This is a genomic window from Labedella populi (assembly GCF_004078655.1).
Classification (GTDB): domain Bacteria; phylum Actinomycetota; class Actinomycetes; order Actinomycetales; family Microbacteriaceae; genus Labedella; species Labedella populi.
The window spans coordinates 1-56,497 of the sequence record NZ_RZNC01000009.1; the positions used below are offsets into that span (position 1 = coordinate 1).

General features: G+C 69.1%; 53 protein-coding genes (1 of these 53 cut by a window edge). 19 read left to right on the forward strand and 34 right to left on the reverse strand.

What is annotated here, in order from left to right:
• Positions 1-506: 506 nt before the first annotated feature.
• Positions 507-2,057, forward strand: coding sequence for a molybdopterin-dependent oxidoreductase (locus ELQ92_RS15645; protein ID WP_243695082.1), 1,551 nt, complete (start codon positions 507-509; stop codon positions 2,055-2,057).
• Positions 2,058-2,143: 86 nt separating this feature from the next.
• Here ELQ92_RS15645 and treZ read toward each other — a convergent pair whose 3' ends face one another.
• The 4 genes from treZ to ELQ92_RS15665 all read right to left on the reverse strand — a co-directional run bounded on the left by treZ (position 2,144) and on the right by ELQ92_RS15665 (position 8,086).
• Positions 2,144-3,982, reverse strand: coding sequence for a malto-oligosyltrehalose trehalohydrolase (gene treZ / locus ELQ92_RS15650; RefSeq protein ID WP_128500251.1), 1,839 nt, complete (start codon positions 3,980-3,982; stop codon positions 2,144-2,146).
• Positions 3,983-4,038: 56 nt separating this feature from the next.
• The gene (gene treY / locus ELQ92_RS15655; RefSeq protein WP_128500252.1) at positions 4,039-6,558 is read right to left on the reverse strand and encodes a malto-oligosyltrehalose synthase; all 2,520 of its coding nucleotides are present in this window, start codon (positions 6,556-6,558) and stop codon (positions 4,039-4,041) included.
• A 62-nt stretch (positions 6,559-6,620) separates the two neighbouring features.
• Positions 6,621-7,733, reverse strand: a complete 1,113-nt coding sequence (locus ELQ92_RS15660) for a hypothetical protein (RefSeq protein ID WP_128500253.1) — start codon at positions 7,731-7,733, stop codon at positions 6,621-6,623.
• Positions 7,730-8,086, reverse strand: coding sequence for a PadR family transcriptional regulator (locus ELQ92_RS15665; protein WP_128500254.1), 357 nt, complete (start codon positions 8,084-8,086; stop codon positions 7,730-7,732). Before ELQ92_RS15665 ends, ELQ92_RS15660 begins: the two co-directional genes overlap by 4 nt.
• A gap of 55 nt (positions 8,087-8,141) precedes the next feature.
• Here ELQ92_RS15665 and ELQ92_RS15670 point away from each other — a divergent pair, with 55 nt between their 5' ends.
• On the forward strand, positions 8,142-9,347 hold the full coding sequence (locus tag ELQ92_RS15670) for a GntR family transcriptional regulator (RefSeq protein ID WP_166426820.1): 1,206 nt from the start codon (positions 8,142-8,144) through the stop codon (positions 9,345-9,347).
• Between the two features lie 162 nt (positions 9,348-9,509).
• Here ELQ92_RS15670 and ELQ92_RS15675 read toward each other — a convergent pair whose 3' ends face one another.
• The 5 genes from ELQ92_RS15675 to ELQ92_RS15700 form a co-directional block, all read right to left on the reverse strand.
• Positions 9,510-10,694, reverse strand: a complete 1,185-nt coding sequence (locus tag ELQ92_RS15675; RefSeq protein WP_128500256.1) for a glycoside hydrolase family 76 protein — start codon at positions 10,692-10,694, stop codon at positions 9,510-9,512.
• Positions 10,695-10,753: 59 nt separating this feature from the next.
• Entirely contained in the window at positions 10,754-12,007 is a 1,254-nt protein-coding gene (locus tag ELQ92_RS15680) for an ABC transporter substrate-binding protein (RefSeq protein WP_128500257.1), read from the reverse strand.
• A gap of 91 nt (positions 12,008-12,098) precedes the next feature.
• Positions 12,099-13,127, reverse strand: coding sequence for a carbohydrate ABC transporter permease (locus ELQ92_RS15685; protein WP_279432179.1), 1,029 nt, complete (start codon positions 13,125-13,127; stop codon positions 12,099-12,101).
• Positions 13,124-14,173 (reverse strand): carbohydrate ABC transporter permease, encoded by a 1,050-nt coding sequence (locus ELQ92_RS15695; protein ID WP_243695078.1) that lies wholly within the window; start codon positions 14,171-14,173, stop codon positions 13,124-13,126. The genes ELQ92_RS15685 and ELQ92_RS15695 overlap by 4 nt, the downstream gene beginning before the upstream one ends.
• Positions 14,170-15,555 (reverse strand): glycoside hydrolase family 125 protein, encoded by a 1,386-nt coding sequence (locus tag ELQ92_RS15700; RefSeq protein ID WP_243695079.1) that lies wholly within the window; start codon positions 15,553-15,555, stop codon positions 14,170-14,172. Before ELQ92_RS15700 ends, ELQ92_RS15695 begins: the two co-directional genes overlap by 4 nt.
• A gap of 245 nt (positions 15,556-15,800) precedes the next feature.
• Between ELQ92_RS15700 and ELQ92_RS15705 the strand changes: the two genes are divergently transcribed.
• Positions 15,801-17,327: a glycoside hydrolase family 76 protein gene (locus tag ELQ92_RS15705; RefSeq protein ID WP_128500259.1), complete on the forward strand. Its 1,527-nt coding sequence runs from the start codon at positions 15,801-15,803 to the stop codon at positions 17,325-17,327.
• 59 nt (positions 17,328-17,386) lie between these two features.
• On the opposite strand, the gene ELQ92_RS15710 is transcribed toward ELQ92_RS15705, so the two are convergent.
• On the reverse strand, positions 17,387-18,046 hold the full coding sequence (locus ELQ92_RS15710) for an FMN-dependent NADH-azoreductase (RefSeq protein ID WP_128500260.1): 660 nt from the start codon (positions 18,044-18,046) through the stop codon (positions 17,387-17,389).
• Positions 18,047-18,137: 91 nt separating this feature from the next.
• Between ELQ92_RS15710 and ELQ92_RS15715 the strand changes: the two genes are divergently transcribed.
• Entirely contained in the window at positions 18,138-18,503 is a 366-nt protein-coding gene (locus tag ELQ92_RS15715) for a winged helix-turn-helix transcriptional regulator (RefSeq protein ID WP_128500261.1), read from the forward strand.
• On the opposite strand, the gene ELQ92_RS15720 is transcribed toward ELQ92_RS15715, so the two are convergent.
• Entirely contained in the window at positions 18,500-20,947 is a 2,448-nt protein-coding gene (locus ELQ92_RS15720; protein ID WP_128500262.1) for a phosphoketolase family protein, read from the reverse strand. The genes ELQ92_RS15715 and ELQ92_RS15720 overlap by 4 nt on opposite strands.
• A 35-nt stretch (positions 20,948-20,982) precedes the next feature.
• Positions 20,983-21,342, reverse strand: coding sequence for a hypothetical protein (locus tag ELQ92_RS15725; RefSeq protein ID WP_128500263.1), 360 nt, complete (start codon positions 21,340-21,342; stop codon positions 20,983-20,985).
• Between the two features lie 179 nt (positions 21,343-21,521).
• On the opposite strand from ELQ92_RS15725, the gene ELQ92_RS15730 reads away from it, so the two are divergent.
• Together ELQ92_RS15730 and ELQ92_RS15735 are read left to right on the forward strand one after the other, a co-directional pair.
• On the forward strand, positions 21,522-23,384 hold the full coding sequence (locus ELQ92_RS15730) for a PTS transporter subunit IIC (protein WP_128500264.1): 1,863 nt from the start codon (positions 21,522-21,524) through the stop codon (positions 23,382-23,384).
• Entirely contained in the window at positions 23,375-24,073 is a 699-nt protein-coding gene (locus ELQ92_RS15735) for a sugar isomerase domain-containing protein (RefSeq protein WP_128500265.1), read from the forward strand. The genes ELQ92_RS15730 and ELQ92_RS15735 overlap by 10 nt, the downstream gene beginning before the upstream one ends.
• Here ELQ92_RS15735 and ELQ92_RS15740 read toward each other — a convergent pair.
• A complete protein-coding gene (locus ELQ92_RS15740) occupies positions 24,024-24,770 on the reverse strand; it encodes a GntR family transcriptional regulator (protein WP_128500266.1) in 747 nt (248 codons plus the stop codon). The genes ELQ92_RS15735 and ELQ92_RS15740 overlap by 50 nt on opposite strands.
• A gap of 79 nt (positions 24,771-24,849) precedes the next feature.
• On the opposite strand from ELQ92_RS15740, the gene ELQ92_RS15745 reads away from it, so the two are divergent.
• Both ELQ92_RS15745 and ELQ92_RS15750 read left to right on the forward strand, forming a co-directional pair.
• Positions 24,850-25,629, forward strand: a complete 780-nt coding sequence (locus ELQ92_RS15745) for a glucosamine-6-phosphate deaminase (RefSeq protein ID WP_128500267.1) — start codon at positions 24,850-24,852, stop codon at positions 25,627-25,629.
• A gap of 116 nt (positions 25,630-25,745) precedes the next feature.
• Positions 25,746-26,420 (forward strand): alpha/beta hydrolase, encoded by a 675-nt coding sequence (locus ELQ92_RS15750; protein ID WP_166426821.1) that lies wholly within the window; start codon positions 25,746-25,748, stop codon positions 26,418-26,420.
• Positions 26,421-26,465: 45 nt separating this feature from the next.
• Here ELQ92_RS15750 and ELQ92_RS15755 read toward each other — a convergent pair whose 3' ends face one another.
• The 7 genes from ELQ92_RS15755 to ELQ92_RS15785 form a co-directional block, all read right to left on the reverse strand.
• A complete protein-coding gene (locus ELQ92_RS15755) occupies positions 26,466-27,272 on the reverse strand; it encodes a YidC/Oxa1 family membrane protein insertase (RefSeq protein ID WP_128500269.1) in 807 nt (268 codons plus the stop codon).
• Positions 27,273-27,433: 161 nt separating this feature from the next.
• Positions 27,434-27,730 carry a DUF6412 domain-containing protein gene (locus ELQ92_RS15760; RefSeq protein WP_128500270.1) on the reverse strand — a complete coding sequence of 99 codons (297 nt, stop codon included), beginning with the start codon at positions 27,728-27,730 and terminating at the stop codon, positions 27,434-27,436.
• Between the two features lie 40 nt (positions 27,731-27,770).
• Positions 27,771-28,616 carry an NAD-dependent epimerase/dehydratase family protein gene (locus tag ELQ92_RS15765; RefSeq protein WP_128500271.1) on the reverse strand — a complete coding sequence of 282 codons (846 nt, stop codon included), beginning with the start codon at positions 28,614-28,616 and terminating at the stop codon, positions 27,771-27,773.
• 144 nt (positions 28,617-28,760) lie between these two features.
• Positions 28,761-29,303: a hypothetical protein gene (locus ELQ92_RS16665; protein WP_243695080.1), complete on the reverse strand. Its 543-nt coding sequence runs from the start codon at positions 29,301-29,303 to the stop codon at positions 28,761-28,763.
• A gap of 242 nt (positions 29,304-29,545) precedes the next feature.
• Complete coding sequence (glgX, locus tag ELQ92_RS15775) at positions 29,546-31,750, reverse strand: glycogen debranching protein GlgX (RefSeq protein ID WP_128500272.1); 2,205 nt, start codon at positions 31,748-31,750, stop codon at positions 29,546-29,548.
• Positions 31,751-31,967: 217 nt separating this feature from the next.
• Positions 31,968-32,678, reverse strand: a complete 711-nt coding sequence (locus ELQ92_RS15780) for an ANTAR domain-containing protein (RefSeq protein WP_341811650.1) — start codon at positions 32,676-32,678, stop codon at positions 31,968-31,970.
• Positions 32,675-33,385 (reverse strand): GAF and ANTAR domain-containing protein, encoded by a 711-nt coding sequence (locus ELQ92_RS15785; protein WP_128500273.1) that lies wholly within the window; start codon positions 33,383-33,385, stop codon positions 32,675-32,677. The genes ELQ92_RS15780 and ELQ92_RS15785 overlap by 4 nt, the downstream gene beginning before the upstream one ends.
• Before the next feature lie 283 nt (positions 33,386-33,668).
• Here ELQ92_RS15785 and ELQ92_RS15790 point away from each other — a divergent pair, with 283 nt between their 5' ends.
• Positions 33,669-35,255: a glycosyltransferase gene (locus ELQ92_RS15790; RefSeq protein WP_128500274.1), complete on the forward strand. Its 1,587-nt coding sequence runs from the start codon at positions 33,669-33,671 to the stop codon at positions 35,253-35,255.
• Here ELQ92_RS15790 and ELQ92_RS15795 read toward each other — a convergent pair.
• The 4 genes from ELQ92_RS15795 to ELQ92_RS15810 form a co-directional block, all read right to left on the reverse strand.
• Positions 35,194-36,441, reverse strand: coding sequence for an acyltransferase family protein (locus ELQ92_RS15795; protein WP_128500275.1), 1,248 nt, complete (start codon positions 36,439-36,441; stop codon positions 35,194-35,196). The two genes, ELQ92_RS15790 and ELQ92_RS15795, sit on opposite strands and share 62 nt — an antisense overlap.
• 48 nt (positions 36,442-36,489) lie before the next feature.
• Entirely contained in the window at positions 36,490-38,142 is a 1,653-nt protein-coding gene (locus tag ELQ92_RS15800; RefSeq protein WP_166426822.1) for a sensor histidine kinase, read from the reverse strand.
• A 174-nt stretch (positions 38,143-38,316) separates the two neighbouring features.
• The gene (locus tag ELQ92_RS15805) at positions 38,317-39,360 is read right to left on the reverse strand and encodes an NADPH:quinone reductase (RefSeq protein ID WP_128500277.1); all 1,044 of its coding nucleotides are present in this window, start codon (positions 39,358-39,360) and stop codon (positions 38,317-38,319) included.
• 85 nt (positions 39,361-39,445) lie between these two features.
• Complete coding sequence (locus tag ELQ92_RS15810; protein WP_128500278.1) at positions 39,446-40,123, reverse strand: cysteine hydrolase family protein; 678 nt, start codon at positions 40,121-40,123, stop codon at positions 39,446-39,448.
• 102 nt (positions 40,124-40,225) lie between these two features.
• Here ELQ92_RS15810 and ELQ92_RS15815 point away from each other — a divergent pair, with 102 nt between their 5' ends.
• Positions 40,226-41,689 carry an MFS transporter gene (locus tag ELQ92_RS15815; RefSeq protein WP_166426823.1) on the forward strand — a complete coding sequence of 488 codons (1,464 nt, stop codon included), beginning with the start codon at positions 40,226-40,228 and terminating at the stop codon, positions 41,687-41,689.
• A 223-nt stretch (positions 41,690-41,912) separates the two neighbouring features.
• On the opposite strand, the gene ELQ92_RS15820 is transcribed toward ELQ92_RS15815, so the two are convergent.
• From ELQ92_RS15820 to ELQ92_RS15840, 5 genes are all read right to left on the reverse strand, one after another.
• On the reverse strand, positions 41,913-43,499 hold the full coding sequence (locus ELQ92_RS15820; RefSeq protein ID WP_128500280.1) for an ABC transporter substrate-binding protein: 1,587 nt from the start codon (positions 43,497-43,499) through the stop codon (positions 41,913-41,915).
• Positions 43,500-43,560: 61 nt separating this feature from the next.
• Entirely contained in the window at positions 43,561-44,319 is a 759-nt protein-coding gene (locus ELQ92_RS15825; protein WP_128500281.1) for an ABC transporter ATP-binding protein, read from the reverse strand.
• A complete protein-coding gene (locus ELQ92_RS15830) occupies positions 44,316-45,341 on the reverse strand; it encodes an ABC transporter ATP-binding protein (protein WP_128500282.1) in 1,026 nt (341 codons plus the stop codon). Before ELQ92_RS15830 ends, ELQ92_RS15825 begins: the two co-directional genes overlap by 4 nt.
• Positions 45,341-46,279 (reverse strand): ABC transporter permease, encoded by a 939-nt coding sequence (locus ELQ92_RS15835; protein ID WP_128500283.1) that lies wholly within the window; start codon positions 46,277-46,279, stop codon positions 45,341-45,343. The genes ELQ92_RS15830 and ELQ92_RS15835 overlap by 1 nt, the downstream gene beginning before the upstream one ends.
• 2 nt (positions 46,280-46,281) lie before the next feature.
• A complete protein-coding gene (locus tag ELQ92_RS15840; RefSeq protein WP_166426824.1) occupies positions 46,282-47,259 on the reverse strand; it encodes an ABC transporter permease in 978 nt (325 codons plus the stop codon).
• A gap of 207 nt (positions 47,260-47,466) precedes the next feature.
• Between ELQ92_RS15840 and ELQ92_RS15845 the strand changes: the two genes are divergently transcribed.
• From ELQ92_RS15845 to ELQ92_RS15855, 3 genes are all read left to right on the forward strand, one after another.
• Positions 47,467-48,060, forward strand: coding sequence for a PadR family transcriptional regulator (locus ELQ92_RS15845; protein WP_128500285.1), 594 nt, complete (start codon positions 47,467-47,469; stop codon positions 48,058-48,060).
• A 30-nt stretch (positions 48,061-48,090) separates the two neighbouring features.
• Positions 48,091-48,747, forward strand: a complete 657-nt coding sequence (locus ELQ92_RS15850; protein ID WP_128500286.1) for an SDR family NAD(P)-dependent oxidoreductase — start codon at positions 48,091-48,093, stop codon at positions 48,745-48,747.
• A gap of 283 nt (positions 48,748-49,030) precedes the next feature.
• Positions 49,031-49,873 carry an aggregation-promoting factor C-terminal-like domain-containing protein gene (locus tag ELQ92_RS15855; protein ID WP_128500287.1) on the forward strand — a complete coding sequence of 281 codons (843 nt, stop codon included), beginning with the start codon at positions 49,031-49,033 and terminating at the stop codon, positions 49,871-49,873.
• 48 nt (positions 49,874-49,921) lie between these two features.
• Here ELQ92_RS15855 and ELQ92_RS15860 read toward each other — a convergent pair whose 3' ends face one another.
• A complete protein-coding gene (locus ELQ92_RS15860) occupies positions 49,922-50,491 on the reverse strand; it encodes a TetR/AcrR family transcriptional regulator (protein WP_128500288.1) in 570 nt (189 codons plus the stop codon).
• Between the two features lie 92 nt (positions 50,492-50,583).
• On the opposite strand from ELQ92_RS15860, the gene ELQ92_RS15865 reads away from it, so the two are divergent.
• Entirely contained in the window at positions 50,584-51,057 is a 474-nt protein-coding gene (locus ELQ92_RS15865; protein WP_128500289.1) for a DUF4260 domain-containing protein, read from the forward strand.
• A 15-nt stretch (positions 51,058-51,072) separates the two neighbouring features.
• Here the strand turns inward: ELQ92_RS15865 and ELQ92_RS15870 are convergent, their stop codons facing one another.
• From ELQ92_RS15870 to ELQ92_RS15880, 3 genes are all read right to left on the reverse strand, one after another.
• The gene (locus ELQ92_RS15870) at positions 51,073-51,468 is read right to left on the reverse strand and encodes a DUF3054 domain-containing protein (protein WP_128500290.1); all 396 of its coding nucleotides are present in this window, start codon (positions 51,466-51,468) and stop codon (positions 51,073-51,075) included.
• Positions 51,469-51,496: 28 nt separating this feature from the next.
• Complete coding sequence (locus ELQ92_RS15875) at positions 51,497-52,015, reverse strand: hypothetical protein (RefSeq protein WP_128500291.1); 519 nt, start codon at positions 52,013-52,015, stop codon at positions 51,497-51,499.
• Positions 52,016-52,129: 114 nt separating this feature from the next.
• Positions 52,130-52,987 (reverse strand): helix-turn-helix transcriptional regulator, encoded by an 858-nt coding sequence (locus tag ELQ92_RS15880; RefSeq protein ID WP_128500292.1) that lies wholly within the window; start codon positions 52,985-52,987, stop codon positions 52,130-52,132.
• A 100-nt stretch (positions 52,988-53,087) separates the two neighbouring features.
• Between ELQ92_RS15880 and ELQ92_RS15885 the strand changes: the two genes are divergently transcribed.
• Positions 53,088-53,855, forward strand: coding sequence for an SDR family oxidoreductase (locus tag ELQ92_RS15885; RefSeq protein ID WP_128500293.1), 768 nt, complete (start codon positions 53,088-53,090; stop codon positions 53,853-53,855).
• A gap of 126 nt (positions 53,856-53,981) precedes the next feature.
• Positions 53,982-55,085: a fatty acid desaturase family protein gene (locus ELQ92_RS15890; protein WP_128500294.1), complete on the forward strand. Its 1,104-nt coding sequence runs from the start codon at positions 53,982-53,984 to the stop codon at positions 55,083-55,085.
• A gap of 15 nt (positions 55,086-55,100) precedes the next feature.
• Here ELQ92_RS15890 and ELQ92_RS16385 read toward each other — a convergent pair whose 3' ends face one another.
• Entirely contained in the window at positions 55,101-55,277 is a 177-nt protein-coding gene (locus ELQ92_RS16385) for a hypothetical protein (RefSeq protein WP_166426825.1), read from the reverse strand.
• Between the two features lie 190 nt (positions 55,278-55,467).
• On the opposite strand from ELQ92_RS16385, the gene ELQ92_RS15895 reads away from it, so the two are divergent.
• The 3 genes in view from ELQ92_RS15895 to ELQ92_RS15905 are tightly spaced (at most 47 nt apart) and all read left to right on the forward strand, a layout consistent with a single transcriptional unit that may run on beyond the window.
• Positions 55,468-55,680, forward strand: coding sequence for a DUF4287 domain-containing protein (locus ELQ92_RS15895; RefSeq protein WP_128500295.1), 213 nt, complete (start codon positions 55,468-55,470; stop codon positions 55,678-55,680).
• Complete coding sequence (locus ELQ92_RS16770; RefSeq protein ID WP_128500296.1) at positions 55,677-55,910, forward strand: hypothetical protein; 234 nt, start codon at positions 55,677-55,679, stop codon at positions 55,908-55,910. Before ELQ92_RS15895 ends, ELQ92_RS16770 begins: the two co-directional genes overlap by 4 nt.
• A 47-nt stretch (positions 55,911-55,957) precedes the next feature.
• Positions 55,958-56,497, forward strand: the 5' portion of a protein-coding gene (locus ELQ92_RS15905) for a J domain-containing protein (protein WP_128500297.1). Its footprint extends 108 nt past the window's final position; only the first 540 of its 648 coding nucleotides appear in the window; it begins with the start codon at positions 55,958-55,960; its stop codon lies off the right edge, out of view.

A 56,497-nucleotide genomic window follows, 5' to 3' on the forward strand; every position in this document is an offset into this window, starting at 1 on the left:
TCTGCTGGGCCCACCACCAAAACATCGACACCGGCCCCTGGCGCATCAGCACGCCCAACGGCGTCCCCCACGTGAGAGGACCGGCACACGTCGAATGGACGCACGCCACGAAATCGCGGGCTCGGCCGCCGCTTCCTGCTGCGGGCTGACTCGAGCGCCGAGACGACCCCGGCTCCAGCGTGCCCGCATTCCGGACCCCGCAGCTCGACCCTGACGTGTGAAGCGCGGCGTCCGCACTCTCGGGCATCACCGACTCCCCGATACTCCTCCGATCCGGCACGTGCCGCGCGTCGAACACCATGCAGCGGGCGATCCGGCCCGCGGGTTCGGAGGCAGACGTGACGAGGCGGGACAACAAGACCGGCGAGGTCGACTCGACCGGCACGGCTGGCACGGCGGGCACGGCTGGCACGGCTGGCACGGCTGGCGCAACGGTCGGCACCAGCACGGCAGGCGCGACGCGAGGACCCCAGCACCCGTGGGTCTGGGCGGCGCTCGTCGGTACCGTGAGCGCGGCCGTCTTCCTCGCCGTCGCCGAACTCGTGGCGCTCGTCGTCGCCCGGAACGGCAGCCCCATCCTCGCCGTCGGATCCTTCGTCATCGACATCGTCCCGCAGTGGGCGAAGGAGTTCGCCATCGCGACGTTCGGCGAATACGACAAGATCTTCCTGCTCGTCAGCCTCGGCATCGCGATCGTCATCGCCGCGGCCGTCGGAGGCGTGCTGCAGTACATCAAGCCACCGACCGGCCTCGTCATCATCGCGATCGCCGGCATCGCCGCCACGACCGCAACCGTCACCCGCGCCGGCGCGACACCACTCGCGGCACTCCCCGGCATCCTCGGCACCCTCGGCGGCGGTGCGATCCTCCTGATCCTCGCCCGGCGCCTCCGCGCCTGGCACCGCGACGCGAAGACGGCGACGGCGACGGCGACGGGGGCGACGACGACGACCTCGCCTGCCGCCGGAACCCCCGCAGGCCGCGCCGCGCTCGACCGTCGTGGCTTCTTCCGCATCCTCGGCATCTCGGCAGCGGGAGCGGCCGTCGTGGGAGTCGGGTCACGCCTCGTGAACGTCGCCACGTCGTCGATCACCGCGATCCGCAACGCGGTCACCCTGCCTACGCCCTCGTCGACGGTCACGATCCCCGAAGGTGCCGAACTCGACATCGACGGCGTCTCCCCACTTTTCACCCCCAACGAGGACTTCTACCGCGTCGACACGGCGCTCACCGTCCCGACCGTCGATACGTCCACCTGGAGTCTCACCGTCTCGGGTCTCGTCGACGAACCGCTGACCTTCAGCTTCGATGACATCCTCGCCATGGACCTCCGCGAGTTCGTCGTCACACTCACGTGCGTGTCGAACGAGGTCGGCGGCGGGCTCGTCGGCAACGCCAGTTGGCTCGGCGTGCCGGTCCGCGAGATCCTCGCACAGGCGTCGCCGCAGTCCAGAGCCGACATGGTCCTCTCGCGCAGCGTAGACGGCTACACCGCGAGCACGCCGCTCGCCTCCCTCACCGACGACAACCTCGACGCGATCCTCGCCGTCGGAATGAACGGCGAGCCCTTGCCGCTCGAGCACGGCTTCCCCGTGCGCATGGTCGTACCGGGCCTCTACGGCTACGTCTCCGCGACGAAGTGGCTCACGGAGCTCAAGGTCACGACCTTCGCCGAGGACGACGCATACTGGACGCCCCGCGGCTACAGCGCCGAGGCGCCCATCAAGCTCTCCTCCCGCATCGACACCCCGCGCACGGGCAAACCCATTACCGCAGGGCCCACGAAGGTCGCGGGTATGGCCTGGGCGCAGTCCGTCGGAATCGACCTTGTCGAGGTGCGCATCGACGACGGCGACTGGCAGCCCGCCACGATGTCCTCGCCGATCAACGACGACACGTGGGTGCAGTGGTACGTCGACTGGGAGCCCGACGCTGGCTCGCACTACCTCGCGGTTCGCGCCACGGACAAAGCAGGCAACCTCCAGATCGAGGAACGCGCCCCCATCGCGCCCAACGGTTCGAGCGGCTGGCAGCGCGTCCTCGTCCAGGTGCAGTAGCGCCTCTCGCCGATCGGGCACTCCTCCGACGACGCGGCGGCCGCCACCTTCCGGCGACGGCCGCCGCGTCGTGCAGCCCAACCGGGCTAGCGGGCGAGGATCACTGCGGTACGCGGACCGACCTCGATGCCACGAGACCCGGCCGCGGACGCGGCGCTGTCGCTGCCGCCGTCCGCGTCCGAGAGAATCGCGTCGGTCGCGAGCAGCACCGTGCCCGCGACGTCGAACGACGCCGGCTGCTCGCCGAGGTTGACGACGATCGTGAGCTCGTCGGGCTCGGCCCCGCGGTGGATCACGAGGGTGCGTGCGGTCTCGTCGACGTCGACGCTCACACGTCCGAGTCGCGGATCCGTCAATTCCGGACGCTGCTTCCGCAGCGCGAGGAGCGCTCGGTAGAGCTCGAGCATGCGGGCGTGCGGGGCGTCGGAGCGGCCCGACGTCTCCGACGGGTACGGCTCGCTCCAGTCGAGCTTCGAGCGCGAGAACGTTTCGGGATCCTGCGGGTCCGGGACCACGTCGGGGTCCCAGCCCATCTTCTCGAACTCGGCGATGCGCCCCTCGGCGGTCGCCTTCCCGAGCTCGGGCTCGGGGTGCGACGTGAAGAACTGCCAGGGCGTCGACGCCGCCCACTCCTCGCCCATGAAGAGCATCGGCGTGAACGGCGCCGTGAGAGTCAGGAGCGCCGCGATCGCAAGGCCGCCGTTGTCGACCGTCTCCGCGAGCCGGTCACCCGTCGCCCGGTTGCCGATCTGGTCATGGTCCTGATTGAACACCACGAGCTTCCAGGCGGGGGTGCGCTCGAGATCGATGGGCCGCCCATGCACACGACCCCGGAACGTCGACAGCTCACGGGCGTGGAAGAACCCCTTCTCGAGAACGTCGCCGAGCGCGCTGAGCGATTCGAAGTCCTCGTAGTAGCCGGTCGTCTCACCGGACACGGCGACATGCACGGCGTGGTGGAAGTCGTCGCTCCACTGCGCGGTGAGTCCGTAGCCGTGCGCCTCGCGCGAGCGGATGAGTCGCGGGTCGTTGAGGTCCGACTCCGCGATCAGAGTGAGGGGCCGTCCGACGTGCGCCGAGAGAACGTCGACCTCCTCGGCGATCTCCTCGAGGAGGTGCACGGCGCGGTGGTCGACGAGCGCGTGCACGGCGTCGAGCCGGAGCCCGTCGACGTGGAAGTCGCGCAGCCACATGAGGACGTTGTCGATGATGTACCGGCGGACCTCGTCCGAGTGCTCGCCGTCGAGGTTGACGGACGAACCCCACGTGTTCGCGTGCCCCTCGTGCAGATACGGGCCGAAGTTGGGCAGGTAGTTGCCGCTCGGGCCGAGGTGGTTGTAGACGACGTCCTGGATGACCGCGAGTCCGCGCTCGTGGCATGCCTCGACGAAGCGCCGGTACGCCTCGGGCCCGCCGTACGTCTCCTGGACGGCGTACCAGAGCACGCCGTCGTACCCCCAATTGTGCGTGCCGTTAAAGGCATTCACCGGGAGGATCTCCACCGCGTCGACGCCCAGTCCGACGAGGTGGTCGAGTCGATCGATCGCGGAATCGAGGGTGCCCTGAGGGGTGAACGTGCCGATGTGCATCTCGTAGATGACCGCACCGGGCAACTGCCGGCCCGTCCACGCGGCGTCCGTCCACTCGTGCGCGAGCGGGTCGTCGGTGCGACTGAGTCCGTGGACCCCGTCGGGCTGGCGGCGCGAGCGGGGGTCGGGCAGGGGCCTCGCCTCGGCGCTCGACGGCTCCTTCGGGTCGACGTCGATGAGGAAGCCGTAATCGTTCCCCTCGGGTCCGGGCACCACGGGGGTCGCGGGTGTCCACCAGCCGTCGCCGTCCGCCCGCATCGGGAGACGGTCACCGTCGAGCTGGAGGACGACGTTGTTCGCCTTCGGGGCCCACACGTCGAAGATCGGTCGAGTCATCGGAGTTCTGCTTCCTGGGTCAGGTGCTGGCTGGGGGCGTTCATGCTCGGGTCTCGCTACTCGGCCGTCGTGTCGACCGGCGCGAGGAGCGCGACGGGCAGGACGTCGAGCAGCGCGGCGACCTCCTCGACGCCGTCGACGGCGCGACCGGTGAGAGCATCGACGTACGCACCGGCGGGGATGCTGACGGTCGTGTCACCCCAACCGCCGCGCGCGACGAGCCCGAGGGGAAGACGCGTCGCAAGGGCGATCGCGCCACCGTAGTCGACCGCGACGAGATGGCCGGCTGCCTCGCCCGAGACCGGAAGCGGCGTGTAGGAGCCGAAGAGCTCCGGACGATCACGGCGGAGCCGGAGCGCCGACGCGGTGACCAGCAGCTTCGCGGCTCCTGAGTCGTCGACGGCGGGGACGGCACCGCCGTCGATCTCCGCGAGCAGGCGACGCCGGTGACCGTAGTCGACCGGCCGACGGTTGTCGGGGTCGACGAGGGAGAGGTCCCAGAGCTCGCTGCCCTGGTAGACGTCCGGCACTCCGGGACCCGTGAGCTGCAGCAGCTTCGCACCGAGCGAGTTGCTCCGGCCGGCCGCGAGCACACGATCCACGACCTGCTCGATGATGCCGCGCAGCTTCTCGTGATCGATCGCCGCGTCGACGAACGCGTGCATCGCCGTCTCGAACGCCTCGTCCGGGGCCGTCCACGCCGTGGACGTCTCCGCCTCGCGGGAGGCCTTCTCCGCGTACGCGTGCAGCCGTCCGCGGTACTCGGCGAGCGCGGCCTCGGACTCGAGCACGACGTCGGACGGCCAGGACCCGACGATCGCCTGCGCGAGCAGGTTGTCGAACGGCCCGTCGGGAGTTCCGGCGATCTCGCGCATCGCGTCGAGAGCGAACGCCCACTCCTCGGGGATCTCGGCGAGCACCGAGATCCGGGCGCGCACGTCTTCGCTCCGCTTCGTGTCGTGCGTCGACAGCGTCGTCATGCTGAGGGGCAGGTTCTCGAGGCGGTCGAGCTGCCGCTCGTGGAATTCGGCCACGTCGACGGAGAACTCGTCGGGTTCGGCGCCGACCTCCGTGAGGGTCGTGAGCCGCGTCCAGCGGTAAAAGGACCGGTCCTCCACTCCCTTCGCCATCACCATGCCGGAGGTCTGCTGGAAGCGCTTCGCGACATCGGTCGTGGGCTCGGCGAGCACGGGCACGAGGCGGTCGATCGCCTCGGTGAGCTCGGGACGGCGACGCTTCGCCTCGTCGGCCGACGCGTGCAGGTTCTCGATGCCGTCCGTGTACGTTTCGGTCGGCGCCTCGCCCTCGACGGGCGCCGCGAGGTAGGAGCGGTAGACGGGGAAGCACGCGAGCAGCTCCGCGATCGCCTCGTGCGCGTCGTCGCTGTCTGCGTCGGGTCCGGTTCCGGCGTCCGCCGTTCCGAGCACCTGAGCCGACTCGCGCGCGAGGCGCGCGACCTCGGAGCCGAGGATCCCGTCGGTCACCTCGCGCTTGCCGTCGTGAACCATGTCGCGCCAGTCGACGGGTCGAGCATCGTGACCGCGCAGCCGCGTGTCGAGGGCGTCGAGCGCCTCCTCGCCGGCGGGGTCGACGAAGAGGCGGTCGATCGACGCGAGCGCGTCGTACCCCGTCGTCCCCTCGGTCTTCCAGTGCGCCGGCATCCGCTCGGCGACGCTGCGCCCCTCCTCATCCGTGTGGCGGGCGAGGATCTTCTCGATCAGGACGTACGCACCACCGGTCGCCTCGGCGAGAGCGTCGAGGTACGCGCCGGGGTCGCGGAGCCCGTCCGGATGGTCGGCGCGCACACCGTCGGCGATGCCGTCGCGGATCCAGCCGACGATCGTCTCGTGCGACTCGGCGAAGACCCAGGGGATCTCGACCCGGATCGCGGCGAGCGTGTTGACGGCGAAGAACCGGCGGTAGTTGAGCTCGCTATCGGCACGGCGCCAGTTGACGAGCTCGTATGACTGTCCCGCGTGCACCGCGACGGGATCGGAATCCGCACCCTGCGGCGCCGTGCCCTCGGCGACCGGGTACTCGGTGTCGTAGTAGAAGAGGCGCAGGGCGCTCGAACCCGATTCGTCCTCGACGGTCTTGAGCGTGAGCTTGCCGAGCTCGCCGCCCTCATCGGCGGGGTCGTCGTCGCCGAGGACCGGGATGCGCAGCTTCCCGCCGCCGAAGTCCCAGTCGACGTCGAACGCCTCGGCGTACCGGGAGTCGCGCCCTTTCTCGAGCACGTCCCACCACCAGACGCTCTGGACGGGGGTCGCGACGCCCACGTGGTTCGGCACGATATCGACGAGCACGCCGAGGTCACGCTTGCGCGCCGCGCTCGAGAAGGCTCGCAGTCCCTCGTCGCCGCCGCGATCCGGGTCGACGAGCGAGTGGTCGGTCACGTCATAGCCGTGGTTCGAGCCCTTCTCGGCCTGAAGGATCGGGGAGAGGTAGACCCAGTCGGCGCCGAGCGATGCGATGTAGTCGGTCAGCTCGGCCGCCGCGTTCAGATCGAAGCCCTCGTGGATCTGCAGGCGATACGTCGAACGGGGAGCGCGGAGAACGTGGCGAGGAGCGGGCATGCCCCCATCCTGCCGGTCGGAAACGGTGTGGCGCGGGGACTTGCGCTCACGGCATCCGTCCCTCAGGGTTCGACAGGCGCGCTCGGCGTGGAAGCCGGCGCCGGAGACGGAGACTCGGGAGACGGAGACTCGGGCACGACCGGCGCCGGCTGCGATCCGCTTTCCCCGTCCTTCTCCGTCGCGCAGGTCTCGTGGCCTCCCGCGAGCGGCTGCACCGCATCGAACGGCGGTGCCGGAGTTTCGAAGGTCGCGGGGTCGGGAACCACGTCACCGTCGCCGAAGCGCGCGTGGAAGAGCGGGAAGACGTTCCATCCCGATCCGGGATTCGTGTCCGGATTGGGCACGAGCGCGGTTTCGACGCCCTCGTCGTAGGCGATGAGCCAATCGTCGCTCCCGCCCGAACCGACGGCGAGAGGGTGGCCGTCCTGGTCGAAGAGCTGCACCCCGACGAGCGGCGCACCCGCGCAGTCGTAGGCGAAGACGTTCGTGACCTGTGCGCCGTTCGCGCTGAGCTCCTGCGGGGCGACCTCGATCTCGTCGTACGCGTAGCTCGCACCGATCCCCGCACGGAAGGACGCCTCCGCGACGAGACCGGGGAGTGCCAAGATCGCGACGACGCTCACCACGGTCTTCGCGATCCGCAGCCACGCCCAGGGCAACCACCGCCCACGGCCCCACTGCACACTCACGACGACGACTCCGGCGAGAAGGAGCCAGCCGGTCAGCTCCGTGGGCAGCGGGCCGAGAGCACCGAACATGAAGACGATTGCGAACACGACCCAGCCGCGCAGCACCCACCAGGCCGGTCGGAGCGTGACGAGGAAGTCGAGCACGGCCGCGACGGCCGCGTTCCCGCGGCGCTCCTGCACCCACGCCGAACCGTTTCTCCACATGCGTTTGAAGCCGCCGAACCACTCGTCGTCGGGGCGGCGGGAGTCACGCGGGGGCAGGCCGGCGGCGGCGCGCAACTCGTCCGCGTACTCGCGGGCATCGCCGAGCGGTTCGCCGGAGTCCTCGCGCTGCTCGATGAGGTCGGCCTCGAGCCCGTCGACGAGCTCCTCGACCTCGTCCGGCGGGAGGTCGTCGAGGTGGGAGCGGACCGCGGCAGCGAAGCGAGCGACGTCATCGTCGTGCGCCGCGTCGACACCACCGTCGAAGGTGTTCGTTGTCGTCATCGTGCTACTCCGATCGAGGGGATCGTGTCGGCGGGGTTCCCGGCGATCACGCGAGTGAGGGTGGCGGAGAAGTCGGTCCAGGCGGTGCGCTGCTCGGCGAGGAGCTCTCGGCCCTCGCGGTTGATGCCGTAGTACTTGCGGTGCGGCCCGCCGTCCGATGGCACGACGTACGTCGTGAGCGCTCCGGCGGCATACAGCCGGCGGAGGGTGCCGTAGACCGACGCCTCCCCGACCTCGTCGAGTCCGGCGGCGCGTAACCGCCGGACCACGTCGTACCCGTAGCCGTCGTCCTGCTCGATGACGGCGAGTACCGCCGCGTCGAGCACCCCCTTGAGGAGCTGTGTGGTGTCCATAGAACCTCCTGCGATGCACGGTACCACGGAATGCACAGTACCGCGAGGAACGCGGATGTGGGTGTCACTGCAGGCCGTCGGAAGCGGAGCACGACCGGCGGAGTCGCGCTGTAGATTGAATATATTTATTGGGACGGCTCTCGAGAAGGACGGTCACGTGCTCTATCGCCAGGTGTACGACGCGCTCCGCGCCCGTATCGTGGACGGCCGCTACGCCGTGGGCGACAAGCTGCCCTCCGAGGCCGAGCTGTCCGAGGAGTACTCGGTCAGCGCGATCACCGTGAAGCGGGCCCTCGACCTCCTCCGCACCGACGGGTTCATCGTGCGCCGACCGCGACTTGGAACGTTCGTGACGAGCGCGACCCCGAACGGGACGACGCCGACGGAACCTGCTCCGCGCACCCGCCCGCTTATCGGGTGCGTCGTCACGAACTTCGACGACACCTTCGGCAGCCGCGTCGTCGAGGGGCTCCTCTCCGGGGCCGGCGTCGACGATCCCGTCATCCTCATGCGGTCGATGGGCGATCACGATCTCGAGGACGCGAGCATCCGCTCGCTCATCGACTCGGGGGTCTCGGGTCTCGTCCTGCAGCCGAGTTCCTCCGAGTTCATCCCACCGGCGGCGCTCGAACTCGTCACCCGGCGCTTCCCGCTCGTCATCCTCGACCGCGTCTTCGACGGCATCCCCGTCTCAGCGGTCCGCTCCGACAACCTCGCCGGAGCCATGAGCGCCACCGAGCATCTGCTCACCCTCGGGCACCGCAGCGTGGGATTCCTGAGCGCGGCGAGCCATGTCTCCTCGAGCGAGGAGCGACGGAACGGCTGGGTGCACGCGCACGCGGCCTTCCACCGCCCCCTCGACGACACGGCCGAACTGCGCACGCTCGACTCGACCATCCCGGGCAGCACGACGAGCGCCGAGGACGACATCCAGCGGATCGTGGCCTTCGTCCGCGAGCACCCCCATGTCACCGCGTACCTCGCGGCGGAGTACAACATCGCATTGCTCTTGCGTGAAGCCTGCCGCCGGCTCGGGCTGAGCATCCCCGACGACGTCTCCGTCGTCTGCTTCGACCACCCGGATGCCGCCTTCGACGCGAGCCTCTTCCGCTTCACGCACGTGCGCCAGCAGCAGAGCGCCATCGGCGAGCGCGCGATCGACGCCGTGCGGGCGCAGATCGCCGCCCCCGGCTCGATCGAGAAGGTGCTGCTCCCGACGGAGCTCGTGCTCGGCGCCTCGACGGCCCCGCCCCGCGCCTGAGTCACTCGCCACCCCGCTTCCCCTGTCCCCACGCAGCATTTGCGTACGCAACTGCCGACGGCGGGTGGAATTTCACCCGCAGGAGCGAGTTGCGTACGCAAATGCCGGAGAGGGGTGGGTTCCGGGCGGTGGGGAGGGGTGAGGTGGGGAGGGGGATCGGGGTCAGCGCGTCTCGAGCGTCGCGCGCTGCTCGATCGCCATGATCGCGCTGAGCTGGGTCGAGTACGGGATCGACTCGACGGAACTCACCGACCAGTCGTTCGCGGGGCGCAGCCACTCGCCGTCGAACGCCGTCGCCCACAGCACATCGGTGCCTCGGCGCACGAAGCCCTCGAGTTCGGCGCGCTCGGCGTCGCGTCCCGCGGCCGCGAGCACGAGCGTCACGCAGCCGAGGTAGCGGTAGAAGACGCCCTTGAAGAGGCCCTCGTCACCGCCCTCGCCCTCGTCGCGGAAGACGACACCATCACTCAACTCCGCGATCGCGGTGCGCGCCGTGCGCACGGCTCGGTCGAGGAGCGCCGTGTCGCCCGTGCTCTGCGCGAGCTCGACCGCAGCCCCGATGTAGAGACCCTGGTTGTAGGTGAAACGCCACTGCGTGTCGACGCGGCCGTCACCCTCGCGGTTGATGCCGTCCTCGACGAAGCCGTCGTCGCCCACGAGGTGGGTCTCGAGCCACTGGAACGCCGTGGTCGCATAGCCGCGGAAATCGCGATCCCCGGCCTCGCCCTCGGGCACGACGCGCTCGAGCCGCAGCGACAGGATCACGAGCGGACCGTTCGCCGGCGTGTTCTTGTACTCGAGCTGCTGCTTCCGCCACGCGAGGCTCGCCCCGCCGGCGTCGTTCCAGCCCTCCGCGATCACGTGGTCCCAGATCGCGACCGCATCGGCGAGGTAGGACTCGCGCCCCGTCGCCCCGTGCAGCCGCACGATCGCGAGCGCGAACCACAACATGTCGTCGAAGTAGTCGTTGAAGAGCTGACCGCCGTTGCGTTCGACGATGTTGCGGTAGCCCTCCTCGGCCTGATCCCGCCACGCCGCGTCGCCCGTGCGCTCGAACGCGTCGAGACGCGCGTCGATCACGTGGGCGAGCCACCAGTAGTTGAACGTCTCGGGGACGCCGGTCCCGGCGGGATGGCTGTTCTCGAGGAACTGCGGCCACTCCGCCCCGAAGTAGTGATCGAGACTGCGCTGCGCGACGTCGGCGCGGTGGGACCACTCGGCGCCGGCGCTGGTGCTGGTGCTGGTGCTGGTGCTGGTGCTGGTGCTGGTGCTGGTGCTGGTGCTGGTGCTGGTGCTGGTGGTGGTGGTCGAGGCCGCCGTGGCGGGTGCGGGGGTCGTGCTGGTCATGTTTCTCCGTTTCGGAAAGAGTGAGGGGGGGGGGAGGGCCGGGGGGCTCTCGGACAGCGTCAGCCGCGCGCGTCCGCGAGGATCTGGTCGCCCTGCTCCTGGGCCTGGTCGAGCGCCTGCTCGGCCGTGAGCTCACCGACGAGGAACTGTTCGAGAGCCGGGACGAGGGCCTTGCCCTCGACGTCCGAGAAGCCTTCGACGCTCGGACGGACCTCGGCGTACTCGAGCGTCTCGATGAAGGCCGCGTAGTGCGGGTCCTCGGTGAAGTACGGGTCGTTCGCCGCCTCGATGTTCGCAGGGATCCAGCCCGAGATCTTCGCGAAGTCGACACCGTTCTGAGGCTCGGTCGTCCACCACTTCATGAGCTCCCACGCCCCCTCGACGTTCTGCGCACCCTCGGGGATCACGAGACCGAAACCACCCATGTAGGCGCCGGTGTCACCGTCGGGACCGGCGACGGGCGGGGTGATGCCGTACTCGAGGCCCTCGACGGCATCGAGGGTGCTGAGCGCCCACGGGCCGTCGTACTTCATCGACATCGTGCCTTCGGCGAAGGGCGTCGCGCCGTCGCCGAAGCCGGGCTCGAAGACGCCCTCGTCCATGAGCTCCTGCCAGAACTCGAGGACCTCGAGGCCCTCGGGGCTGTTGAACGCCGTCTTCGTCTCGTCCTCGTTGAGGAGCGAGCCGCCCGCTTGCGCGAGGTACTGGTTGAACAGACCGGGGTCGCTGAGGTCGAAGCCGGCGCGCTCGAGCGTGCCGCCGTCGTTCTCGGTGAGCGCCACCGCCGCGGTCTTCAATTCGTCCCACGTCGTCGGCGGAGTGATGCCGGCCTCGTCGAGCTGCGTCTGGTTGTAGAACAGAGAGCGATTGTCGACGAGCAGTGGCAGCCCGTAGAGGTCCTCTCCGACCTCCATCTCGCTGAGCGCCGGCTGGTAGAACGCGTCGAGATCGATGTCGTCCTCCTCGACGAGCTCGTCGATCGGGGCGAGTGCACCCTTCGGGGCGTAGAGCGACGTCTGGTACCGGTCCCACAGCACGATGTCGGGGACTTCGCCGCCGGCGAGCGCCGTGAGCAGCTTCTCCTCGACGAGTTCCTGCGCGACGTATGAGACCTCGTAGTCGTCTTGCGACTCATTGAACGCGGCCGCCTGGGCCTCGAGCTGGTCGACCTGCTCGCCCGACCATGAGCCCCACATGACGACCTTCTCGGCTCCGCTCGCGGTGGTGTCGCCGCCGCTCGATCCGCAGCCGCTCAAAGCGACGACGCTCAGGGCGGCGACGCCGATGCCGAGTGCCGTGGTGATCTTCTTCATCGAATGTCTCCTTGATTGGTGGTGATGTGACTGTGAACGGGCGACTGCGAACGGGTGACTGCGAACGGGTGTGAGCAAGGGGGCCGTCTCGTCACTTGCCGCCGACGTGAGCGACGCCCTCGATGATGTAGCGCTGCGCGACGATGAAGATGAGCAGCACGGGGAGGCTCGCGACGACGGTGCCCGCCATGAGCGGGCCGAACGCCGTCTCGTAGTTGTTGACGAACGAGGACAGCCCCACCTGGACGGTCATCATGTCGGGGTTGTTGAGCACGATGAGCGGCCAGAGGAAGTTGTTCCACCCCGCCTGGAAGCTCAGGATGGCGAGCACGGCCATGCCCGCTTTCGCGAGGGGGAAGTAGATCTGCGCGAAGATGCGGAACTCGCTCGCGCCGTCGATGCGCGCGGCCTCGCCGAGCTCGTCGGGCATTGTCTCGAAGAACTGCTTCATGAAGAACACCGCGAAAGCGCCGGCCGCGCCCGGCACGATCACCGCCGCGTACGTGTTGAGGAGGCCGAGACCGCCCTGGCCGAGGACGTCGTTCCCGCCGAAGAGCGGGAAGCCGCGCAGGATCAGGAAGGTCGGGATCATCGTGACGATGCTCGGGATCATGAGGGAGGCGAGGAACAGGGCGAAGACGCCGGACCGGCCCCGGAACCGCAGCTTCGCGAGGGCGTATCCGCCGAGACCGCCGAAGAACACGTTCGTGATCGCGCCGCCGATCCCGAGGATGAGGGAGTTCACGAAGTAGCGCGCGAAGGGGACGTCCTCGAACACGGTGAGGTAGTTCTCGATCGTGGGGTCCGCCGGGATGAGGTTGAGCGCTCCCGCGAGGATCTCGGTTGCGGGCTTGAGCGACGTCGAGAGCGTCCAGACGAGCGGCGCGATCGTGATGATGCTGAGGACGATCACCGCGACGTACCAGATCAGCGATCCGACCCGCGAGCGGGTGCTTCGGCGGCGGCGAGCGGGGATGTCCGCCACCGGCGTTGGCGTTGGCGTGGGCGTGGGTGTGGGTGTGGGTGTGGGTGTGGACGTGGATGTTGCCGACGCCGTCGGGCGGTGGCGCTCGACGGGGCCGGATCCGGCCGCGGTCGTGTTGGACTCGAGAGCGGTCATCGCGCACTCACCGCCTTCCGCGCCAGGCGGCGCGATCGTCGCTCCCCCGCGTCGCCGCTCGGGTTGCTGAGCCGCGCGTTCGCGAGCGAGAAGATCAGGATGATGAGGAAGAGGACGAACGACAGCGCCGAGGCGTAGCCCATCTCGAGGGCACCGAAGCCCTTGTTGTAGATGTAATAGACCATCGTGACGGTCGAGTTGCCCGGTCCGCCCTTCGTGAGGACGTAGGCCTGGTCGAACACCTGGAAGGCGCCGATGATGAGCAGCGTCGTGACGAGGAACGTCGTGCGTGACAGCGAGGGCAGCGTCACGTACCGGAACTGCTGCCACGCGTTGGCGCCGTCGAGCCGCGACGCCTCGTAGAGGTCGCCGGGAACACCCTGGAGCCCTCCGAGGAAGATGATCATGTTGACGCCGAAGCCCGCCCACACGCTCATGAGGACGATCGCGGGCATCGCCCACTGCGAGTCGTAGAGCCACGCGGGACCGTCGATGCCGAACCAGCCGAGGGCGACGTTGAGCAGGCCCTTCTGGGGGTTGAGCAGCCAGTACCAGATGGTCGCCGTCGCGACGGTCGACGAGACGACCGGAATGTAGAAGAGCGTGCGGAACAGGCGGACGGCGCGGCGACTGCGGTTGAGCAGCAGCGCGGCACCGAGGGCCACGACGAGGCCGAGCGGCACGTAGAGGAGCGTGTAGTAAGCCGTGTTCCGGAGGGCGATCCAGAAGAAGGCGTCCTGGAAGATGCGCGTGTAGTTCTCGAGCCCCACCCATTCGGAGTCGCCCACGATCGCGTAGTCCGTGAAACTGATGACGGCCGCCATGACGATGGGCAGCAGCATGAAGACCGCGAACAGGGCGAGCGGCACGGCGAGGAACGCCCAGGCGTTCCAGCGCATCTGCCGAGCGGTGGGGTGGGCAGGACGACGTCCGCCGGAGCCGGAGCCGCGCCGCGGCGGCCCCCCGGCCGCGCCCGGGGATCCGACGACGTCGGCGGGAAGCGCTCCGGAGGGCAGGGTGCCCGACGCGACAGGCTGAACACTCATGACAGGCTCCCCGCCGCCACGGGCTCGCGCGTGAGGGTGCGGAGTCCGGCGACGTCGAGGACGAGCTCGCAGAACATGGCGTTGGCCCAGGAGAACCAGGGTCGTGTGTAGACGCCCGGGTCGTCGACGTGGAAGGACTCGTGCATGACGGACGTGCCCGCGTCGGTGTCGAGGAGTGTGCGGAGGACGCGGCGCTTGTCATCGGGGTCGGTGCTCGTGAGCCCCTCGACGGCGAGCGCGATCGGCCAGATGTGGTCGTCGGGGGTATGGGGGCTCCCGACGCCGCGGCCCGCAGTGCCCGCGGAGTACGTGGGGTTCGCGTCACTCAGGATGAACGAGCGGGTCGCACGGTACAGCGGGTCGTCGACGCCGCACCATCCCAGCAGCGGGAGCGACAACAGGCTCGGCACGTTCGCGTCGTCCATGAGGAGTCGTCCACCGAATCCGTCGACCTCATAAGCGTAGATCGGGACCGTCTCCCCACCGGGTGACGGGGCCTGCACGACGGCGTGCTCGCGGATCCCGGCGACGATCTCGGCGCGCAACGCTGACGCGTCGGCGGCGAGGGCGTCGTCGCGGAGCACCTCCGACGCGATCTCCTCGATGTCGGCGAGGACGGTCGCGGCGAACGCGTTCCCTGGCACGTTGTAGCCGTAGGTGCACGCGTCGTCACTCGGCCGGAACGCCGACCAGGACATCCCCGTCGGAGCGGTGAGCGAACCCCGTCCCTCACGCACGAGCGTGTCCGTGAGCGGTGCATCGTGCCTCTCGAACCGGTACGACGAGCGGTTCTCGTGGTCCTGCTCGATTCGCCAGAGCTCGATCACACGACGGACGGCGTCTCGGAAGCGCCCGTCGAGGTGATCGGTGCGCCCGGTCGCGCGGTGGATGTCGCTCGCGAGACGGATCGGGTAGCAGAGCGAGTCGATCTCGTACTTGCGCTCCCAGATCCTCGGGGAGGAGTCGGTGAGATCACCCTGATGGCCCGCGCCGTTCGCCTCAGCATTGAAGGCGTTCGCGTACGGGTCGTGCGCGATGTCGTCGAGCTGTCGTCGGTTGATCGCGACGAGGAGGTCGGCGAGCTGCGGGGTGGAGGCCGCGAAGTGCAGGTAGGGGGTGAGTTGGGTCGTCGAGTCGCGCAACCACATGGCGGGGATGTCCCCGGTGAGCACGAACACCGTGCCGTCGGGCAGCGGTGTCATCGTCGCTTCGAGCGTGTCGGCGAAGCACCGCGCGAAGACTGCGGCGGTGCGTTCATCGGTCCGTTCGGCGACGCTCTCCGTCACCGAACGCACGAGTTCGGGTATCCACATCGACGTCGATCCTGCCCGGGCGCTCGTCGCGCCGACGGTGCCGCTCAGGGCTGTTGCGTCACTCTTCACTGAGTTCCTCTCCTCCGGCGGCGAGCGTCACCTCCGAAGGGGCCGCGTCGCCGTCCTCCTATTGTGCATGTTAAATATGCTTTAGCAAGCCACAATTCCTGCAACGTGTCACGTGGGGACGACCTTCGCGACCTCCGCACCGAACGCTTGCCCCGATTTGCGCCAATCGAGCCCATGATATTGACGGCCGCCGCTCTGAGCACGACACTAGCTTTCAATATACTTTTATTGTTCAAGGAGGAACAGTGAAGACGATCTCACGGCTCGTGATCACCGCCGTCGCCGCCCTGGCTCTCGTGGCACCGGCCCACGCACCGACCCCGGCCTCAGCATTCACCGCCGACCAGGCCACAGAAGCGTTCGAGGACTTCCTCGACGTCTACTGGGACGACTCGGCGGATTACTTCTTCACCTACAGCGACCACCAGATCCATCCGGAGCACGCCCACGGGCCACAAGGCGGTCTGTACACCGACTACTGGTGGGAGGCGCAGCTCTGGGAGATGGTCATGGACCGCTACGAGCGCACGGGCGACGCGCAATCGCGCCAACTCATCGACGACGTCTTCGCCGGCTTCCAGGCCCAGTACCCCGACTTCAGCGAGAACGACTGGAACGACGACATCGGCTGGTGGGCCCGCGGCAGCGTTCGGGCCTTCGAGCTCACGGGTGACCCCGACTACCTCACCGCCGCCGAGACGATGTTCGCGTTCATCGCCGATTACGAGGACACCACCTACGGCGGCGGGATCTGGTGGAAGAACGTCGACGTCGGAGACGGGTCACGCAACGAGAAGAACGTCGCGACGAACGCGACCGCCGTCTACACGGCGATGCGGCTCTACGAAGCGACCGGGGACCCGGCCTACCGCGCGACCGCAGTCCGCCTGTACGACTGGCTCGACGCGAACTTCAACAATGCCGGCCATTTGCGTGATCACGTGGCGGGCACCGGGCAGTACACCGATTGGGACTGGACCTACAACCAGGGCAACTTCGCGGGGGCCGCTCTCGAGCTCTACCTCGACACGGGTTCATCGGCTTACCTCGACGATGCGACCGACGCCGTCGATTGGGCCGTCGCGAACCTCACCTCGTCCGGGATTTTCCTGCGGGAGGGCATCGACGACACGGGCGGCTTCAAGGCGATCCTCACCCGCAACATCCGCGCGCTCATCGACGAGGCAGGCCAGACGCAATACGAACAGCTCCTGACCGACAACGCGACCCAGGCGGCGAACCACGTCAACGCTGCGGGCGTCGGCGGCTACGACTGGACGGCCCCGACGCCCGACCTCTCGACCACGGCGCTGCAGAGCCTCGCGGCGGGAGCGACCGTCGCGATCCTGCAGCAGGCCGCGCCGGACGGCTACACCGGCGTCGTCGAGGGGTCGGGGGTCTACGAGGCCGAGAACGCGGTGCGTGACGGCGTCGACTCGGAGAGCACCGCGGCCGGTCGGAGTGGCCGCGGTTACCTCGCGGGCTGGAACGCGAGCGGGACGAGCGTGACGTTCCACGTCAACGTCGTCGACGGCGGGACTTACCCCGTCGAGTTGCGTTACGCCGCGGCCGCCGGGCACGCGGTGCGCTCGCTGAGCGTCAACGGCGGCGCCGCGACATCCGTGACGTTCGCGGGAACGTCGGAATGGGACGCGTGGGCGGCCGTGTCGACGACGGCGACCCTCGTGCCGGGGCACAACACCATCACGGTGTCGTACGGCCCGGGCGACGCGAACTTCCTCAACCTCGACCGGCTGGCGCTCGCGCTGTAGCGGGATCCGGTCCCTGAGCTCGTCGAGGGCTCAGGGACCGGAGAGCGAGCTGCGCGGACCTACGCCGCGGAGCCCTGGCCGCGACGTGCCGCGATCTCTTGGCCCGAGACGCGGGCCTGCTCCTCGGCCTGGACCTTGATCTCGGCGGCGATGTCGGTGAAGGCGTCCATCGCCGGGTTCACACCCACGAGGGTGAAGGGCCGCTGGACGACGCGGAGGTCGAGGCCCCAGACGTCGGCGAAGGCGCGGCGCAGCCACGGTGTGGAGTGGTCCCAGCCCTCCTTCGGCGATCCCGGGTTGTAGTTGCCGCCGAGCACCGTGACGAGGGTCGCGGGCTTGCCGTTCAACGCCGTGCCGCTCGGGTTGATGCGCTCGTCCGTGTAGGCGAGGTCGAACCACGTCTTGACGTGCTGCGAGACGCCGTAGTTGTAGAGCGGGATGGCGAAGAGGATCGCGTCGGCGTTCACGAGTTCGTCCGCGAGAGTCGTGGCGAGGGCGATCGCCTCTCGCTGCTCGGGCGTGCGGTCGGCCTCGGGCGTGAAGCGACCGACGACGGAGTTCTGCCACGCGGTCGCCGAGATGGGGTCGGCGGCGAGGTCACGGCGGAGGACGGTGGAATCGGGGTGGGCCGAGACCCACTGCTCCTCCACGATGTCGCCGAGTGCGTGGCTGGCGGACGTGGCGGGCATGATGCTGGCGTCGAGGCGGAAGAGGGTCACTGTTCGTCCAATCGGAAGGAAGTGCGAGTGAGGAGTCATTACTCTGTTTTTCAGAGCGACTCCGCTAAAGCTAGCACGCTACAATCGTGTCATGGCGAACCGAGGCGGTGGAGAACAAGGCGAGTCACGCGGGGACGTGCACATGTGCGACGCGTCCGTCACGCACGCCTTCTCGATCCTCGGCAAGCGGTGGAACGGCATGATCATCGAGGTGCTCGGTCGCGGCCCGCTCTCCTTCGCCGCTTTGCGGCGGGCCGTCGGCGGCATCAGTGACGCGGTGCTCTCGGACCGACTCACGGAACTCGCGGAGGCGGCGCTCCTCTCCCGGTGCGTGGCCCCCGGGCCGCCGGTGACCGTCAGCTATGCACTCACCGAGAGCGGCGAGCGACTCCTCCCCGTGCTCACCGACCTCGGCGCCTGGGCGCGCGACAACCTCCCCCTCGATTCGACCAGCTAGCGCTCGAATCGCCAGTCGGTGATCCACGACGGGTCCTCGCCGTGCTCGTAGGCGTAGGCGCGCGCTTCCGTGCGCGCGAGGTGCCACTCGTCCGCCAGCCTCCGCATCCCCGGCTTTCCCTCGAGCCCGGGAATGCGGTGCAACACGTCGAGCGCGAGACGGTACCGGTCGAGGTCGTTGAGATGGACCATGTCGAAGGGAGTCGTCGTCGTCCCCTTCTCGACGAAGCCGCGCACATGGATGTTGCCATGATTGGTCCGGCGGTAGGCGAGTTGGTGCACGAGCGTCGGATAGCCGTGGAACGCGAAGATCACCGGCCTGTCCCGCGTGAAGAGGGCGTCGAACTCCTCGTCGGGCAAGCCGTGGGGGTGCTGATCCGGGTCCTGCAGCTTCATGAGATCGGAGACGTTCACGACGCGGATCCGCAGACCCGGCACGCGCTGACGCAACAGTTGAGCGGCGGCGATCGTCTCGAGCGTCGGCACGTCTCCGGCGCACGCGAGCACGACGTCCGGATCCACGCCCGAATCGGAGTCGGCCGCGTCTCCCCCGTCGAGCTCCGTCCCGGCCCAGTCCCATCGCCCGAGCCCGGCATCGACGTGGGCGCGCGCCTCCTCGAGCGACAACCACGCGGGCTGCTCCTGCTTCCCCGCGACGACGACGTTGATGCGGTCCTCGGTGCGGAAGACGTGCTCCATCGTGACGAGCAGCGTGTTCGCATCGGTCGGCAGATACACCCGCACGACGTCGGCCTGCTTGTTCACGACGACGTTGAGGAAGCCGGGGTCCTGATGTGAGAAGCCGTTGTGGTCCTGCCGCCACACGTGGGAGGAGAGCAGGTAGGTGAGCGACGGGACGGGCTTGCGCCACGGTACGCCCGCCGCGGACTCGAGCCACTTCGCGTGCTGGTTGAACATCGAATCGACGATGTGGACGAACGCCTCGTACGTCGTGATGAGACCGTGGCGGCCGGTGAGCAGGTAGCCCTCGAGCATGCCCTGCATGAGGTGCTCGCTCAGCGCCTCGATGACGCGGCCGTCGGTCGCGAGGTGCTCGTCCGTGGCCACCGTCGGCAGCTGCCACGCGCGATCGGTCTCCTCGAACACCGCCTGCAGTCGGTTCGACGCCACCTCGTCGGGGCCGAAGAGCCGGAACGTCGTGGGGTTCGCCGCGACGACGTCGCGCAACCACCCTCCGAACACCCCGGTCGCGCCCGCGGTCTCCGTGCGGGCGCCGTCGCCGTCGGGGTCGACCGCCACCGCATGCGGGGCGATGTCGGGGAGCACGAGCGGTTCGACGGTTCCGCCGTTCGTGTGCAGACTCGCGCTCATCCGGAGTCCGCCGACGGGGCGGAGCGCATCGAGCACGGCGGACGGCGAACCATCGGACTCGAAGAGCTCCTCCGGACGATACGACCGCAGCCATCGCTCGAGTTGGGCGAGGTGGTCCGGGTTGTCGCGCACTCCGGAGAGCGGCACCTGGTGCGCGTGGAACGTGCCCTCGACCGGGGCGCCGTCGACCTCCGCCGGACCGGTCCACCCCTTGGGCGTGCGGAGGACGATCATCGGCGGTCGTTCGACGGTGCGGTCGGCGGTGCGGTCGGCGGTGCGGTCGTCGAGCGTCTCGGCGTCGCGTGCACTCGTCCAGATCCGGCAGATGCGGTCGTAGGCGTCGTCGAGCGCCCGGGCGAAACTCCGGTGCACGAGCATCGGATCCTCACCGTCGAAGCCCCCGCTCACGAGGATCGGCTCGTAGCCGTGGCCGCGGAAGAACTCGACGAGCTGCGTCTCGGGGATGCGCGAGAGGATTGTCGGATTCGCGATCTTGTAGCCGTTGAGGTTGAGGATCGGCAGGACGGCGCCGTCCGAGCGCGGATCGAGGAACGCGTTGCCCCACCAGCTCGTCGCGAGCGGTCCCGTCTCGGCCTCCCCGTCGCCGATGACGCACGCGACCACGAGGCCAGGGTTGTCGAGGGCCGCGCCGTACGCGTGCATAAGGGAATAGCCGAGCTCACCGCCCTCGTTGATCGAACCGGGTGTCTCGGGAGCGGCGTGGGAGGGGATCCCGCCCGGGAAGGAGAACTGCCGCACGAGTCGCCGGAGACCGGCCTCGTCGAGCGTCACGTCGGGGAACAACTCGGAGTAGGTGCCGTCGAGCCACGCGTTCGCGACCATCGCCGGACCGCCGTGCCCGGGGCCGCAGACGTAGACCGTCGGCACCCCCTTCTCCACGATGAGTCGGTTGAGGTGGGCATAGACGAGGCTGAGCGCGGGAGAGGTCCCCCAGTGCCCGAGGAGCCGGGGCTTGATGCTGTCGGGCTGCAGACTCTCCCGCAGGAGGGGGTCGCCCATGAGGTAGATCTGCCCGACGCTCAGATAGTTCGCGGCGCGCCACCAGGCGTCGACCGCCTCGAGTGAATCACTCGACCCGTCCTCAGTACTCATGCTTCCACCCCCGTCGGTGCTCGACGCCGTCACCGTCAGGGAGCCGGCGCCTCGCCGTCCGTCGGCTGCGCGTCCGTCGGGAGTCCGGCGGGGGCGCCCGTGCCGGCTCCGTCGCCCGCTCCGTCCAGCTGGCTCCAGTCGATCGACGCGTCGTCGACCATCGGGCCCTGGCGGCCCGCTCCGGGATCGTCGGTGCGCTCTCCGGCCCCGTCGGGGCCGTCGGCGCCGTCGCGGCCGTCGGGCAAGCCGCCGCCGGTCGCGGTCGCGCTGTCGTTCGCGTCGTCGCCCGGAAGGGCTGTGCCGACGCCGTCGTCTCCGAATCCACCGGTGCCGAGTCCGTCCGGGGCCAGCTCGGGATCGACGCCTTCGGGACCGGTGCTGCTCTGATCAGTCATGTCCTTCACGCTACGTCGGGCGCCCGCCGACGTCAGCGCCTTGCCAGAGCCGTGAACGGGCGCTAGGCAGGAGGGCTTTCCCCAGAGCCAGTTCCAGTCGTAGCATGTCGGAAACAAGTGGGCTATACCATTTGTGCATCCCCGTCATCTCTCCCCGCCGTCCCAGGACAGGAGCTCCCATGTCGACCTTCGAGGACATCGTCGAAGTCATCACGAACAACCTGTTCAGCCAGGTCGCGGTGCTCATCGGCATCATCGCGATCGTCGGGCTCGCGTTGCAGCGCAAGCCCGTCGAACAGGTCATCGCCGGCGGTCTACGCGCGACGATCGGCGTCGTCGTCCTCAACATCGGCGTCGAGATCTTCGTCGGTGGACTGTCGAGCTTCCAGGTCATCGTGGCGAGCGCCATGGGCCTCGAACCACCGAGGGCGGAGTCGACGCTCGTCGACTTCGGGGCCGGCCAGGGTTCCGTCGTCCCACTCATCATCGCGGGCGGATTCCTCGTCCACCTGCTGCTCGTGCGCCTGTTCCGTGCCGCGCGATTCGTCTACCTCACGGGCCACCTCATGTACTGGATGAGCGTCGTGATCGCCGCGAGCCTCGTCGAGGCCTTCGGCGACGTGAACCGCTGGGTGCTCGCGGCCGTCGGCTCGCTCCTCATCGGCTGCTACTGGGTGCTCCAGCCGCTCTGGACGGCTCCCCTCATGCGGAAGGTCATGGGCGACGAACAAGTCGGGCTCGCCCACACCGACTCGACCATCGCGATCGCCGCCGGTTACGGGGCGAAGGCGCTCCGCCTCGGCGACCCGAAGCGGCACGACTCCGAGAACCTGAAGCTGCCGCGCGCGCTGTCGTTCTTCAAGGACATCAACGTCTCCACGGCCTTCGTCATCGGCGTCATCATGCTCGTCGCGATCGCTTTCGCCGACGCGACGGTCCTCGAGGAGCAGATGGGCGACGCGACGGTCCTGCCCGGCGTGTGGGCACTCCTGCAAGCCCTCCGGTTCGCCGCGGGAATCGCGATCCTCCTTTTCGGCGTGCGGATGTTCCTGTCCGAGATCGTCCCCGCGTTCAAGGGGCTCTCGGAGCGTGCCCTCCCCGGAGCGAAGCCGGCCCTCGACCTGCCGGTGACCTTCACGCAAGCACCGACGGCCGTGATGCTCGGCTTCCTCTCATCGACCGTCGTGTTCCTGCTGCTCATGGGACTCTTCGCGAGCATGGGCTGGTTCGTCCTCGTTCCGCCCATGATCATGCTCTTCTTCGGCGGCGGCGCGGGCGGCGTCTTCGGCAACGCCGTCGCCGGCTGGCGCGGTGCGGTCTTCGGTGGTGTGCTCAACGGCGTCGTCCTCGCGTTCGGGCAGTGGATCGGCTGGGGCGTCTGGGGCGACACCGCACCAGAACTCGCGACGCTCGCGGACTCCGACTGGTTCGTGGTCGGGTGGTTGCTCGCGGGCCTCGGTTCGCTTCTCGCCCCGCTCGGCGCGTGGACGCTGTGGGTGATCGCGGGGATCGTCGTCGCGGCGACCGTGCTGATCCTCGTCGCTCTCGGGCGCCGACACCGCGACGAACCCGCGGACGCCGACGCGGACGCCGAGACCGCGGGCACCGCGGGCAACGCGGACGCCTCTGCACCGGCCGCCGTCACCGTTCCCGATCCCGCCCATCCGGCCGACGGCTCGGAGGCGGGCGACACGGCCGGAGCGGCGTCGTCACGGCGGACGGCGCGCGCCGCTCATGCGGCGATCCCGCGCCCGGAGATGCTGTCGGTGCTCGCTGTGTGCGGTGCGGGGATGGGCTCGAGCCTCATCCTCCGGACCACGGCGCAGAAGGCGCTCGAACAGATGGGCATCGACGCGACGATCGACCACTCCGACGTGGGGTCGGCGCGCGGTCGCCGAGTCGACCTCGTGATCGCCCAGGCGAGCTACCTGTCCGAGGTCGGAGACATCGCGCCCGTCGCGGTGCCGATCACGAGCTTCGTCGATGTGAAGCACGTGCGTGCCCGCCTCGAGGACGCGCTGGAGGCGAAGGGATGGCTGTGAACGACCTCGGCTCCTACGTCACCGACGTCGTCGCTCGGAACGCCGCGGAGATCCGCGCGGCGGCCGAGGCCATCGCTCGGACAGCCGAGCAGGGCGGACTCGTCCGGCCGGCCGGCGCCGGTCACTCGATGGCGGCCGTGCTCGAGACCTTCTTCCGCGCCGGCGGGCTCGCGTTCGTCCGCCCGCTCTGGCACCCGAGCGTTCTGCCCTTCACCGGGGCGCGTCTCGCGACGGCGGCCGAACGCGAGTCCGGTCTGGGGGAGGCGGAAGCGCGACGAGCGGGCATCACCGCGGCCGACACGATCGTCGTGTTCTCCAATTCCGGGACGAATCCGTTCCCCGTGGAGATCGCCGAGGTCGCGGCCGAGGCGGGCGCCACAGTGGTCGCAATCACGTCCCCGGCGGCGGGGCTCGCCGCGCCGCGCCGCGCCGCGCGGTCGCTCATCGAGGTCGCGGACATCGTCATCGACACCGCCGTGCCGCCGGGAGACGCGACGTGGCCGCCCGATGCACCGGTGACGGCGCCAGTATCGAGCCTCGCCACGACGACGGTGTGGACGATGATCCTGCGCGAGCTCTACGAGATCGCGCCCGACGCGCCGCGGTGGCGCAGCGCCAACATGCCTGGGAATGACGGCTTCAACGACGAACTCGTAGCGCGCTTCGCGGCGCGGATCCCTGAACTGTGACCGGCGCGATCCGAGCGGAGAGTTCGAAGCGGGAACCGGGGTACGTCGAGGTCGTCCACTCGATGACCTCGCCGTGGGAGACCGACGTGCGCACGAGCTCGAGCACAGCGGAGCCGTGGGGGATCTCGAGCGTTTCCGCATCGGCCGGGCGAGCGATCGCCGACCTGATGACCTGCTCCCCCGCTTCGAAGCGCACGCCGTACTCCTCGATGAGCACGCGGTAGAGCGACTCGTGGCGGAAGTCGATGCCCTCGATGCCCGGGAGGAGCCGCGCCCGCAGATGACTGCGCTCGATGGCGATGGGCACGCCGTCGGCGAGGCGCAAGCGTGCGAGCAGCATGACGTCGGATCCGACAGTGAGGCCGAAGACCGACGCGACGTGCTCGTCCGCCGGCACGAGTCCGGCGTGCAGCACGGAACTCGATGGCGTGTAGCCGCGGGCGAGCATGTCCTCAGTGAAGCTCGTGAGTTGCAGCGGCACGCTCACGACGGGCCGGGCGACGAAGGTCCCGCGTCCCACCTGTCGCGTCAACAGCCCCTCGCGGACCAGTTCGTCGATCGCCCGCCGCGCTGTCATCCTGGAGACGCCGGTGTCCTCCGCGAGTTGCCGTTCGCTCGCGGTGGGCGAGCCGACGGGCGCGCGCACGATCTCCGCACGGAGAGCCTCGGCGAGCTCACGGTACTTCGGCACGGTCATTCCTCGATCCTGTCACCTCGACCCGCCGCTCCACCCACCGCTCGATTCACCGCTCGATTCACACGGAAAGATCACTGCCATGGCTGAAGTCATCATCGTCACCGACCCGGAGTCCGCCGGCGCCCTCGTCGCCGACGAGATCGTGAGTCTCCTGCGGCGACGACCGGATGCGGTCCTCGGGCTCGCGACGGGGTCCACTCCTCTTCCGGTGTATCGCGCCCTGCAGCCGCGCCTTGCGGGGGTGGACGTGTCGCGGGTGCGCGGGTTCGCCCTCGACGAGTACGTCGGCATCGATCCGGCGCACCCCGAGTCGTATCGCTCCGTGATCAGCCGCGAGGTCGTCGAGCCACTCGGACTCGATCCCGCGTTCATCCGCACACCCGATGGGAGCGACGACGGCATCGAGCACGCGGGGGAGGATTACGAGGCGGCGATCGCCGCAGCGGGCGGCATCGATCTGCAGATCCTCGGCATCGGAACCGACGGCCACATCGGATTCAACGAGCCGGGGTCGTCCTTCGCCTCGCGCACTCGAGTGAAGACCCTCACCGAGCAGACGCGCGCCGACAACGCGCGCTTCTTCGACTCGATCGACGACGTGCCGATGCACTGCATCACGCAAGGGCTCGGCACGATCCTCAGCGCACGGCACCTCGTGCTGCTCGCGTTCGGCGCCGAGAAGGCCGCGGCGGTCGCGGGTGCCGTCGAGGGCCCCGTGTCTGCATCGCTCCCCGGCTCGGCCATCCAGTTGCACCCGCACGTGACGGTCGTGGTGGATGAGGCGGCGGCGTCAGCACTCCGCGATGCGGACTACTACCGCTACGCGTTCGCCCACAAACCCACCTGGCAACCCCTCTAACCCCCCTCTCACCCCCCTGAACACTTCCTATGTGCACGAAAATTCGAGCACATAGGAAGTGTTCAGGGGGGTTAGGTGGAGGGGAGGGAGAGGGGCGGGTCTGGCAAGGTGAGGGGATGAACGTGGAGAAGGCGGCCGTCTGGTCGCGGCCGGACGACGGGGTCGCCCCGCTCGTCGTGCTGCTGCACGGGCGCGGTGGGACCGAGCAGGACCTCACGCGGCTCTTCCCGTTCCTGCCGGACGACGTCGTCGCCGTGTCGCTCCGCGGGCTGCTTCCGCGCCCGGACGGATTCTCGTGGTTCAGCGTCGGACTCGATGCGAGGGAAGCGACGGCGGAGCACGTCGCCCCGGCGGCCGACGCCGTGCTCGCATGGATCGCCGACCACGCGCCGACCGGCGAAACCGCCCCCCGCCGCGCCGTCGCGGTGGTCGGCTACTCCCAGGGCGGAGCGGTCGCCGTCCACATGATGCGCCGGGCGCCGCTGGCCCTCGACACGCTCGTCCTCATCGCGGCGCTGCTCGGCACCGGCGACGAGCCCGGCGACGACGAACTCCTCGACGTCCGGCCGCCCGTGTACTGGATGCGGGGACTGCGCGACGAGGCCATCACGCTCATGGACGTGCAGCGCGTCGCCTACTTCCTTCCCCCGCACAGCCGCCTCACGACCGCCGAGCACCCGCTGCTCGGCCACGACCTGTCCGACACGTTCCTCGCGGCGACCGGCGCGTACCTCGCGCGCTGGGTCGAGGCCCTCCCGAGGCCCTCCCGAGGCCCGGAGCCTGACGCGTGACGGCCGACGCATGACGGCTGACGCACGACGGCCGCCGACGCCTCGTCAGGCGGGGACCGGCGCCGTTCCCGGGCTCGTCGCGTCGGCGGGCGGCAGGAGCCGCCGAAGAATCCACCGCTCCGAGAACGTCCAGACGGTCGTCACGACGAGGTAGAGCGTCGCCGCGAGCGGGACGAAGAGAGCGACGATCGCCGTCATGAACGGCAGGAAGCTCAACGTCCGCATCACCCCCGTGAGATCGGGAGCGCCGGGTGTCGTGGGTGCGGCGGGCGGCCCGCCCGGGGTCCCGGGGAGGGGCTCGGCGAGTATCCGCCGCGACAGCTGCGCCGTCACCGCGATGACGACGACGGCGATCGCCGCCATCACGACGGTTCCCGCGTCGAGGGATCCCGTCGTCGCGAGGCTCGCGAAGCTCGAACCGAGCGGCATTCCAAGCAGCCGCTCGCTCAGGAGCGCGTTCGGATGCCCGTTGACCGTCACGACGATGAAGAGGCCGTAGATCGTCGAGACGACCGGGATCTGCAGGAGCATCGGGAGGCACCCGGCCGTCGGCGAGACCTTCTCGCGTTGGTAGAGCTCAAGGGTCTTGCGGCTGAGCGCGTCGCGGTCCTTCCCGTACTTCTTCTGCAGTTCGGCGAGCTTCGGCGCGATCCGCTTGCGCGCATTCGCCGCCTTCACTTGGGAGACACCGACGGGGATGAGAGCCCCCCGCACCACGAGGGTGACGAGGACCACGGCGAGCGCCGCAGCGGCGGTGCCGGCGACGGGTTCGAGGAGGGAGCTGAGGGACATGACAACCGCGTATGCGGCGTCGAGCACGGCCGCGATGGGGCCGAATTCATAGGGGTTCACGAGAGATCCTGACTGTGTGACGAGGTCATACGGAACGGAGGCGTATGGCTGTCGTCGGTCGGGGTCGATGGCGCGATGGCGCAGCATCGGACCTCGGCGGGCCTAGAGACCGCGCGACTCGCCGCGTCCCACCGGGACGAGCGGTCAGCGAGACGGTCGGATCAGCGGGCGACAGCCGGGACGAGCCGTCCCGGGGCTCGCGGACGCGGGTGTCCCTCGGTCGTCGGGTCGTCCTGCGCGCAGACGATCACGACGGGCGGCGGTTCCACGGCACGATCGGTCGGCGTGGACCCGAGGAGCGCCGCGACGACGCGCATGACCGCTCGCGTGGTCATTGCGGCACCCGCCGCGAGGGCGAGCACACCGACGACGGCGATCGTCGTGACCGACGGCGCGGACACCGACACCTCGAATGCCGCGGTGAAGAACCGCACGAGCATCTCGAGGTACGCGATCACCCGCTCAGGCTACCAGCGCGCGCTCCCCTGAACCTGAGACTCAGGCGTGGTCACGCCAGGTGTGGCGCGGTTCGAATCCGAGGACCCGTCGTGCCTTGTCGATCGACAAGAGGGTGTCGTTCTCGCCGAGGTCACGCACGATCGGCACCTCCGGGAACACCTCCGCGACGAGTTCGGCGTTCGGCCGCGTCATGACCGTGTCGGCGGCCGCGATGATGAATCGATCGAAGCCGGGACCGGCCGTCTCGAGCGCCCGCTGCACGGCTTGGGCGCCGTCGCGCGCGTCGATGTAGCCCCACGCGTTCCACTTCCGCGCCCGCGCGTCCTCGTCGAACTCCGGGAACGCGGCGTAGTCCTCCGGGTCCATGACGTTCGAGAAGCGCAGCGCCGTGATGGAGAGCTTCGGATCCCAGCGCACGAGCTCGATCGCGAGCTGCTCCTCGAGGTGCTTCACGAGCGAGTAGACGCTCTCGGGACGCGCCGCGTACTCCTCGTCGATCGGGAGGTAGGGCGGCGGCACGTCGAACGGGAGACCGAGCACGGTCTCCCTCGACGCGTAGACGATGCGCTCGATACCGAGGCGATGCGCCGCCCAGAAGACGTGGAACGTCCCGTTCATGTTGTTGTGGAACGTCGCGACGTCGCTGTGCAGGCCCGGCGCCGGGATCGCGGCGAGGTGGACGAGGGCGTCGATCCCGTCGTGCTGGTCGTTCACGCCGGCGAGCGCGTCGACGACCTGACCGTAATCGGACAGGTCGACCCGCACGAAGCCGTCTCCGCGTTCGCCGTGCTGATCGAGGTTGACGACGTCGTGGCCCTCGTCGCGCAACGTGCTCACGACGGTGCGACCGAGTTTTCCGGATCCTCCGGTAACGGCGATTCTCATGCGGTCATCCTGTCAGTGTCGTCGGGCTGTCAGTATCGTCGGGCTGTCAGTGTCGTCCGGCTGTCAGTGTCGTCGGGGCCGCCGCGCACGGTCTCGTCGCGGCGGCCGTTCGTGCTCACTCGCGGCGTGCTCGGCGCTTCGTGCTCAGTCGGTCGGTTCGCCGGTCTTCGTGATGTCGCTCGTCGCATTGCCGTCGGTGACGGACGACGCGTCATCGGAGTCGGGGGTCGATCCCGCCTCGGAATCGGGAGCGGAGCCGTCGGACTCGGGGGTAACGGGCTCGGAGAGTCCCTCGTCCGCGGCGATCTGGTCTGCCGTGCGGTCGCCGTACGCCCCGCCACCGGCCTCGGTGTCGGTGTCGGTGTCGGTGTCGGTGTCGGTGTCGGTGTCGGTGTCGGTGTCGGCCGGCGAGTCGCTTGGAGGAGCGACGGAGCCGCCCGACGCGCCCTCGATCTCGCCGGCGGCGATGGCTTCGGCGTAGCGGCGCAGGTCGGGCCCGGGCTCGAAGTCGATGAACCGGTCCTTGAGGCGTGCGTTCAACTCGGCGAACGCATCCTCCCAGGAGCCGTCGGCGTGGGTCGAGGCGACGTCGAGCACCGCCTCGCGCAGGACGCGATCGGAGTCGTTGAGGATCTTGGCGCGCGCCTCGTCGTTCCAGCGGATGCCGTCGGGACTGATCGAACTCATGGTCACTCCGTTTCCGACGCCACGGACCGGCGCCTCGATTCCCACGCTAGGCGCGCGACACGGGTGCGCTCACCCCCTTGCGCCCACGACACCCGGCCCTCCGAAACCCCGCAATTCCCACGAACCGACCCCCCGAAAGCCCTTGAGCGCACATACGCCGGTACACCGGCGTATGTGCGCTCAAAAGCTGTATCTCGTGGATGAAGGCAGCCTGGAGGGGTGCGCGGAGAGGGGGCGGCGGGTCAGCCGTTCGACTCGGGCGGCTGCGTGCCGATGACCGGGATCGCGGAGGTGCGCATCGCGAGCGAGGCGGCGACGGAGTGGTCCGGCTCCGTCTCCGGCTCGCTCGCCGCGCGCAGGACCACGAGGGACCGCGACGCGAGCCTGAGCTTCGCTCCCGCGGCCAGCGGCGGACCGTCGACCGCCTCCTCACCGGTGTCGACGACGGCCTCCCACGCCGCACCGAACGACGCCGGCGGAATCGTCACCTCGACGTCCTCGACGTCGGCGCTGAAGTACAACAGGAAGTCGTCGTCCTGTATGGCGGCACCGCGGCGGTCGCGCTGCCGGATGCTGCCACCGTTGATGTAGATGCCGACGGTGCGCTGGAGCGCCGCACCCCAGTCCTCCTCCTTCATCTCCGAGCCGTCGGCGTCGAGCCAGACGATGTCGGGGAAGGGGTCGCCCTCTTCGCGCTCGTAGGGCTTGCCGTCGAAGAAGCCGCCGCGACGGAACGTCGGGTGCTCGCGACGCAGTCGCGAGACCGCCGCCGTGAACTCGATGAGGGGCTCGTCGGCCTTGTCCCAGTGGACCCAGCTGATCTCGTTGTCCTGCGCGTACGTGTTGTTGTTGCCGCCCTGCGTGCGGCCGAGCTCGTCGCCGTGCAGGATCATCGGCACACCCTGCGAGAGCAGCAGCGTCGCGAGGAAGTTGCGCTGCTGGCGCGCACGCAGTCCGAGCACCTCGGGGTCGTCCGTCTCGCCCTCGACACCCGAGTTCCACGAGCGGTTGTGCGATTCGCCGTCGTTGTTGTCCTCACCGTTCGCGTCGTTGTGCTTCTCGTTGTACGAGACGAGGTCGCGCATCGTGAAGCCGTCGTGAGCGGTCACGAAGTTGATCGACGCGAACGGGCGACGGCCCGAATTCTCGTAGAGGTCGGCGGAACCCGTGATGCGTGCAGCGAATTCGCCGAGCGTCGAGGGCTCGCCGCGCCAGTAGTCGCGGACGGTGTCGCGGTACTTCCCGTTCCACTCGGTCCACTGGGGCGGGAAGTTGCCGACCTGGTAGCCGCCGGGGCCCACGTCCCACGGCTCGGCGATGAGCTTGACCTGCGAGACCACCGGGTCCTGCTGCACGAGCTCGAAGAAGGTCGACAGGCGGTCGACATCGTAGAACTCGCGGGCGAGGGTCGACGCGAGGTCGAAGCGGAAGCCGTCGACGCGCATCTCGTTGGCCCAGTAGCGCAGCGAGTCCATGATGAGCTGGAGCGAGTGCGGGTGACGCACGTTGAGCGTGTTGCCCGTGCCCGTGTAGTCGGTGTAGTACCGCTTGTCGTTCTCCTCGAGGCGGTAGTAGGCCTCGTTGTCGATGCCCTTGAAGCTCAGCGTCGGGCCCATGTGGTTGCCCTCCGCCGTGTGGTTGTAGACCACGTCGAGGATGACCTCGATGCCGGCGGCGTGCATCGCGCGCACCATGGACTTGAACTCCTGCACCTGCTGGCCGAGCTCACCCGTGGCCGAGTACGTGTTCTGCGGCGCGAAGAAACCGATCGTGTTGTAGCCCCAGTAGTTCGCGAGGCCCTTGTCCTCGAGCGTGGAGTCCTGAACGAACTGGTGGACCGGCATGAGCTCGATCGCCGTGATGCCGAGCTTCTTCAGGTGGTCGATGACGACGGGGTGGGTGAGGCCCGCGTAGGTGCCGCGCTGCTCCTCCGGGATCTCGGGGTGCAGTTCGGTGAGGCCCTTGACGTGCGCCTCGTAGATGACGGTGTCCGAGTACGGCGTGTGCGGCTTGCGGTCGCCGGCCCAGTCGAAGAACGGGTTCACGACGACGCTCAGCATCGAGTGGGGGGCCGAGTCCTCGTCGTTGCGGGAGTCGGGGTCGCCGAAGTTGTAGGAGAACAGCGCGTTGTCCCAGTCGTACTGACCGGTCGTCGCCTTCGCGTACGGGTCGAGCAGGAGCTTGTTCGGGTTCGCACGCTTCCCGTTCTCGGGGTCGTATTCGCCGTGGACGCGGTAGCCGTAACGCTGGCCGGGCTGCACGTTGGGGAGGTAGCAGTGCCACACGTACGCGTCCACCTCGACGACGTCGACACACGTCTCCGTCCCGTCCTCATCGAAGAGGCACAGCTGCACGCGCTCCGCCGCCTCGCTGTAGAGGGCGAAGTTCGTGCCGCCGCCGTCATAGGACGCTCCGAGCGGGTAGGCGGTTCCGGGCCAGGTTTCCACGTGCGACCTCCAGGTCAGGGACGGGTTCGGATGCGGGTGATACCGGTGCGGGCTTCGGTGCGGCGGAGCTGTGCCGACACTCGGCTGCTCCGAATCGAGCCGAGTACCGTCGATCTAACGTTAACGTCTGAGAGCGGCCGCGCTCGCATCGACCGGACCGCTTGACATCATCCGCCGCGAGCCCGACGACGATCGACCCGGCGAGCGACCGGGACGGTCAGACGATGATCTCGCGCTCGACGATCGCGCGTGCGACCTCGGTGAGCGCGCGGCGCGATTCCCGCGCGTACGAGCGGATGCGACGGAACGCCTCGTCCATCCCCTCGCTGTGCGTGTAGGCCACGACCCCTTTGGCCTGCTCGATGACGACGCGCGAATCGAGCGCCGTCTGTAGTTGCCGTCGGGCCAGTCGGTTCTCTCGGATTGCCCGTTCCTGCAGGATCCCGATCGTCGCGACGTCCGCGAGCGCTTGCGCCGCCTGGATGTCGGCTTCACCGAGCGACTGCGGCCCGCTCTCGAAGAGAGTCAGGGCGCCGATGCTCTGATCGCGCAACCGCATCGGGAGGGCGTGGAGACCGGTGAACCCGTTGTCGAGGGCGACGGAACGGAAGCGGGACCAGTCCTCGCCGTCGCGCAGGTCGGGGACGCTGACCGGGACGCCCCGGTGGAAGGCGTCGAGACATGGCCCCTCGTCGGCCGCGAGCATCATGAGCTCGACGGTGCGGCTCTCCTCGCTCGTCGACGCCAGGAGGTCGAGCCCGCCGTCGCCGGGGTCGAGAAGGAGAGCCGTAGCGGCGACATCGAAGGTCGACTGGCACGTCTCGACGAGCATCTGGAGGACGTCGACGAGGTCGAAGTCGGCGACGAGAGTGTCCGCGAGTTGGACGAAGACCTGGAGGAGCTGCTGCTCCCGGGTCGACTCGATCACCGCGCCCCCTCGATCCGTGCGCCCGTGACGGTGAAGGTGAGCGTCCGGTCGAGGATACGCTGCGCGACGTCCGCCATGCTCTCGCCCTTCGCGAATGCGTGCGCCTGGATGAGCAGCACGGTGTCGTCGGCCGAGACGCCGAGCTGCGCGATCACGAAACCCGTCGCTTGGTGGATAAGACGACGCGTGTGTCGGGAGGTCACTCCGTCCTCGGAGTCGCCCGAGAGCCGGATCGCGCGTTCGAGGACACGGCGCCCGAGGAGCCCGCTGAACACGATGAGCTGATCGGTCGTGGCCTCGTCGAGCCGCAGCGGGTCATCGTTGTAGAGGTCGACCGCTCCCAACCGCAAGGACCCGACACTCAACGGGAAGGCGAAGATCGCGCCGATGTCCTGCTCGTGCCGCAGCGCGGCCGAGAACGCCGGCCATTCCCGGACGGGACGCCGGAGGTTGGGCTCAAGGACTGGTACGCCACCGATCAGTGCGTCCCAGCACGGCCCCTCGCCCAGGTCGAACTGCAACTCATCGATCCGCCCGATGACGGAGTCGCTGGCCTCGACCGTCTCAGAACCGAGCACCTCGCCGATCGTGGAGATCGAGACGCCCGACACGGGGATGACCTCGAGGATCGGTTCGGTGAGCGAACCCGTCCCGTCGTGTGGGCGTGAGAGCGCGGCGACGGCCGTCGCGAAACGATCCTCGCTCACGGGCGACGCCCGGCTTCGTCGACGTGGTTCTTCAGCGGGTCCACGCCTCAACGCTAGTGCAGGCGCCTGCCCGCGGGAACGGTCCGCGGGAACGGTCGGCGGGAACGGTCGGCGCGAACGGTCGGCGCGAACGGTGGGCGCGAACGGTGGGCGCGAACGACCGTGGACGACCGGTCGGTGCACGCCCCGGGCATTCCGCGTAACGTGGACGGCTTGCAGGTGATCGGCGACACGGTCGGGGGCGCGCTGGCGACGCGATCACTTCGCGAGAGGGGACGAGTGGATGACGGCGGCGCGAACAGGTCGAGCAGGACAAGCAGGACAAGCAGGACGACGAGCGGCCGACTCGCCCGCCGCGATCGCGCGGCGAGCAATGCAGCGGCTGCACACCGTCGTGACGGATCGGACCCGCGCCGCTCGCGGGCTCCTTCCCACCGGGCGGCATTTCGCTCTCACCTGGTCCGTCTCCGACGGGTACGGCGGCATGACCGCGGCTCTGCTCGCGCGGACGCGCGCCTTCGTCCGCCACGGCGGCGTGCGTGTCGACGTCCTGACTCTCGACGAGCAGGCCGACTACCCGACTCTCGAGAGCCGATTGCGTCAGCGCGGAGAGCTCATCGACGGGATGCGCCTCCTCAATCTCTGGGACTGGTTGCGCGACAACCCGCTCCCCGGCGGGTCCCTCCGACTCGACCGGCACCCGCTCTCACCGCTTCCCCTCGGACCGGGGCCTGGCGCGACCGAGATCCGCCGCGGCGGCACGGTGCTCAGCCGCACACGGTGGTCGGAGGACGGCGCTCGTGCCCTGCAGACGGACCACTACCGTCTCGATGGCACTCTGCTCGTGAGCGATCGCCGCGACATCGAGGGCGGTGGCCGCTCCATCGTGCTGTGCGACGAGAGCGGCAGCCCCGTGCGGTCGTGGGGCCGCATCTGGCACCTGTACGCCGCGTGGCTCGATCGGTTGTCCGCCCGGCGTCCGACCTTCCTCATCGTCGACAGCAAGACCGTGGCCCCGTTCGTCGCGGAGTACCGACGCCCGCACGTCACGACCGTTCACCTCGTGCACGCGTCGCACCTCGAGGGGACCGAACGGCCGATGGGGCGATTGCGTGAGTCGCGGCGCCGCGTCTTCGAGAACCTCGCGGCGTTCGATGCGGTCGCCGTCCTGAGTGAGCGGCAGCGTGCCGACGTCGAAGCCCTGCTCGGCCCGCAGGACAACGTCATCGTCGTACGGAATGTGCGCGAGGAGGTGCCCGGCCGTGCCTCGCAGAATGCGCTCACCCGGCCCCGCGACATCACCGCGGGCATCATGCTGGCATCACTCGAGAAGCGGAAGCGCGTCAGCCACGCCGTCCGGGCGGTCGCCGCTCAGCGCGTTCTCACGACGGCGGGGGCCGGTCGCCCCGTGACCCTCGACGTGTATGGAGAGGGTCCGCGGCGTGCGACGCTCGAAGCGGTCGTCGATCGGTTGGAGGCCCGCGATTTCGCGCGGCTCCGAGGATTCGACCCCCATGCCCGTGAGCGGCTCGCCGATGCGTCGTTCCTGCTCCTCACCTCGACGTCGGAGGGGTTCCCCCTCGTCCTCGCAGAGGCTCTCTCCGTCGGGTGCCTCCCCATCGTGTACGACGTGCCGTACGGGCCCGCCGACATCATCCGATCGGGGTGGAACGGTTGGGTCGTCCCCGCCGGTGACGTCGACGCGATGGCCGCCGCGATCGAGGAACTCGTCAGCCTTCCCGACGAGCGGATCGCGGCGATGCGTCGGAACGCTGTGGCGTCGGCGCGATCGTTCGATCCGCTCGCGGTCACTCGGGCCTGGGCCCGCGGCCTCCGGGCGGCGCGACGACGGTCGCGCCGGCGGGCGTGACGGTGGGCGTGACGGTGGGCGTGACGACGCGACGGTCACGGCGCGCCCGCAGCGCGTCGGCTGCGCGACCGACGGCACGACCGGTGCGCCGGGCGAGGGTGTGCGACGGTCGTTCGACGAGCCGGAAGAAGATCTCGGCGAGGAGAAGGCTCGCGGGCACACCGATGAGGCCGACGATCCACCACGACCGGTCGCCGAGGGCATAGGCGATCGTCGCGAGCACGGGGACGTGCACCAGGTAGAGGCTGAACGACACGCGGCCGAGCCACTGCGGGATCCGGGTTGAGAGCACGCGCTCCGCCGCGGCCGAGCAGACGGCGACGAGGACGAGACCGAGCGCCCCGAGCCCCGCCAATCCCCACAAGACCTCGGAGACGAGGGTGTGCGGTGCGGCGATCGGCCGGGCGAGCCAACTCGCGATGAGCAACAGGGCGGATCCCGACCCGGTCACGGACCAGAGGATCGGGCGCGGGCGCCGGCGCGCCCACGCGAGCAGGTCGTCGAGCCGCACGGCTACGAGGGTCCCGAGCAGGAAGACGGGCAGGTAGACGAGCGCGTCGACGCCGATGACGCGACCGACGACCGTCGCGGCCGCCGCCGCGACACCTGTGAGCGCGAGGGCGCCGACGCTGCGTCGCAACAGGAGGGACACGCCGACGGCGACCGGGAGGAGCGCCGTGAACACGAGCTCCCAGCGCAGCGACCACAGCGTGTTGACGATGTCATAGCTCGCAGGCATCAGGCTCGCCTCGCGGAGGAACGAGGCGACGGTCACGGTCGACGCGTTCGCCTCGTCGATCCACTCGCCGGTCGTGACGGCGCCCGATCGCCGTGGCACGAGGTGGATCAGGATCACCGCCAACACGAGCGCTCCCCACACGGGGACGTAGAGCCGGACGAGCCGCGACGCGAAGAACGCGGCCCACGACGTCGTGCGCCGCACGAGCGGGAGGGCGACCACGAGGCCGCTCAGCACGAAGAACACGAGGACCGCCTCGGTGCCCGCGAAGAGGAGTTTCAGAGGGGACTCGGTCACGCCGGTCCAGACCGCCTCCGCGCGACCGCCTCCCGACGCGAACGGACGGGCGATGAGGCTCACGTGGTACACGACGACGACGAACGCGGCGACCCCACGCACGCCGTCCAGTGCGCGCAACCGCGCCGAAGCCGTCGTCCCCTCTCGCATCCGTCGATGCTAGACACCCAACCTGCGAAGTGGGAGGGGTGGTCTTCGTCAGCCCTCGGACGTACTCGAGACGACGCGCGCGGGCACGCGTACGGTGACCGTCGTTCCGACGTTCGGCTCGCTCTGGACCCCGATCGTTCCGCCGTGGGCCTCGACGATGCCGTGTGCGATGGAGAGCCCGATGCCGAAGCCGCCCGCCGCACCGTCACGCGCCTGCCTCGCGCGGTAGAACGGGTCGAAGAGCTGGGCGACCTCCTCCGGCGACATCCCCACGCCGGTGTCGCTCACGCGGAGCTCCGCGACTCCCTCGATCTCTCGCAGCGAGATGGCGGCGACCCCTCCCGGGGGCGTGTACTTCACGGCGTTCGAGAGCAGATTGTCGATGACCTGCCGGAATCGCCCCTCGTCGACGTCAGCGATCACGGGCGGCGCGACGTCAACATCGATCCTCACCCGACTCGAGTCCGCCCGCGGGGCCACGTCCTCAACACTCCGTTCGGCGAGCCGGGAGACGTCGACCGTGACGGGTTCGATGGCGACTTCGGCGTGAGGCAGCCGGAGCAGATCCTCGATACGGGCGAGAAGCAGATTCGCGTTGCGGGTGATGACCTCGAATTCGCGCTCGATGCCGGCCTTTTTCCAGTCCGTCACGTCGGAGATGAGGTCGATGTAACCCACGATCGAGGTGAGCGGTGTTCGCAGTTCATGGGAGACCGAGAGCAGGAAGTCCTCCCGAATCTGCACGGCGTGGGCGAGCTGGGTGACATCGTGCGCGACGACGACCGTCCCGAGACGGCTGCCGTCGTCACGGGTGACGGCCCGCGCCGAGCCGAGCACGGCTCGCTGGTTCCCCGGTTCTCCGATCCAGACGAGTTCGTTGGCGATGTGCTCTCCCGCGAGCGCCCGAGCGGGGATCTGCCGCTCGGGCGGGACGGGCGTGAGGCGATCCGGACCGAAGACGAGCCGCGCGGCCCGATCGTCGATGCCCTCGGGTTTGCCTGCGGTGCGGAACAGGTCGCGAGCGGTCGCGTTGATGTGCCGGACCATCCCGTCGCCGTCGTAGTAGATGACACCGACATCGACCGCGTCGATGAGAGCCTCGGTGAGGTGTTTACGGTCCTCGAGCTCCACGACCGACTCGAACAGATCGTTCGAGGTGCGCTCGATCTGTCCCGCATGCTCGAGCAGGAGCCGCGACAGTCGATTGAGCCAGATCGCGGCGAGCGCCGCCGTGAGCGGGAGGATCATCGCTCGTCCCCATTCGAGAGGACTGTCGGGTATCTCACCGTGAGCCACGAGCGGGACGAGCGAGACGAGGAGCGCACCGGCGATCGCGACCAGTAAACCCGAGCGGTGGAAGCCGTAGCCGAGCCACAGCACCGGGAAGACGCAGAGGAGGAACGCCTCGGGGAGCGTTTCGTGGCTCGCGAGGTAGATGAGGGCGGCCGAGACGAGATCGAGGACCGGTATCAACACGATCCATTGCCCGACGAAACGCTCCCAGGGCACGACCAGACCGAGAACGGTCGACACGACCGCGACCACGGTCCCCGCGAGGAACGCTCGCGGATGGTGGGAGGCAGCGCCCGAGAGGACGACGAGGGGCGCCACGAGGATGAAGATGACGACGAACGGCAACTGACCACGAGTGAAGAGTTCGAGGCGCGTCCGCATGGTCGAGCCGTGAGCGTGCAGCGGCATGGGCCCCCTCCGTGTCGGCACGACGGCGTGTCGTGTCAGAAATGCTAGAGCAGGAAGAACCTCCTGCTCGTCCGATCGGCGCTGCATCACCCGATTGTTACGAAACGGAATCGAGTCCGCCGGATGAGTGTCGGCAGCGGCACGACCACACGCCCCACGCTGCCACCGCACGCGTCACTCCAGGTCGATGAGCACCTTTCCGACGGTGTCCGCTTCGACGGCGCGGTGCGCGTCCGCGGCCTGCTCGAGCGGGAAGTGGTGGAGGGGCAGCCCGTTCTCCTCCCCGACCTCGAGGGCGCCCGCCGCGACGGCGGCCGTGACGTCCTCCGCGGCGGCCGCGAGCGCCTCGGCTCCCATCGTGTAGATGAGGATGAACTGCAGGCGCGTGTTGCGGACCATGCTGGGTCGGATGGCGACCTCGACGGTGTCGCCGCCGCCGTCCGCGTAGCTCGCGACGACCCCGCGGGGCTTCAGGACCGACTGGTCGAGTTCGAGGTTGGCGGCGACCGCGACCTCGACGACCATGTCGACGCCGTCGGGTGCGATCGAGCGGATCTGCTCCACCGCGTCGTCCTCGCGGTAGTTGACGACGTGGTGCGCTCCTGCCGCTCGCGCGAGCTCGGCCTTCTCGGGCCCGCTCACCGTCGTGATGACGGTCGCGTCGGCCCAGCGCGCGAGCTGGATCGCAGCGTGTCCGACGGCGCCGGCACCCCCGGACACGAGCACGATGCGACCGTCGAGCGCGCCCGGGGCGAGCCGCCGCGGGCCGTCTTCCGAGACCGTAAGCGCCCGGTGCGCCGTGACGGCGGGGACGCCGAGGCTCGCGCCGACGTCGAAGGACGCGGAGTCGGGAAGCGGAGCGATCCGGTTCACGGGGAGGATCGTGAACTGCTGCGCCGTGCCCGTCGGCCGCTCCTGCGCCGAGAGGAACGTCCACACGCGGTCGCCGACGGCGAAGCCGTCGACCCCCTCGCCGATCGCGTCGACGACGCCGGAGCCGTCCTGGTTCGGGACGACCTCACCGAAGGGCAGCCGCTGGCCGGGTCCGCCACCCGTTCTCGACTTCCAGTCGGTGGGATTCACACCGGAGCGGACGACGCGCACGCGCACCTCGCCCGGGCCCGGTTCGTGGACGTCGCGCTCGACGAGGTGGAGGACGGAGGCGTCCCCCGTCTCCTGGTAGACGACGGCCGACTGGGTTCTCGTTTCGCTGCTCATGATGCCTCCGACGCTACGACTCCCGACGCACGACCTCCACCCCCTGGACGCGGCGCGGTCGATACGGTGCTGACCTCGCGCCCCGTCAGGGGGCGACGGGCATCACACGGCCGTAGGACGGCGTCGTGAAGGCACGGTCCCACGCGGCACCCGGGGCGAGGAGTTCGCGCCAGGGCGCGACCTCGACGTAGAGGACCCGCATCGCGTCGAGCGCGGCGACGTGCAGCGCCTCGCCATCGGTCGACACGGCATCGTCGGGGACGGCCACCTCGAAGCCCATCATCATGGCCGAACGCGATGTCGTCTCGACGCAGACGTTCGTCTGCAAACCCGCGACCAGAAGTCGGCGGACACCGAGGTTGCGCAGGATCACATCCAGCTCCGTGCGGAAGAACGCGTCCCACCGCAGTTTCTCGAGCACGATGTCGCCCGGCTGCGGGGCGACCGCGTCGAGGATCTCCGACGCCCAGCCGTCCGGCCGGGTGTCGACGAGTTCCTCCTCCGCGGCCGGCACGGACGCGCGCAGCTTGCGCATGCTCGGGGTCATGTCGGCGCCGTCGGCGCGTTGGACCTGCCGCGTGTAGATGATCGGAAGGCCCTGGGACCGCGCCTCCTCGAGCAGCTCGGCGCATGCCGCGACGACCTCGTCGAAGCGAAAGATCGGCGGCCAGCCGAATCGGTCGCGCTTGTCCTGTTCGAGATACATGTTCTGCATGTCGATCATGAGGACAGCGGTGTCGGCGACGGGTGCGAGAGCGTTCATCTACTTTTCCAACCCTTCAAGTCTTACTATCGTTTGATAGTCCACTATTGTTATATCCGACGAGCGTTTCCGTCGCGTTAAATCGATCCACCGGGAGGACCCGTGGTCTCACAGCTCGTCACGGAACGCAGTGCGCCCCCGATCCATCCCCGTGCCTGGCCGATCTTCGCGCTCCTCGTCGCGACCGCTGCCCTCACCATCCTCGACGTTTCCAAGGTCGGAGTCGTCCTCCCGGCCATCCAGGAGTCCACCGGAGGATCCGAGACGACGATCCAGCTCATGCTCGTCGGGTACACGATCGCCTACGCCGTCCTCCTCCTTCCGGCCGGGCGGCTCGGCGACATCCTGCCTCGATCGACGGTCTTCCTCGTCGGCGCGTCCGTGTTCGTGCTCGCGAGTGCGCTCTGTGCCCTGGCGCCCGACGCCGGCTGGCTCGTCGGAGGGCGGATCGTCCAGGGCGCCGGTGCCGGCATCCTGATGCCGCAGGTCCTCGGCCTCATCCAGCGCCTCTTCCCACCGCAGGCACGCACGAAGCCCCTCGCCATCCTCGCGGGCACAACGGCCGTGACATCGACGTTCGGTCCCCTCCTCGCCGGCTTCGTGATGGAGTGGGTGCCCGGGGACGACGCCTGGCGCGTCCTCTTCTGGATCAACGTCGCTCTCGGTGCCGTCATCCTCCCCTTCGCGATCGGCATCCTCCGCGAGCCGCCGAGCGATCGCACGCGCGGGTTCGACCTCGTCGGAGCACTGCTCCTCGTCCCGGCCGTCATCCTCACCATCGCGCCGGTCTCCGTCATTTCCTCGACGACGCCGCCCCACGTGTGGATGCTCGCGAGCGTCGCGCTCGGGTTCGCGTCGGCGGGGGCCTTCGTCAGTTACGAGCGCCGACTGACGGGGCGTGGCGTCCAACCGCTCGTCGACCCGGCACTCTTCCGATTCCGGCACCTGCCGGCCGGCGTGCTCATCTCGGGATTCATGCACGCGGCCGGAACGGCGAGCACACTCATGATCACCCTCTATTTGCAGCAGCGTGCCGGCCAGACCCCCCTCGAGACCTCGCTGTGGATGCTGCCGGCGGCCCTGTCCATGATCGTCGGGTCGTGGGTCGCCGGGCGCTTCACTGCGGCCACCAGCAATCGTCCCGTCCTGATCGGCACGGCCGTCGGCGTCGTCGGCCTCACCGCGATCTCCGTCACCATCGGCACGGTGCCCGTCACCGTGGCTCCGGTCGTCATCGCCGCAGTACTACTCGTGTCCTCGTTCGGAACCGCGCTCGTCGGTCCCGCGAATCAGGGGCGCTCGCTCACCGCGATTCCCGACTACCGCTCGAGCGTCGCGGGCTCGTTGCTGCAGTTCAGTCAGCGGGTCGGCTCCGCGATCGGGATGGGCCTCGCGCTCATCGTCTTCTACCCGCTGCTCACCGCGACGACGTTTGCGGGTCGGCCGACCCTCGGGTCGATGCTGGCGGTCGGACTCACCGCCCTCTTCACGTTGGGTGCGCTCCTCACGGCTGTCGTCGACCGCGAGCGCCCGCAGAACCGTCGTCGGGGCGGACAGCGGGCCTGACGGCTCTGCCCGACGACATCCACGACGGAGAGGGCGACGGCCAGGTGTCCGACGAAACGGCCCGTCGACGACACGGTCCAGCCCGGCCGCCCTTCCCGGTCACCTCGGCGAGGCGATCGGTCCCACCGACGACGTCCGGGTTCCTGCCCGACACGAAAGCGGCCAGGCCGACTCCGAGAAGAGTCGACCCGGCCGGGGACGATGAGGGGAACGCGGGAAAGCGCTACTCCTCGATCGAGACGTTCGTGAAGTCGATCCACCAGCTCTTCGGCTGCTCGAAGCCCTTCACGTAGGAGGCCATCGCCCGGGGGGCGGTGTCGTTGACGACGTACATCCACCCGGCGTCCTCGGTCTGGAGGCGTCCGGCCTCGGTGAGCAGCGCCGCCCGCTCGGCATCGTCGCTCGTGACGAGCGCCTCGGCGTGCAGCGCGTCGAACTCCTCGTTGCAGTATCCGAAGTAGTTGGTCCCGCAGAGCATCGACCAGCTCCAGCTCGAGGGCTGCTCGAGGCTGAATGCCTGGTTCGCCGCGTTCCAGCCCGTGTTCCCCTCGCCGAGAGCCGCGTACATGCCGGAGAAGTCGACGGGGTCGAGCGTGACGTTGATGCCGACCTCGGCGAGCTGCGACTGGAGGGCCTCGTTCATGGCCTTCGCCTGCATGGCACCCGACCCGGCAGTGATGTAGCCGACCGTGATGTCGAGCCCGTCCGCGTAGCCCGCCTCGGCGAGGAGCGATCTCGCCATCTCCGGGTCGTAGCTGTACAGATCGTCGGCCTCGTCGTAGTACAGGCTCGCCTCGGCGAAGAACTGGTACGCGGGCACCGCCGTTCCATGGAGCAGGTCGTTCGCGATGGCCTCGCGGTCGATCGCGTAGTTCATCGCCTGTCGTACGCGGATGTCGTCGAAGGGCGCGACGTCCGTGAAGAGCTGCCACGACCACTCCCAATCGAATGGGTTCCCGGTCGAGACGAAGCCGGCGTCCTCCAGGGAGGCGAGATCGTCGGGGAGCGCCGCCTCGATCCAGTCGACCCGTCCGGAACGCAGCGCCGCCGTGCGCGCCGCGGGGTCGGGGATGAGCTCGACGCTGATGCGGTCGAGCTCGGCGGCCTCACCCCAGTAGTCGTCGTTCCGCGTGAAGCTGATCGACTGGTTCTCCGTGAGTTCGTCGAAGACGAACGGCCCGGTCCCCACCGGGTTCTTCGCCTGCCCCTCGTTCCCGTCCGCATCGAGCGACTCCGGGCTCGCGAAGTAGACGTTGTAGAGGTCAGCGAGGAAGAATGCGAACGGTTCGTTGAGGGTGAATGCGACTGTCGAGTCGTCGACGGCCTCCACGGACTCGACGTAGGCGAGCACGGCGTAGTACGTGCCCACCGCCGCGTCGTAGTGCGGGTCGTTCTCGTCGGTGTACCGGTTGACGTTGTAGACGACGGCGTCCGCGTCGAAGTCGGTGCCGTCGTGGAACGTGACACCCTCCTGGAGCGCGAACGTGTAGGTGAGCCCGTCGTCGCTGATCTCCCAGGACTCGGCGAGCGCAGGAGCGACGCCGGCCGCGGCGTCGGGGTCCGAGACGTCGCGCTTCGTCAGGCCCTCGTAGACGAGGTTGCCGATGAGGCGCTGTCCCTCGTAGCCGGCGAGCGTGATGGCTCCCGTGTCGAGGCTCGGGAGCGACGCCATCTGGCTGCCGATAACGAGCTCCTGTTCGTCCGGAGCCGATTCGCCGCCGGCGGAGCAGCCGACGAGCGCCAACGCGGCGACGATGGTGCCTGCTGCGGCGCCGAGCAGGCGGCGCGAGCGGCGTGAGGTGTGCTGCATGTCACTCCTTGAGGGTGGGTGCGGTGAGGCAGGGGGTGGTGTTCCGTGATGGAGCGGTCGTTCAGGGCACCCCGACGACGGATCGGGCGGCCAGCAGTTCGCGCGTGTACGCGTCCTGCGGGTCGCCGAGCACGTCGCGCGTGCGACCGGATTCGACGGTGATGCCGCGGTTCAGAACGAGGACGTCGTCACTGATGTGGTCGATGACCGCGAGGTCGTGGCTGATGAAGAGGAGGGCGACGCCCATCTCCTTCTGCAGGTCTGCGAATGTGTTGAGGACTTGGGCCTGCACCGACTTGTCCAGTGCGGACACGGCTTCGTCGCACACCAGGACGTCGGGGCGACCGGCGATCGCCCGCGCGATTGCGATGCGCTGGGCCTGCCCTCCCGAGAGTTCGTACGGCCAGGCGTGCACGTAGTCGCGCGTGAGGGCCACCTGATCGAGCAGCTCGTTCGTGCGCGCCGTCCACGTCGCTCGGGGCAGCCTCTGCGCCGCGAACTGGAATCGCAGGTTGTCGCCGACGGTCATCGCCGGGTTGAGCGCATGACGCGGGTCCTGTGGCACGAGCTGGATCCGGCGTCGCGCCGTCCGGAGCGGCGTCGCGCGGAGGCCGAACAGGTCGGTGCCTCCGAGCTCGACCGTTCCCGCGTCCGGTTGCAGCAGTCTCATGACGATCCGCCCCAGTGTCGACTTCCCGCTGCCGGATTCGCCGACGACGCCGAGCGTCCGACCGGCGTGGAGCTCGAATGAGCAATCGTCGAGGGCGGTGAAGCCGGAGTAGGTCTTGCGGACGCCGTGGGCCGAGAGGACGACTGTCACGATGCGCCTCCTTCCGTTGCAGCGGCGGAGCCCGTTCGAGCGGATCTCGTCGACGTCTCCTCGAGGACCGACGAGGACACGGCGTGCCCGGGCTCCACCTCGACGAGGGGTCCCCACTCCCTGCGCGTGCGGAGCTCGTCCGACACGACGGCGAGGCGTCCGCGCTCGACGTCGGCGCTGGGCTCCGCGTCGATGAGGGCACGGGTGTAGGGGTGCAGCGGTCGGGTCAGCACCGAGGACGCCCGGCCGAGCTCGACGATGCGACCCGAGAGCATGACGGCGACGCGATCGTGATCGGCGCTCGCGATGCGCGCGGCGATGCCGATGTCGTGTGTGATGAAGAGGATCGCTGTGCCGAGCCGCGTGCGGAGGCCGTCGAGGAGTTCGACGATGCGGACGCCGACCGACGCGTCGAGAGCACTCGACGGTTCATCGGCGACGACGAGTTCCGGGTCGCAGCTCACGGCGATCGCGATCGCGATGCGCTGGCGCATGCCGCCGGACACCTCGTGCGGATAGCAGCGGAAGACCCGATCGGGATCGCGGATCTCCACGAGGTCGAGGAGTTCGAGCGCACGGAGACGGGCCGAGCGGCGATCGGCCACGGCTCGATGCTGGAGAAGGGTCTCCATGATCTGCGACCCGATCCGTCGCATGGGGTCGAGCGACGCGTTCGGGTCCTGAGGCACGCTTCCGATCCGCGAACCGTGCACCTGCCGGAGCGTCGACGCCGCGGTCCTCAGCAGGTCCCGTCCGTCGAACAGGGACCGGCCCGTGACGGTCGCGCCGTGAGGCGCCATCCCGGTGATGCTGCGGGCGAAGACCGTCTTCCCGCTGCCGGACTCTCCGAGGAGGACGGTCACCTGGGATCGCTCGAGCCCGAGGCCGATGTGGTCGACGACGGTTCGGGCCGAACGGCCGTGACCCGCGAAGCTCACGGTGACGTCGGTGGCGTCGAGCGCGAGAGGGACGTCGGCCGGCAGGGAGCCGGCGGTCCCGAGCGCGAGGAGGGGATCATTCATCAGGACTCCCGACCGCGACCGGCGATGGCGTCCCGAATGCCGTCCCCGACGAGCGGGAACATGACCGAGAGTGCGAGGATCACGATGACGGGAGCGAGCGCGAGCGACGGATTCGTGTATATCGCGGCCTGCATCTCCTGGAGGATCGAGCCGAGTTCGGCCTGGGGCGACGGGACGCCGAGGCCGATGAACCCGAGGCCGCCGGCGATTGCGACGTTCGCCCCGACGAGCGAGGTCGAGTACGCCGCGACGGCCGGGACCGCGACGGGGAGGATCTGGCGCAGGAGGATCGACCCCATGCCCGCTCCGCTCGACCGGGCCGCCGTCACGAAATCGAGCTCTTTCACGCGCACCACCTCGGTCTCCGCGATGCGCGCGACGGGGGCGATCCACACGGCGGTGAGCGCCAGGATGAGCGTGCCGAGACCGTTGCCCAGGGTGAGCGCGAGGAGGAGCGCGAGCAGGACGCCGGGGAAGGCGAACAGGACGTCGACGACCCGCATCAGAAGGAGGTTGGCGAGGCGACCGGAGAAGCCGGCGGTCACGCCGATGGCCAAACCGATGATCGTCGCGATGATGATCGGGAGGACGCCTGCGATGAGGGAGGTGCGCGTTCCGTAGACCAGTCGGGACAGCAGGTCGCGTCCCTGTGTGTCGGTCCCGAGGAGATGCCCTTGCTCACCGAATCCGAGGAGACGCGCTCCGAGGTCTCCGGAGTACGGGTTCGCGAACGGGAGCACCGGGGCGAGGACGACCACGAGCGCGATCACGGCGACGACCGTGAGGGCGACGCGCGAGCGCACGGGCATGCGTGACAGGAGCCGACGACGCACGAAGCGCACCTGCTCGGGAGCCAGCCCCGTGCCACCGGGGCCAGGGGGAGACGTCGGTGTCGGAGCGACGGCCGACGTGGACGTCGTTCGGGGATCGGTGATCATCGTCAGACCTTTCCGACTCGGATACGGGGATCGAGGAGAGCGTTGATCACGTCGGCCGCGAGGAGCACGAGGACGAAGATGATGGCGATGACGAAGGCGACGCCCTGAACCAGCTGGTAGTCGCGCAGATTGACCGACTGCACGATGAGCGCCCCGAGGCCGGGGATGCTGAAGATCTGCTCCACGAAGAGCGCGCCGCCGAGCATCCCGCCGACCTGGATACCGAGCACCGTGATCATCGGGGGGAGCGCGTTGTGGTGGCTGTGCACGGCGAGTCGCCAGGACGACAGTCCGCGCGCTTCGAGTGCCGGGAGAAGCTCGGTCGACTGCAGCGTGCTGATCGAGGTCTTGAGCGAGCGCGCCATCTGGGCGCCCGGCGCGAGCGCGAGGCTGATCGCCGGGAGGGCGAGATGCAGCGCGAGCGCACCGGGACCGTCGGAGCCGCGCGAGCTGAGCCCCCCGGCGGGGAAGACCGGAACAAGAACGGCGAAGGCGATGAGGAGTATGAGCGCGACCGTGTACTGCGGGGCCGACAGGAAGATCGCCTCGAACCAGTCCGTGATGCGGCGCAGCGCTCGTGAGCGCGAGGTCGCGAGGTTGCCCATCACCACGCCGATCACGACCGCGATGAGGCTCGCGGCTCCTCCGAGGAGCAGGGTGTTGGTGAGCGCGGGACCGACGACGTCGAGCACGTCCCGCGACTGGCTGTAGGCGTATCCGAGGTCTCCCCCGAGAACGCGCACGCCCCAATCGACGAACTGCAGGATCAGGGGACGGTCGAGCCCCATGACGCCGCGCAGCTCCTCTCGTTCCTCCGGTGAGCTGTCGAGCCCGAGGATGAGCAGGGCCGGGTCGCCGGGTATGAGTCGGATGGCGAAGAAGACCACGACCGCGACGAAGATCGCCGTGACCGCTGTGAAGGCGAGCCGTCCGACGACGAACCGGAAGAACCGGTTATGTGTGATGGATTTATACTCCATAATTGTAATGTCATACCGGTCTACTGTTTCGCCGGTGTTACATCGGCGAAAAGCGACACGAACTCGAAACAATCCGGCCGTCGCCCGAAGCCCGGGCGATCGTCGATCAAACGGCGACCCTCCAGAACTAGGGGACAGCATTCACCGGTGATCCCGACGTATGAATTCGACGGCCAGTAATGTTCTCGAGAGGGAAAGGAGTCCACCGTGGCACTCAGACACGCGATCCTCTCGGCGCTGTCGCGCGGCATTCCGAAGAACGGGTACGAGCTCAACGCGATCTTCAACGATCACGACGAACGCGCCTGGAATGCCAGCCCGTCGCAGGTGTACTCGGAACTCACGAAGATGCAGAAACTCGGGCTGATCGAGGTCAGCGAGCGGACGGAACGGCGAGCGACCAACTACGTACTCACCGATGACGGCCGTGCAGAGCTCGAGCGGTGGCTCACGCAGGACGAGCCGGATCACACCATCCGCGACGACGTCGTCATGCGACTGCTGTCGATGTGGATCCTCGACGAGACGACCGCCCGACACCTGATCGAGGCCGAGATCACGTTCCAACGGCGGCGCGAGCGGGCACTCCGCAACAAGCTCGATACGTCGGCGCAGCTCGCGGAGGACGCTCGCGTCTGGCGTAACCGGCGGGCCGTCCACGTGCTCTGGCTCGCCCAAACGGCGACGATGATCAGCTGGCTCGAAGGGCTCATCACGATCCTCGACGATCCCGATGCCCCTGTCGACGACACTCTCGCCGCGCTCCTGTCGTCCGAACCCGTTTCCTCTCCGCGCGCCTGAACCACGAGCGCCCGAGGATAGGGTGGCCGCATGACTGGCGTGACGGATCGGATCGTTCTCCTGGCCGGCGCGACGAGCGACGCGGGCCTCGCCGCCGCCCAGGCCCTCGTCGATGCCGGCGCGCGCGTGATCGCGACGGGACGGGACCGCGCGAAGCTCGACGCCCTCGCCGACAGCGTGCCCGGTATCTCGACCGAACTCGTCGACCTCACGGACGAGGCGGCCGTCGACGAGCTCGCGACGCAGGTGCGCGAATCGATCGGTCCCGTCGACGGCATTCTCCACCTCGTCGGCGGGTTCCGCCGCGGCGACGGCATCCCCGGGCAGTCGGACGTCGACTGGGACGCGCTCGCCACGTCCCTCACCGCCCTCCGCCACGTCAGCCGGGCCTTCTACCCCGACCTCGTCGCGTCGCCGGCGGGCCGACTCGCGATCGTCTCGTCGACCTCTGCCACCAAGCCGCACCGCAACACGGCGAACTACTCGACCGTGAAGGCCGCGGCCGAGGCGTGGACGGCGGCGCTTGCATCCGGGTTCGCCGCCGACGCGCCGGAGCGGGCCGCCGCGGTGATCTTCGCCGTCTCCTCCCTCGCGGGCCTCGAAGGCACTCTCGCCTCCCGGTTCGTCGATCTCTGGAGCGAGGACGCGGCCACGCTCAATGCCTCCAGGCACGTCCTCTCGGCCTGACATTCGTCTCTTTCGAAGGCCTACCGGTCACGGCGCCGCGCCGCCTCGCTCAGGCGATTGCCAGGAAGTGACCCGAGGTTTGCCAGGTTGACCCCTCAGGCTTGCTGACTTGTGCCCGCTGGGGCTGTTCACTGCGCTCCCAGGCACGAACCCGTCAACCCGAACGCACGACCCGATACGCACTCATCCGAACCGAACGTCCGGAACGAGGACGGCCCGAAGCCGCGAGCCCCGACTCGCCCGCGCCGATCGTTCCCCGACCGAGAAGAATCACACGTAACGCATGCGCCACGAAACCCCCCGCACCACTCCGCTGTCTCCCCTCCCCCCGGTCACACGTGCCGCCCGCCGCGCCACTCGCTCGGGCACCCGCCGTCGGCGGTTCGCCGTCGCGGCGACCGTCGCGCTCGTCGGCCTCGGCGCGGGCTCCGGCTTCGCGATCAACGACCGCACGATGAGCGAACAGCTCGCGGCCTCCACTGCGCAGCTCGACGCGACGAGCGGACTCCGCTCCGACCAGCTCGGTGTCTACGCCGGCATCGCCACCGCTCACGCTGAGGACAAGGCCGTCGAGGTCCTCGAGACGGCCGCCGTCGTGGCCGAGGACGCCGAGGGCAAGGTCGATGCGACCACACTCACCGCGACCATGGATCAGCTCGGCGCGTACGAGTCCCTCGACTCTGAGACCGTGGTCGACCTCACCCGGCAGGTCGTCGACGTCATGAACGACACGAAGGCCGCCGCGCAGGCGTTCGACCAGAAGAAGGCCGAGGAGGAAGCGGCCGCCGCTGCCGCCGAGGCCCTCGCACAGGCCAACACGCCGCAGGGCGCGAAGGTGACCGCGCGGTCGATGGCTTCCTCCGAGTACGGCTGGGGCGACGGCGAGTTCTCCTGCCTGAGCAACCTCTGGCAGAAGGAGTCCGGCTGGTCGTACACGGCGGAGAACGCCTCGAGTGGCGCCTACGGCATTCCGCAGGCGCTCCCCGGTAGCAAGATGGCGACGATCGGATCCGACTGGCGCACGAACGCCTCGACGCAGATCGCCTGGGGGCTGTCGTACATCGACCGCGCCTACGGCACGCCGTGCTCCGCGTGGTCGCACTCGCAAGCCAACAACTGGTACTGAGCCGGGCCGGTACCGAGCCGGTCCGGGCCGCCCGGGCGACGGCTGACGTCAGGACTGGCTCCACTTTGAGAGCGAGACGACCGCGCTCTCAATGAGCTTCGTGTAGCTCCTCTCGAGATCCGCTGAGAGCCGGAACGCCCCGGAGGTCTCGAGGCTCACGAAGCCGTGGAGGGCCGACCGCAGGAAGCGCGCGGCATCGATCGCATGGTCGCCGCGGAGATCGTAACCGGCGAGCACCGCGAGAAGCACTTCCAGCGCCGCCTCGCTCGCGGCGCGGTCGGCGTCGTCAGAGGGGTCGGGGGCGCTCACCGTGAGCCCGTACTGAGCCGGATTCTCGAGCGCCCACTGCCGGTAGGCCGCCGCGAGGCTCTGGACGGCGTCGTCGCGGGACCGGCCCATCGTCGCGCGAGCCAGCGCGGCGCCGAGACTGCGCTTCGCACGGATCATCATGCCGCGCCGCAATCCCGGCAGGCCGTCGACGTGCTTGTACAGCGAGGGTGTCTTCACCCCGAGGCTCTCAGCCACGGCCGCGAGGGTGAGCTCCGCCGTGGGGCTGCCTTCGAGCAGTTCGGCGGCGCGCGCCACAACGGTGTCTTCCGTCAGTCCGGCTCTCGGCATGCGGTGGTGCGCCTCTCCGTCGGTGGTCTGCGTACAGCTTAGTTAACCATCGGGCTATTGACGTTAGCTTTACGGCGAGCGATGATAGCTGGATGACGACAACACCCGTTCCCCGCACGACCGCCCCGAACGCCGACCACTCGGTCGAGAGGGCCCGCCTCACCAATCCCGAGCTCCTCCAGCGACTCGAGGGCGGACTCATCATCGTGCTCTCGATGGTCGCCATCGTGGTCATCGCCCCCACCTGGTGGTGGGTCCCGCTCGCCGCGTTCCTGCTTTTCGACCTTTCGCAGCTCGGGTACCTGCTGTCCACGCGGGCCGGCGCCGCCGCCTACAACGCCGTCCACACCTACGTCTGGCCTGCGGCCCTCGCCGTGGTCGCGTTTCTCACCTGGTCCGAGGCGCCCACCGTGGGACTGTGGACGATGCTCTCCGCGTCGGCGTGGGCGTTCCATGTCGCGGTCGACCGTGCGCTCGGATACGGACTCAAGCGCCCTGACGCCTTCACCCACACCCACCTGGGCTGGATCGGCAAGGACCGCGCGCCGGAGGGCGGGACTCGATGAGTGGTATCCGATCCGTCAGCGGGCGGCTCTCGCGTGACGCCGACCGACGAGGGTGGCGAGGAGCCGCCAGCCGATCAGCAGCAGTGCGAGGGTGATGGTCGCGACGATGACGAAGGCGATCGCCGCCCCCTGACCGCTCACGACTCGGAGGAGCATCCCACCCCCGACCGTGACGAGCCAGACGGGCACGCCGGTGCGGAGCGGGGCGGCCGGTCGGCGCACCGCGAGGGACACCACCCACCCCACGGCGAGCGCCACGAGGAACGGCCACGTCGTCTCGGCCAGCCCCGCTCCGAACCGGCCGAGCACATCGCCGTCGTGAGTCGCGCGCCCGAGCGCAGCGAATGCGACGACGAGCACGACATCGAGGGCGAACGCCACGGCGCTCATGCGGATCGGGGAACGGGCCATGCTTCCATCGTCGCAGGCCGGGGCTCCGTCACTGTTCGCCCATCACCGGCTCCGAACAGTTCAGCTCAAAGTCGCGCTGCAATCGCTCGGGATCTCCCTCGGCAGCGTCTTCCACCATGGTGACGAGGCCGATGTCGCCGCCGTAGTCCTCGCGGAAGGTCGGCGTCTCGAAGAACGATCGCAGGCGCACCATCGCCGCTTGTGCCTCAGGTGACGACGGATCGGCCTGGGCCAGCCACTCCCCCTCCCACAGGCAGAACCACTGACTGTAGGCAATCGACTCCCCGTAATGCAGGTCGAACGCCTGATCGCCACCGCCGAGATCGCTCGGGTCGGGCCGCACCATGCTGGTACCCGCGGGACGATCAAGCGCCGCGACGCTCGTCTCCCACTGGGCCAGCATCTCGTCGACGTCGAGGGATTCCTCGCATACCGGGGAACTACTGCACCCAACGGACACGCTCGTGTCCGGCACGGGCGATCCGTACGAACATCCGGCGAGGCTCATCACCACGGCGATCACGATGACGACGGGCGCTGAACGCATGCGGAGAGGTTATCGCCCGACCCGACAGGAGTTCGTCCGATCGGTCGTCACCTTGTGGATGGGCCGCGTCAGTGGCCCAGGGCATCAGGGGCGGCGGCATCAGGGGCGGCGACGTCAGGGGTTGGCGGTGCGGTCCGCGAACTGCTGGGTGCCGATGACCGCGAGGAGCCCCAGCTTCTCCTCGGACTCGGAACGCGGGGCAGCCGTGAGCACGAGGAGGACCTGGGATTCGTCCTCCGTGTGCAGGGCCTGGCAGTCGACCTCGATCGCACCCACTTCCGGATGGATGAGCACCTTGTGGTCCTCGAAGCGCCGCCGAACCTCTTGGGTGTCCCAGATCCGGGAGAACTCGGGGCTGCGGCGGAGCAACTCACGCACGAGCTCGCCCGCGCGCGACTGCACCCCCATCGCGCCATACGCGGCGCGGAGCGACGAGACGTTGGCGCGGCTCTGCCGGTCGTGATCGTCCGCCGGGTAGTGCGCCCGCTCCCGCTCGGGATCGAGGAACCAGCGGTACACGGAGCTGCGCTCGAGTCCCGTGAGGTGGCTCACGTCGCCGAACAGCGCTCGGGCGGAGTCGTTCTGCACGAGCGTCTCACCGAGCAGGTTGAGGATGAGCGCCGGGGTGTCGACGAGGCGATCGAGCACGCGGAGGAGAGCCGGGGCGACGTAGTCCGTGGTCGCGGCCCGATCGGGAGCGCTGTGGCCGGCGACGCGGAAGAGGTAGTCGCGCTCGTCGGGGCTCAGTCGGAGCGCACGAGCGATCGACGCGAGCATCTGCGTGCTCGGCTGTGGACCCCGACGCTGCTCGAGGCGCGTGTAGTAGTCGGTCGACATCGCGGCGAGTTGCGCGACCTCTTCGCGGCGCAGCCCCGGCGTGCGGCGGCGCGGTCCCGCACTCAGACCGACGTCCGCCGGGCGCAGGGCGTCGCGATGTCTGAGGAGGAATTCGGCGAGCGCGTCACGGTTCACTCCTGAAGTATCGTCCCGGACCCTGCCGTGAGCCAGGGACCACCGATCCCCCGACATGCGCTCCCTTGAAGCGCCTCCGCAGCGGCGGGAGGCTCAGACCATGAACATCAGCGGAAACACCATCTTCATCCCGGGCGCTACGAGCGGAATCGGTCTCGCGCTCGCACTCGCACTCCGAGCGAAGGGCAACGAGGTCATCATCGGCGGGCGTCGAACCGAACTCCTTGAACGCATCACGGCGGAGAACCCGGGTCTGCACGCCTACCGCATCGACACGACCGACCCTGAGAGCATCGCGACGGTCTCCCGACAGGTCATCGTGGAGCACCCCGACGTGAACGTCCTCATCCCGATGGCCGGCATCATGCGCGTCGAGGACTGGACGCGGGCCGACGGCTTCCTCGACACGGCCGAGCAGATCGTCACGACCAACATCCTCGGCCCGATCCGCCTCATCGCGGCGTTCATCGAGCAACTGCAGAGCCGTCCGGAATCGACCATCATGACCGTCTCGTCGGGGCTCGCGTTCGCTCCGCTCCGTGTGACTCCGAGCTACAACGCGTCGAAGGCGGCGATCCACATGCTGAGCGAGTCGATCCGCCTCCAGCTCGCGCGAACGAGCGTGCGCGTGCTCGAGCTCGAGCCGCCGTCGGTGCGCACCGACCTCATGCCCGGCCAGGCCGAGAGCGACTTCGCGATGCCCCTCGAGGACTTCATCGCCGAGGTGATGCAGCTCATCGAGACGCAGCCGGATGCGACGGAGATCCAGGTCGAGAACGTCACGTTCCTCCGCTACGGCGAGGCTCGCGGCGACTACGAGTCCGTTGTCGCGACGATCAACCAGCTCGACCCGCACGGACGCCCCTGAACGCAACGCCTCTGCCTCGAGCACACGGCGAGCAGGTTCCGCAAGGCCTGCCGATCGACCTCCCCGCTCACGTGTACTGGAATCTCCTCTCCCCCAGACCCCGGGAGCAGTCCACGACGAGGCGAGGTGCGTGACGTGACGGATGCAGTGATCCCGACGACAGGGCGGGCCGCGGGGCGAAAGACCGGCTCCCGCGGGACGAGCGACTACACGGCGCTCGCCGAACAGATCCGATCAGCGGGTCTCCTCCGCCGCCGATACGGCTACTACTGGGCGAAGCTGATCGGGCTCCCGCTCGTGGTCCTCGCGGCGCTCGGCGTCTTCGTCTGGATCGGCGAGTCGTGGTGGCAGCTCGTGACCGCCGCCGTCTTCGGCGTCCTCTTCGCGCAGGTCGCGTTCCTCGGCCACGACGCCGCGCACAAGCAGATCTTCGTGTCGGGGCGGGCCAACGACTGGGCGAGTCTCATCGTCGGCGACCTCATCGTCGGGATGAGCTACGGCTGGTGGCGGCACAAGCACTCCCGCCATCACGCGAACCCCAACAAGCTCGGCGCCGACCCGGACATCGAGCTCCCCGTCATCGCCGTGACGCCGGAGCGTGCCCGCGAGGGCAAGAACCCGATCAGCCGCTGGGTCATGTCCCACCAGGGGGCGTTCTTCTTCCCGATCCTGCTGCTCGAGGGCGTCTCCCTGCACGCGTCGAGCGTGCGCCGTGTCGTCGCACGCGAGTACGTCGAACGACGCTGGTGGGAGATCGCGATGCTCACGGTGCGGCTCGTCGGCTTTCCCGTGCTCGTCTTCACCGTGCTGTCCCCGGGGATGGCGGCGGCGTTCCTCGCCGTGCAGCTCGGCGTCTTCGGCTTCTACATGGGAGCGTCGTTCGCGCCCAACCACAAGGGCATGCCGATCGTGCCGAAGGACGGCCGGCTCGACTTCCTCCGTCGCCAGACGAGCACCAGTCGGAACATCCGCGGTGGCCGCATCGTCGACGTCGCGATGGGCGGCCTCAACTACCAGATCGAACACCACCTCTTCCCCTCGATGCCGCGTCCCCACTTGCGGCGAGCTGCCGTGATCGTCAAGGAGTACTGCCGCACGCACGACGTCCCCTACATGTCGGTCGGACTCCTCACGTCGTACGCGATCGTCGTCCGCTACATCAACCGGGTGGGCCTCGGCGAGCGCGACCCGTTCGAGTGCCCGCTGGTCGCGCAGCGCCGGGCCGGCTGAGCGGCCGGCGGCACGTCAGTCGGTGGTCTCCCGCGAAGTGTCGCCGTCCCGGGCGTCGTCGGTAGCGCCGTCGTCTCGGAAGACGCGGAACTGCGGCGGGGTCACGGCTTTGCCGATCGAGGAGGACCGCGCGGCGCCGGACGCTGCGCGGCGAGCGACGACTCGACGACTCGACGACTCGACGACGAGCACGGACGATCGTCACGACCGCCACGACGAGCCCCACGGCCACGATGACGGCCCACATCCACACCGGGACTCCCCACAGGTGATTCGACATTCCATGTCCCCTCTTTAGCCGACAGAAGTACTTATCCAAGTACTGCTACGTTAGTCGCGATCGGGGGATCGGCTCTCGGTCACGCGGGGTGCCGAGCGCGGCATCGCGGTTCCCGGCACGAAGGCCGCCGAGGTGATCGCGTGGCTCGCCGAGGACTACGGTCTTGGTCGCGGGCACGCGATGGCCCTGTACAAGGTGATCACTGACGGTACGACGATCTCCGACACACACGTCGGCACGGGCGGCACCCACAGCGGTGCCTCCCGCGAGCTGTGGCTCGACGGCGCTGCAACGAACCCGATCCGCTCGACGTGATTCCGGGACCGACTGCGAACATCCGGCCCTTCGATCCGTCCCGGCCCGTGCGCGTCGTGCTCGTCGGGGCGGTCGGCATGGGGCGGCAGTGGCTGCGCACACTCGAGGCCTCGCCGGACGTCGAACTCGTGGGGTTCGTCGACGATCGAAACCGAGCGCGTGCCCGCGCTCCGCTCCGTGCTCATGTCCTGGACCTCGCCGCTCGGGTGACCGGCACGCACGGAGACTGATTCCGCGGCCCTCGCCTTTCCGGGCGGATCGGACGTAGCCTGACGGCGTGAGCCCTGAACGCGCGGCAGAGGTGCTCGGCGTCGACGTCGAGGCGTTGCCCCACGAGGTGACGAACGCCTTCGCGGCGCGCGCGCGGCGGACACACCCCGACGTCGACGGCGGGAGCGCCGAGGCCTTCCGCGAGGCGGTCGAGGCGCGGAACGTGCTCCTCTCCCGGAAACGCGCCGGTGCTCCCGGCGACGCCTCGACCGCACCCGACGGCTACATCGTGTTCGACGACGAGCGGACCGGGCCTCCGGATCCCGCCGACGAGTTCCCCTCCTGGGTGATCGTGCCGCGCGCGCCGAGTCCCGCGCTCATCGCGGTGGGCGGTGCGCTGCTCCTGGTCGCAGCCTTCCTCTCCATCTACGACGTTCCCTACCCGTGGACGCTCGCTGAGCCGATCGCCCGCTGGGTCCTGCTCATCGCCGCGGCTCTGGCGTTCGCCGTGACGGGCCGGCGCGGATTCCTCGCCGTCATGGTCGTGCTCGTGGCGGTGACCCTCGTCGTGAACGTCGCGATCACGACGATCGGTGGGCTGCTCGGA

Excerpts from the sequence above, each read along its gene's own strand:
- treZ (WP_128500251.1), bottom strand. The coding sequence starts at position 3,982 with ATGACTCGACCGATCTTCGACGTGTGGGCCCCGAAGGCGAACAACGTC.
- treY (WP_128500252.1), bottom strand. The coding sequence starts at position 6,558 with ATGCCCGCTCCTCGCCACGTTCTCCGCGCTCCCCGTTCGACGTATCGC.
- ELQ92_RS15660 (WP_128500253.1), bottom strand. The coding sequence starts at position 7,733 with ATGACGACAACGAACACCTTCGACGGTGGTGTCGACGCGGCGCACGAC.
- ELQ92_RS15665 (WP_128500254.1), bottom strand. The coding sequence starts at position 8,086 with ATGGACACCACACAGCTCCTCAAGGGGGTGCTCGACGCGGCGGTACTC.
- ELQ92_RS15670 (WP_166426820.1), top strand. The coding sequence starts at position 8,142 with ATGTGGGTGTCACTGCAGGCCGTCGGAAGCGGAGCACGACCGGCGGAG.
- ELQ92_RS15675 (WP_128500256.1), bottom strand. The coding sequence starts at position 10,694 with ATGACCAGCACGACCCCCGCACCCGCCACGGCGGCCTCGACCACCACC.
- ELQ92_RS15680 (WP_128500257.1), bottom strand. The coding sequence starts at position 12,007 with ATGAAGAAGATCACCACGGCACTCGGCATCGGCGTCGCCGCCCTGAGC.
- ELQ92_RS15685 (WP_279432179.1), bottom strand. The coding sequence starts at position 13,127 with ATGACCGCTCTCGAGTCCAACACGACCGCGGCCGGATCCGGCCCCGTC.
- ELQ92_RS15695 (WP_243695078.1), bottom strand. The coding sequence starts at position 14,173 with ATGAGTGTTCAGCCTGTCGCGTCGGGCACCCTGCCCTCCGGAGCGCTT.
- ELQ92_RS15715 (WP_128500261.1), top strand. The coding sequence starts at position 18,138 with ATGGCGAACCGAGGCGGTGGAGAACAAGGCGAGTCACGCGGGGACGTG.
- ELQ92_RS15720 (WP_128500262.1), bottom strand. The coding sequence starts at position 20,947 with ATGAGTACTGAGGACGGGTCGAGTGATTCACTCGAGGCGGTCGACGCC.
- ELQ92_RS15725 (WP_128500263.1), bottom strand. The coding sequence starts at position 21,342 with ATGACTGATCAGAGCAGCACCGGTCCCGAAGGCGTCGATCCCGAGCTG.
- ELQ92_RS15730 (WP_128500264.1), top strand. The coding sequence starts at position 21,522 with ATGTCGACCTTCGAGGACATCGTCGAAGTCATCACGAACAACCTGTTC.
- ELQ92_RS15735 (WP_128500265.1), top strand. The coding sequence starts at position 23,375 with ATGGCTGTGAACGACCTCGGCTCCTACGTCACCGACGTCGTCGCTCGG.
- ELQ92_RS15740 (WP_128500266.1), bottom strand. The coding sequence starts at position 24,770 with ATGACCGTGCCGAAGTACCGTGAGCTCGCCGAGGCTCTCCGTGCGGAG.
- ELQ92_RS15745 (WP_128500267.1), top strand. The coding sequence starts at position 24,850 with ATGGCTGAAGTCATCATCGTCACCGACCCGGAGTCCGCCGGCGCCCTC.
- ELQ92_RS15750 (WP_166426821.1), top strand. The coding sequence starts at position 25,746 with ATGAACGTGGAGAAGGCGGCCGTCTGGTCGCGGCCGGACGACGGGGTC.
- ELQ92_RS15765 (WP_128500271.1), bottom strand. The coding sequence starts at position 28,616 with ATGAGAATCGCCGTTACCGGAGGATCCGGAAAACTCGGTCGCACCGTC.
- ELQ92_RS16665 (WP_243695080.1), bottom strand. The coding sequence starts at position 29,303 with ATGAGTTCGATCAGTCCCGACGGCATCCGCTGGAACGACGAGGCGCGC.
- ELQ92_RS15790 (WP_128500274.1), top strand. The coding sequence starts at position 33,669 with ATGACGGCGGCGCGAACAGGTCGAGCAGGACAAGCAGGACAAGCAGGA.
- ELQ92_RS15795 (WP_128500275.1), bottom strand. The coding sequence starts at position 36,441 with ATGCGAGAGGGGACGACGGCTTCGGCGCGGTTGCGCGCACTGGACGGC.
- ELQ92_RS15800 (WP_166426822.1), bottom strand. The coding sequence starts at position 38,142 with ATGCCGCTGCACGCTCACGGCTCGACCATGCGGACGCGCCTCGAACTC.
- ELQ92_RS15805 (WP_128500277.1), bottom strand. The coding sequence starts at position 39,360 with ATGAGCAGCGAAACGAGAACCCAGTCGGCCGTCGTCTACCAGGAGACG.
- ELQ92_RS15810 (WP_128500278.1), bottom strand. The coding sequence starts at position 40,123 with ATGAACGCTCTCGCACCCGTCGCCGACACCGCTGTCCTCATGATCGAC.
- ELQ92_RS15820 (WP_128500280.1), bottom strand. The coding sequence starts at position 43,499 with ATGCAGCACACCTCACGCCGCTCGCGCCGCCTGCTCGGCGCCGCAGCA.
- ELQ92_RS15830 (WP_128500282.1), bottom strand. The coding sequence starts at position 45,341 with ATGAATGATCCCCTCCTCGCGCTCGGGACCGCCGGCTCCCTGCCGGCC.
- ELQ92_RS15835 (WP_128500283.1), bottom strand. The coding sequence starts at position 46,279 with ATGATCACCGATCCCCGAACGACGTCCACGTCGGCCGTCGCTCCGACA.
- ELQ92_RS15840 (WP_166426824.1), bottom strand. The coding sequence starts at position 47,259 with ATGGAGTATAAATCCATCACACATAACCGGTTCTTCCGGTTCGTCGTC.
- ELQ92_RS15850 (WP_128500286.1), top strand. The coding sequence starts at position 48,091 with ATGACTGGCGTGACGGATCGGATCGTTCTCCTGGCCGGCGCGACGAGC.
- ELQ92_RS15855 (WP_128500287.1), top strand. The coding sequence starts at position 49,031 with ATGCGCCACGAAACCCCCCGCACCACTCCGCTGTCTCCCCTCCCCCCG.
- ELQ92_RS15860 (WP_128500288.1), bottom strand. The coding sequence starts at position 50,491 with ATGCCGAGAGCCGGACTGACGGAAGACACCGTTGTGGCGCGCGCCGCC.
- ELQ92_RS15865 (WP_128500289.1), top strand. The coding sequence starts at position 50,584 with ATGACGACAACACCCGTTCCCCGCACGACCGCCCCGAACGCCGACCAC.
- ELQ92_RS15870 (WP_128500290.1), bottom strand. The coding sequence starts at position 51,468 with ATGGCCCGTTCCCCGATCCGCATGAGCGCCGTGGCGTTCGCCCTCGAT.
- ELQ92_RS15875 (WP_128500291.1), bottom strand. The coding sequence starts at position 52,015 with ATGCGTTCAGCGCCCGTCGTCATCGTGATCGCCGTGGTGATGAGCCTC.
- ELQ92_RS15885 (WP_128500293.1), top strand. The coding sequence starts at position 53,088 with ATGAACATCAGCGGAAACACCATCTTCATCCCGGGCGCTACGAGCGGA.